This window comes from Roseibium sp. MMSF_3247 (assembly GCF_030733765.1).
Lineage (GTDB): Bacteria > Pseudomonadota > Alphaproteobacteria > Rhizobiales > Stappiaceae > Roseibium.
This window is the reverse complement of the sequence record NZ_JASHII010000002.1, coordinates 690,852-748,522: the sequence shown is the minus strand read 5'-3', so window position 1 is coordinate 748,522 and position 57,671 is coordinate 690,852. Positions and strand designations below refer to the sequence as shown.

Annotated in this window: 51 protein-coding genes and 4 tRNA genes (2 of these 55 cut by a window edge); 17 read left to right on the top strand and 38 right to left on the bottom strand. The window is 55.8% G+C overall.

The features are described from left to right. The 16 genes from RBB44_RS08840 to RBB44_RS08765 all read right to left on the bottom strand — a co-directional run. On the bottom strand, nt 1-1,038 hold the 5' portion of the coding sequence (locus RBB44_RS08840; protein ID WP_209177719.1) for an NADH-quinone oxidoreductase subunit M. The gene continues 480 nt to the left of window position 1, outside the view; only the first 1,038 of its 1,518 coding nucleotides appear in the window; the start codon lies at nt 1,036-1,038; its stop codon lies off the left edge, out of view. Then, the gene (gene nuoL, locus RBB44_RS08835) at nt 1,038-3,050 is read right to left on the bottom strand and encodes an NADH-quinone oxidoreductase subunit L (RefSeq protein WP_306147014.1); all 2,013 of its coding nucleotides are present in this window, start codon (nt 3,048-3,050) and stop codon (nt 1,038-1,040) included. The genes RBB44_RS08840 and nuoL overlap by 1 nt, the downstream gene beginning before the upstream one ends. A gap of 6 nt (nt 3,051-3,056) precedes the next feature. Continuing rightward, on the bottom strand, nt 3,057-3,365 hold the full coding sequence (gene nuoK / locus RBB44_RS08830) for an NADH-quinone oxidoreductase subunit NuoK (RefSeq protein ID WP_008192836.1): 309 nt from the start codon (nt 3,363-3,365) through the stop codon (nt 3,057-3,059). A gap of 97 nt (nt 3,366-3,462) precedes the next feature. Continuing rightward, nucleotides 3,463-4,077 carry an NADH-quinone oxidoreductase subunit J gene (locus RBB44_RS08825; protein WP_133950075.1) on the bottom strand — a complete coding sequence of 205 codons (615 nt, stop codon included), beginning with the start codon at nt 4,075-4,077 and terminating at the stop codon, nt 3,463-3,465. 91 nt (nt 4,078-4,168) lie between these two features. Beyond that, nucleotides 4,169-4,654, bottom strand: coding sequence for an NADH-quinone oxidoreductase subunit NuoI (nuoI, locus tag RBB44_RS08820; RefSeq protein ID WP_008193406.1), 486 nt, complete (start codon nt 4,652-4,654; stop codon nt 4,169-4,171). Nucleotides 4,655-4,674: 20 nt separating this feature from the next. Next, the gene (locus RBB44_RS08815) at nt 4,675-4,911 is read right to left on the bottom strand and encodes a hypothetical protein (protein WP_306147011.1); all 237 of its coding nucleotides are present in this window, start codon (nt 4,909-4,911) and stop codon (nt 4,675-4,677) included. Between the two features lie 11 nt (nt 4,912-4,922). Further along, nucleotides 4,923-5,981, bottom strand: coding sequence for an NADH-quinone oxidoreductase subunit NuoH (gene nuoH, locus RBB44_RS08810; protein ID WP_133950079.1), 1,059 nt, complete (start codon nt 5,979-5,981; stop codon nt 4,923-4,925). A 16-nt stretch (nt 5,982-5,997) separates the two neighbouring features. Beyond that, nucleotides 5,998-8,061, bottom strand: a complete 2,064-nt coding sequence (nuoG, locus tag RBB44_RS08805) for an NADH-quinone oxidoreductase subunit NuoG (RefSeq protein ID WP_306147010.1) — start codon at nt 8,059-8,061, stop codon at nt 5,998-6,000. 26 nt (nt 8,062-8,087) lie between these two features. Then, nucleotides 8,088-9,389, bottom strand: a complete 1,302-nt coding sequence (gene nuoF, locus RBB44_RS08800; RefSeq protein WP_133950083.1) for an NADH-quinone oxidoreductase subunit NuoF — start codon at nt 9,387-9,389, stop codon at nt 8,088-8,090. A 9-nt stretch (nt 9,390-9,398) separates the two neighbouring features. Then, nucleotides 9,399-10,655 (bottom strand): NADH-quinone oxidoreductase subunit E, encoded by a 1,257-nt coding sequence (locus RBB44_RS08795; protein WP_306147009.1) that lies wholly within the window; start codon nt 10,653-10,655, stop codon nt 9,399-9,401. An 81-nt stretch (nt 10,656-10,736) separates the two neighbouring features. Continuing rightward, on the bottom strand, nt 10,737-11,921 hold the full coding sequence (locus RBB44_RS08790; protein WP_306147008.1) for an NADH-quinone oxidoreductase subunit D: 1,185 nt from the start codon (nt 11,919-11,921) through the stop codon (nt 10,737-10,739). Between the two features lie 11 nt (nt 11,922-11,932). Then, nucleotides 11,933-12,538 carry an NADH-quinone oxidoreductase subunit C gene (locus tag RBB44_RS08785; RefSeq protein WP_306147007.1) on the bottom strand — a complete coding sequence of 202 codons (606 nt, stop codon included), beginning with the start codon at nt 12,536-12,538 and terminating at the stop codon, nt 11,933-11,935. A gap of 87 nt (nt 12,539-12,625) precedes the next feature. Next, complete coding sequence (locus RBB44_RS08780; RefSeq protein WP_040451925.1) at nt 12,626-13,204, bottom strand: NADH-quinone oxidoreductase subunit B family protein; 579 nt, start codon at nt 13,202-13,204, stop codon at nt 12,626-12,628. Next, nucleotides 13,195-13,560, bottom strand: a complete 366-nt coding sequence (locus tag RBB44_RS08775; protein WP_133950091.1) for an NADH-quinone oxidoreductase subunit A — start codon at nt 13,558-13,560, stop codon at nt 13,195-13,197. The genes RBB44_RS08780 and RBB44_RS08775 overlap by 10 nt, the downstream gene beginning before the upstream one ends. Before the next feature lie 463 nt (nt 13,561-14,023). Beyond that, nucleotides 14,024-14,100, bottom strand: a tRNA-Asp gene (locus RBB44_RS08770). A 42-nt stretch (nt 14,101-14,142) separates the two neighbouring features. Then, nucleotides 14,143-14,219, bottom strand: a tRNA-Asp gene (locus tag RBB44_RS08765). Nucleotides 14,220-14,564: 345 nt separating this feature from the next. Here RBB44_RS08765 and RBB44_RS08760 point away from each other — a divergent pair. Beyond that, nucleotides 14,565-14,939: a potassium channel family protein gene (locus tag RBB44_RS08760; RefSeq protein ID WP_306147006.1), complete on the top strand. Its 375-nt coding sequence runs from the start codon at nt 14,565-14,567 to the stop codon at nt 14,937-14,939. A 64-nt stretch (nt 14,940-15,003) separates the two neighbouring features. Here the strand turns inward: RBB44_RS08760 and RBB44_RS08755 are convergent, their stop codons facing one another. Both RBB44_RS08755 and RBB44_RS08750 read right to left on the bottom strand, forming a co-directional pair. Further along, on the bottom strand, nt 15,004-16,668 hold the full coding sequence (locus RBB44_RS08755; protein ID WP_306147005.1) for a Na/Pi cotransporter family protein: 1,665 nt from the start codon (nt 16,666-16,668) through the stop codon (nt 15,004-15,006). A 483-nt stretch (nt 16,669-17,151) separates the two neighbouring features. Beyond that, nucleotides 17,152-18,282 (bottom strand): DUF2806 domain-containing protein, encoded by a 1,131-nt coding sequence (locus tag RBB44_RS08750; protein WP_306147004.1) that lies wholly within the window; start codon nt 18,280-18,282, stop codon nt 17,152-17,154. 249 nt (nt 18,283-18,531) lie between these two features. On the opposite strand from RBB44_RS08750, the gene RBB44_RS08745 reads away from it, so the two are divergent. Further along, nucleotides 18,532-19,650: a site-specific integrase gene (locus tag RBB44_RS08745; protein ID WP_306147003.1), complete on the top strand. Its 1,119-nt coding sequence runs from the start codon at nt 18,532-18,534 to the stop codon at nt 19,648-19,650. Nucleotides 19,651-19,718: 68 nt separating this feature from the next. On the opposite strand, the gene RBB44_RS08740 is transcribed toward RBB44_RS08745, so the two are convergent. From RBB44_RS08740 to RBB44_RS08710, 7 genes are all read right to left on the bottom strand, one after another. Beyond that, a tRNA-Val gene (locus tag RBB44_RS08740) sits at nt 19,719-19,794 on the bottom strand. Between the two features lie 256 nt (nt 19,795-20,050). Continuing rightward, nucleotides 20,051-20,326: an HU family DNA-binding protein gene (locus tag RBB44_RS08735; RefSeq protein ID WP_008192569.1), complete on the bottom strand. Its 276-nt coding sequence runs from the start codon at nt 20,324-20,326 to the stop codon at nt 20,051-20,053. A gap of 187 nt (nt 20,327-20,513) precedes the next feature. Further along, complete coding sequence (gene lon, locus RBB44_RS08730) at nt 20,514-22,943, bottom strand: endopeptidase La (protein WP_306147002.1); 2,430 nt, start codon at nt 22,941-22,943, stop codon at nt 20,514-20,516. 338 nt (nt 22,944-23,281) lie between these two features. After that, complete coding sequence (gene clpX, locus RBB44_RS08725; RefSeq protein WP_133950095.1) at nt 23,282-24,547, bottom strand: ATP-dependent Clp protease ATP-binding subunit ClpX; 1,266 nt, start codon at nt 24,545-24,547, stop codon at nt 23,282-23,284. A 238-nt stretch (nt 24,548-24,785) separates the two neighbouring features. Beyond that, nucleotides 24,786-25,427 carry an ATP-dependent Clp protease proteolytic subunit gene (locus RBB44_RS08720; protein ID WP_209177711.1) on the bottom strand — a complete coding sequence of 214 codons (642 nt, stop codon included), beginning with the start codon at nt 25,425-25,427 and terminating at the stop codon, nt 24,786-24,788. 204 nt (nt 25,428-25,631) lie between these two features. After that, on the bottom strand, nt 25,632-26,981 hold the full coding sequence (gene tig / locus RBB44_RS08715) for a trigger factor (RefSeq protein WP_306147001.1): 1,350 nt from the start codon (nt 26,979-26,981) through the stop codon (nt 25,632-25,634). 249 nt (nt 26,982-27,230) lie between these two features. Next, nucleotides 27,231-28,016: an alpha/beta hydrolase gene (locus tag RBB44_RS08710; protein ID WP_306147000.1), complete on the bottom strand. Its 786-nt coding sequence runs from the start codon at nt 28,014-28,016 to the stop codon at nt 27,231-27,233. Nucleotides 28,017-28,297: 281 nt separating this feature from the next. Between RBB44_RS08710 and RBB44_RS08705 the strand changes: the two genes are divergently transcribed. The 3 genes from RBB44_RS08705 to RBB44_RS08695 all read left to right on the top strand — a co-directional run bounded on the left by RBB44_RS08705 (nt 28,298) and on the right by RBB44_RS08695 (nt 32,168). Further along, nucleotides 28,298-30,727, top strand: coding sequence for a bifunctional diguanylate cyclase/phosphodiesterase (locus tag RBB44_RS08705; protein ID WP_306146999.1), 2,430 nt, complete (start codon nt 28,298-28,300; stop codon nt 30,725-30,727). Nucleotides 30,728-31,223: 496 nt separating this feature from the next. Then, the gene (locus RBB44_RS08700) at nt 31,224-31,760 is read left to right on the top strand and encodes a hypothetical protein (protein WP_306156124.1); all 537 of its coding nucleotides are present in this window, start codon (nt 31,224-31,226) and stop codon (nt 31,758-31,760) included. Nucleotides 31,761-31,970: 210 nt separating this feature from the next. After that, on the top strand, nt 31,971-32,168 hold the full coding sequence (locus RBB44_RS08695) for a hypothetical protein (RefSeq protein WP_306146997.1): 198 nt from the start codon (nt 31,971-31,973) through the stop codon (nt 32,166-32,168). Nucleotides 32,169-32,350: 182 nt separating this feature from the next. Here the strand turns inward: RBB44_RS08695 and RBB44_RS08690 are convergent, their stop codons facing one another. After that, nucleotides 32,351-33,232: a LysR family transcriptional regulator gene (locus RBB44_RS08690; RefSeq protein ID WP_306146996.1), complete on the bottom strand. Its 882-nt coding sequence runs from the start codon at nt 33,230-33,232 to the stop codon at nt 32,351-32,353. Nucleotides 33,233-33,347: 115 nt separating this feature from the next. Here RBB44_RS08690 and RBB44_RS08685 point away from each other — a divergent pair, with 115 nt between their 5' ends. The 6 genes from RBB44_RS08685 (at nt 33,348) to RBB44_RS08660 (ending at nt 39,292) form a co-directional block, all read left to right on the top strand. After that, nucleotides 33,348-34,502, top strand: coding sequence for an ABC transporter ATP-binding protein (locus tag RBB44_RS08685; RefSeq protein WP_306146995.1), 1,155 nt, complete (start codon nt 33,348-33,350; stop codon nt 34,500-34,502). Next, nucleotides 34,502-35,422, top strand: a complete 921-nt coding sequence (locus tag RBB44_RS08680) for a carbohydrate ABC transporter permease (protein WP_306146994.1) — start codon at nt 34,502-34,504, stop codon at nt 35,420-35,422. The genes RBB44_RS08685 and RBB44_RS08680 overlap by 1 nt, the downstream gene beginning before the upstream one ends. Further along, a complete protein-coding gene (locus tag RBB44_RS08675) occupies nt 35,419-36,354 on the top strand; it encodes a carbohydrate ABC transporter permease (RefSeq protein WP_306146993.1) in 936 nt (311 codons plus the stop codon). Before RBB44_RS08680 ends, RBB44_RS08675 begins: the two co-directional genes overlap by 4 nt. Before the next feature lie 128 nt (nt 36,355-36,482). Beyond that, the gene (locus RBB44_RS08670; protein WP_306146992.1) at nt 36,483-37,742 is read left to right on the top strand and encodes an extracellular solute-binding protein; all 1,260 of its coding nucleotides are present in this window, start codon (nt 36,483-36,485) and stop codon (nt 37,740-37,742) included. Nucleotides 37,743-37,816: 74 nt separating this feature from the next. Then, nucleotides 37,817-38,641: a phosphodiesterase gene (locus RBB44_RS08665; RefSeq protein WP_306146991.1), complete on the top strand. Its 825-nt coding sequence runs from the start codon at nt 37,817-37,819 to the stop codon at nt 38,639-38,641. 216 nt (nt 38,642-38,857) lie between these two features. Next, nucleotides 38,858-39,292, top strand: coding sequence for a hypothetical protein (locus RBB44_RS08660; protein WP_306146990.1), 435 nt, complete (start codon nt 38,858-38,860; stop codon nt 39,290-39,292). A gap of 100 nt (nt 39,293-39,392) precedes the next feature. On the opposite strand, the gene RBB44_RS08655 is transcribed toward RBB44_RS08660, so the two are convergent. Together RBB44_RS08655 and RBB44_RS08650 are read right to left on the bottom strand one after the other, a co-directional pair. Beyond that, nucleotides 39,393-40,928 carry a permease gene (locus RBB44_RS08655; protein WP_306146989.1) on the bottom strand — a complete coding sequence of 512 codons (1,536 nt, stop codon included), beginning with the start codon at nt 40,926-40,928 and terminating at the stop codon, nt 39,393-39,395. Between the two features lie 8 nt (nt 40,929-40,936). Next, nucleotides 40,937-41,734, bottom strand: coding sequence for an ABC transporter ATP-binding protein (locus tag RBB44_RS08650; protein WP_306146988.1), 798 nt, complete (start codon nt 41,732-41,734; stop codon nt 40,937-40,939). A 302-nt stretch (nt 41,735-42,036) separates the two neighbouring features. On the opposite strand from RBB44_RS08650, the gene RBB44_RS08645 reads away from it, so the two are divergent. The 3 genes from RBB44_RS08645 to RBB44_RS08635 all read left to right on the top strand — a co-directional run bounded on the left by RBB44_RS08645 (nt 42,037) and on the right by RBB44_RS08635 (nt 44,262). Beyond that, nucleotides 42,037-42,900 (top strand): hypothetical protein, encoded by an 864-nt coding sequence (locus RBB44_RS08645; RefSeq protein WP_306146987.1) that lies wholly within the window; start codon nt 42,037-42,039, stop codon nt 42,898-42,900. Between the two features lie 263 nt (nt 42,901-43,163). Beyond that, the gene (locus tag RBB44_RS08640; protein WP_306146986.1) at nt 43,164-43,481 is read left to right on the top strand and encodes a hypothetical protein; all 318 of its coding nucleotides are present in this window, start codon (nt 43,164-43,166) and stop codon (nt 43,479-43,481) included. 79 nt (nt 43,482-43,560) lie between these two features. Further along, nucleotides 43,561-44,262, top strand: a complete 702-nt coding sequence (locus RBB44_RS08635) for a hypothetical protein (RefSeq protein WP_306146985.1) — start codon at nt 43,561-43,563, stop codon at nt 44,260-44,262. 305 nt (nt 44,263-44,567) lie between these two features. Here the strand turns inward: RBB44_RS08635 and RBB44_RS08630 are convergent. Further along, nucleotides 44,568-44,652, bottom strand: a tRNA-Leu gene (locus RBB44_RS08630). A 93-nt stretch (nt 44,653-44,745) separates the two neighbouring features. Beyond that, on the bottom strand, nt 44,746-46,257 hold the full coding sequence (locus RBB44_RS08625; protein ID WP_306146983.1) for an NAD(P)H-hydrate dehydratase: 1,512 nt from the start codon (nt 46,255-46,257) through the stop codon (nt 44,746-44,748). Nucleotides 46,258-46,678: 421 nt separating this feature from the next. Between RBB44_RS08625 and RBB44_RS08620 the strand changes: the two genes are divergently transcribed. Next, complete coding sequence (locus tag RBB44_RS08620) at nt 46,679-47,017, top strand: P-II family nitrogen regulator (RefSeq protein WP_008195509.1); 339 nt, start codon at nt 46,679-46,681, stop codon at nt 47,015-47,017. Nucleotides 47,018-47,149: 132 nt separating this feature from the next. Beyond that, on the top strand, nt 47,150-48,559 hold the full coding sequence (gene glnA, locus RBB44_RS08615; RefSeq protein ID WP_133950135.1) for a type I glutamate--ammonia ligase: 1,410 nt from the start codon (nt 47,150-47,152) through the stop codon (nt 48,557-48,559). 229 nt (nt 48,560-48,788) lie between these two features. Here glnA and RBB44_RS08610 read toward each other — a convergent pair whose 3' ends face one another. The 7 genes from RBB44_RS08610 to RBB44_RS08580 all read right to left on the bottom strand — a co-directional run bounded on the left by RBB44_RS08610 (nt 48,789) and on the right by RBB44_RS08580 (nt 54,648). Beyond that, on the bottom strand, nt 48,789-49,544 hold the full coding sequence (locus tag RBB44_RS08610) for an ABC transporter substrate-binding protein (RefSeq protein WP_306146982.1): 756 nt from the start codon (nt 49,542-49,544) through the stop codon (nt 48,789-48,791). Between the two features lie 118 nt (nt 49,545-49,662). Beyond that, nucleotides 49,663-50,703 (bottom strand): P1 family peptidase, encoded by a 1,041-nt coding sequence (locus RBB44_RS08605; protein ID WP_306146981.1) that lies wholly within the window; start codon nt 50,701-50,703, stop codon nt 49,663-49,665. A gap of 54 nt (nt 50,704-50,757) precedes the next feature. Further along, a complete protein-coding gene (locus tag RBB44_RS08600; RefSeq protein ID WP_306146980.1) occupies nt 50,758-51,237 on the bottom strand; it encodes an ATP-binding protein in 480 nt (159 codons plus the stop codon). A 106-nt stretch (nt 51,238-51,343) separates the two neighbouring features. After that, entirely contained in the window at nt 51,344-52,249 is a 906-nt protein-coding gene (gene phnE, locus RBB44_RS08595; RefSeq protein ID WP_306146979.1) for a phosphonate ABC transporter, permease protein PhnE, read from the bottom strand. An 81-nt stretch (nt 52,250-52,330) separates the two neighbouring features. After that, nucleotides 52,331-53,338, bottom strand: a complete 1,008-nt coding sequence (gene phnD / locus RBB44_RS08590) for a phosphonate ABC transporter substrate-binding protein (RefSeq protein ID WP_306146978.1) — start codon at nt 53,336-53,338, stop codon at nt 52,331-52,333. 23 nt (nt 53,339-53,361) lie between these two features. After that, on the bottom strand, nt 53,362-54,186 hold the full coding sequence (gene phnC / locus RBB44_RS08585) for a phosphonate ABC transporter ATP-binding protein (RefSeq protein WP_306146977.1): 825 nt from the start codon (nt 54,184-54,186) through the stop codon (nt 53,362-53,364). Between the two features lie 192 nt (nt 54,187-54,378). Next, nucleotides 54,379-54,648: a tyrosyl-tRNA synthetase gene (locus RBB44_RS08580; protein WP_306146976.1), complete on the bottom strand. Its 270-nt coding sequence runs from the start codon at nt 54,646-54,648 to the stop codon at nt 54,379-54,381. Between the two features lie 305 nt (nt 54,649-54,953). Between RBB44_RS08580 and tyrS the strand changes: the two genes are divergently transcribed. Next, a complete protein-coding gene (gene tyrS / locus RBB44_RS08575; RefSeq protein ID WP_306146975.1) occupies nt 54,954-56,207 on the top strand; it encodes a tyrosine--tRNA ligase in 1,254 nt (417 codons plus the stop codon). Nucleotides 56,208-56,270: 63 nt separating this feature from the next. On the opposite strand, the gene RBB44_RS08570 is transcribed toward tyrS, so the two are convergent. Beyond that, on the bottom strand, nt 56,271-57,671 hold the 3' end of the coding sequence (locus tag RBB44_RS08570; RefSeq protein ID WP_306146974.1) for an AsmA-like C-terminal domain-containing protein. 1,890 nt of this gene lie beyond the right edge of the window; the window shows 1,401 of its 3,291 coding nt (coding positions 1,891-3,291); the start codon falls outside the window, past its right edge; the stop codon is at nt 56,271-56,273.

Below are 57,671 nucleotides of genomic sequence, written 5' to 3'. Positions count from 1 at the left end.
TAGGAAGAGCGCACCGGAAACGATGCCGTGGGAGAGCATCTGGAAAATACCACCCTGCACTCCCTGCGGCGTCATGGTGAAGATCCCCATGGTCACGTAACCCATATGGGCAACCGAGGAATAGGCAATGAGCTTCTTGATGTCTTCCTGAGCCAGCGCAACCAAGGAGGTGTAAATGATCGCAACGACCGACAATGTGAACACCAGTGGTGCAAACATATCGGAGGCAAGCGGGAACATCGGCAGGGAGAATCTCAGGAACCCGTACCCGCCGAGTTTCAGAAGAACACCCGCCAGGATCACCGATCCGGCTGTCGGCGCCTCAACGTGGGCATCCGGCAACCAAGTATGCACCGGCCACATTGGCATTTTCACTGCAAAGCTTGCAAAGAACGCGATCCAAAGCCAGGTCTGCATTTCAGCCGGGAACGGATAGGCCAGAAGTTCCTGGATGTCCGTCGTGCCGGCCGTCCAGTACATCGCCATGATCGCGACCAGCATCAAAACCGATCCGAGCAGCGTGTAGAGGAAGAACTTGTAAGACGCGTAGACGCGCCGGGCCCCACCCCAGACGCCGATGATCAGGAACATCGGGATAAGGCCAGCTTCGAAGAAGACGTAGAAAACGACGATGTCGAGTGCGCAGAACACGCCGATCATGAGCGTTTCCAGGATCAGGAACGCGACCATGTATTCGCGCACGCGCTTTTGAACGCTCTCCCAGGACGCCAGGATACAGAACGGCATCAGGAACGTCGTCAGGATGACGAAGAGAACCGAAATGCCGTCGACACCCATCTTGTAAGTGATGTTCGAGCCAAGCCAGTCCCGCTCTTCGACAAACTGGAACCCGGGGTTCGAGTAGTCGAAATAGGCCCAGATCATCAGGGAGAGGACAAACGTCATCGATGTGGTGACAAGCGCCACCATACGCATCTGACGCTTTGCGTGGTCGTCATTGCCTGGCACCAGCAGGACGAACACAACACCCAGCAGAGGCAGGAATGTCGTGAGTGACAGAATTGGCCAGTCAATCATTAGTGTGCACCCCCGCCGGTGCCCGCACCGGTGAACATCGACCAGGTGATCAAGGCCGCCACACCGATCAGCATCGCAAATGCATAGTGGTAGAGATATCCGGTTTGCAGTTTAACGACCCAGGTCGTGACACCCTGCACCCGCGCGGCGATCCCGTTCGGCCCATAGCCGTCGATCACGGTGCCATCGCCCTTCTTCCAAAGAACACGGCCAAGCCACATTGCGGGACGGACAAAGATGAAATTGTAGAGCTCGTCGAAATACCACTTGTTCAACAGGAACTGGTACAGCGCCGAATGGCGTTCGGCCAACTGCTTCGGCATTTCCGGCGAGCGGATGTAGAACTGGTAGGCCACCAATAGACCAGCTGCCATCATGACGAATGGCGACAGACGCACCCAAGTCGGAACGTAGTGCATGTCATGCAGGACATGGCTGTCGGCAAACGCCGGCAAGGAACCCGCCCAGAAAGCTTCATAAGCCGCCTCGTCATAGAAGAACGGGCCGTAGAAGACCACGCCGGCCAGAACCGCGCCGACGGACAGGACGAACAGCGGCACCGTCATCACCAGTGGCGATTCATGAACGTGTTTCATCACATCAACAGAAGCGCGTGGTTTTCCGTGGAAGGTCATGAAGGTTAGACGCCACGAGTAGAAGGACGTCAGGCCAGCCGCGATCACCGTCAGCCAGAAGCCGTAAAGCGCCATTGGGTTCGGATGATCTCCGCCGCCGGCTGCAAACGCGGCCTCAATGATGCCGTCCTTTGAGACGAAACCGGCAAACCCGATGTGGGTCAGCGGAATGCCGACACCGGTCAGCGCAAGCGTGCCCAGCATCATCGTCCAATAGGTGATCGGAATGTGTTTGCGAAGACCGCCCATTTTACGCATGTCCTGTTCGTCGGACACGGCGTGGATCACCGAACCTGCACACAGGAACAACAGCGCCTTGAAGAACGCGTGCGTGAAAAGGTGGAACACCGCGATGGAGTAAGCTCCAATGCCGAGTGCCACGAACATGTATCCCAACTGCGAACAGGTGGAGTACGCGATCACACGCTTGATGTCGTTTTGAACGAGACCAACCGTTGCGGCAAAGAACGCAGTGGTCGCACCGAAGAACACGATCACGGCGAGGGCGAAGTCGGACAGCTCGAACAGCGGCGACAAGCGCGCCACCATGAAGACACCCGCGGTGACCATGGTCGCAGCGTGGATGAGCGCAGACACCGGAGTCGGGCCTTCCATCGCATCCGGCAGCCAGGTGTGCAGGAGGAACTGCGCCGACTTGCCCATTGCCCCCATGAACAGGAGAAGACAGATGACTGTCATCGCTGCCTGTGCATCAAGGTGATAGCCCATGAAGTTCATGACTTCGCCCTGCTCTTCAATGAAGGACGGGGCGTCGTTGAAGATAGTTGTGAAGTCGATGCTGCCGAACAGGTAGAAGACACCAAAGATGCCGAGCGCAAACCCGAAGTCACCGACACGGTTGACGACAAACGCCTTCATCGCCGCCGCATTGGCGGACGGTTTCTTGTACCAGAAGCCAATCAACAGGTAGGACGCAAGACCCACGCCTTCCCAGCCGAAGAACATTTGCAGCAGGTTGTCAGCGGTCACCAGCGTCAGCATGGCGAAAGTAAAGAGCGACAGATACGCAAAGAAGCGCGGGCGGTGCGGATCGTGATGCATGTAGCCAATGGAATAGACATGCACCAGTGCGGACACCGTGTTGACGACGACCAGCATGACCGCTGTCAGCGTATCGACGCGGATTGACCAGGCGACATTGAGATCGCCGGCACTCATCCAGCGGAACAGGTGAACAACCTGGGCTTCGGAACCACCGAGCCAGAACCCGATAAATGCCCCCCAAGACAGAAGCGCTGCCAGGATCAACAGGCCACTTGCAATGTACTCGGATGCCTTGGCACCGATTGACCGGCCGAAAAGACCGGCAATCAAAAATCCGATCAATGGCAGGAACAGGATCGTAGCGTAGTACATCAGCCCCTACCCTTTCATCACGTTGACGTCTTCCACGGCGATGGAGCCGCGGTTCCGGTGGAAGACCACCAGGATTGCAAGTCCGATCGCAGCTTCTGCGGCCGCGACGGTCAAAATGAGCATGGTGAAGACCTGCCCGATCAGATCGCCGAGGAACGACGAAAAGGCGACGAAGTTGATGTTCACGGCGAGCAGCAACAGCTCAACCGACATCAAGATGACAATCACATTTTTCCTGTTCAGAAAGATCCCGAAGATCCCGATCACGAACAGGATCGCCGCGACCGACAGATAGTGCGACAGACCGATTTCCATGGGCGCCTCGCCGTGCTCCCCTCATTTACCCCAACCCTGAACCGCACGGAGGAGCGTGCCGGTTGCAGGACTTATCGAACGACGCGAACGTTTCGCGTCAGATACCCTTGCCCGTTTCGACCTTCCGGACCTCGACAGCGGCTTCGCGCGTGCGGCCAACCTGGGTCGGAATGTCCTGCCGTTTGACATTCGGCTTGTGGCGCAGTGTCAGAACGATCGCGCCAATCATGGCCACCAGCAGGATCAAACCAGCGACCTGGAAGAAATAGATGTACTTGGTGTAGAGCACCGAACCGAGCGCCTCGATGTTGGTCATCTCGGTCAGCGGCGGTGTCGGCTCCACAGTGTTCGCGGTCAACTCCGGCAGAATGACCCAAGCGCCGAGACCCATCAGCAACTCGACAAGAAGAATCAGCCCAACCAGGCCACCTACCGGCAGATACTGCAAGAAGCCCTGGCGCAGTTCCACAAAGTCCACGTCCAGCATCATGACGACGAACAGGAACAGAACGGCGACCGCGCCGACATAGACAACCACCAGCAAAAGCGCCAGATACTCAGCACCAAGCAGAATGAACAGTCCCGCGGAATTCACGAAGGCCAGGATCAGAAACAAGACCGAGGTCACCGGGTTCCGGGCCGCGATCACCATGAATGCGGACGCGACTGTGACGCCTGCAAACAGGTAGAAAAAGAGGGCTTTCAGGATCATTTCAAAGACCTGCCTGTCGTGTGGCCGTTCGGCCAGAAAATGCGGGGCCCGGCCGGATTGCCAGGCTGAACTTGGAGTGTGCGGTTAGCTCCTAACGGTAAGGAGCATCCATTTCAATGTTTCGAGCGATTTCACGCTCCCAACGATCCCCATTCGCGAGCAGCTTTTCCTTGTCGTAGTAAAGCTCTTCACGGGTTTCGGTGGCGAATTCGAAGTTTGGCCCCTCAACGATTGCATCCACAGGGCACGCTTCCTGGCAAAAGCCGCAATAGATGCATTTCACCATATCGATGTCGTAACGGGTCGTGCGGCGGGTGCCATCGTTGCGGCGCGGGCCGGCTTCAATGGTGATCGCCTGAGCCGGACAGATCGCTTCGCACAGCTTGCAGGCAATGCAGCGTTCTTCCCCGTTCGGATAGCGGCGCAACGCGTGCTCACCACGGAACCGCGGGCTTACGGGGCCCTTCTCGAACGGATAATTGACCGTTGGCTTCGGTTTGAAGAAGTAGCGCATCGCCAAGAAAAATGCCGATACGAACTCTTGCAGAAACAGCGATTTGACGGTTTGTCCAACCATCGCGTTAGCCTCTCTTTACCTCAGCCAGCCAGCAGGCTGGCGGCCCAATAGCCGACAATCGGAAAACCGATCACCGGAATACCAAAAATCAGTGCACCGATTGGTGCCCGGTATCTGGCAACGACACCACCGTCGCCGCCAGCTTGTCTGTTTTTCGTCTCCGCCGCCTGAAGGATGCCCTTCAGGATCTTCCAATCGAGCCAGCCGACATAAAGCCCAACGGCAACTCCGATCACTCCGGGGAGCGACACTTCCATAAACCGTCCCCTTACGCCGCGCCCGGCGCCCAGCCTGTGATCATCAGGACTGTTGCGACCACAAACACCATGGCGAGCGACAGCGGCAGGAACACCTTCCAGCCAAGACGCATCAGTTGGTCATACCGGTAGCGCGGGACCATCGCCTTGACCATGGCGAACATGAAGAAGCAGAGCAGACACTTCAGGATGAACCAAATGACGCCCGGCACCCAGGTGAACGGTGCGAAGTCAAACGGCGGCAGCCAACCACCCATGAAGAAGATGGTCATCAGCGCGCACATCAGGCAGATCGCGACATACTCGCCGAGCATGAACATCATGTACGGTGTGGAGCCATATTCCACCATGAAGCCGGCGACCAGTTCTGATTCCGCTTCGGCCAAATCGAACGGCGGACGGTTGGTCTCAGCCAATGCCGATACGAAGAACACGACGAACATCGGGAACAGCGGCAGCCAGTACCAGTTCAGAATATTCAGCCACGGCACGCCCAGCATGTCTGCAAGGCCGGTTTCTTGCGCCAGAACGATACCGGTCAGGTTCAAGGTGCCTGCGCACAACAGAACCGTGACGATGACGAAACCGATGGAGACTTCGTAAGACACCATCTGAGCTGCGGACCGAAGGGCTGACAGGAACGGATACTTGGAGTTGGACGCCCAACCGCCGATGATCACACCATAGACTTCCAAGGAAGATACGGCGAAGACAAACAGCACACCGACGTTGATGTTCGCAATCACCCAGCCATAGTCCACCGGAATGACTGACCACGCCACCAGGGCAAGCAGCACGGAAACGAGGGGCGCCAGCAGGAACAGAACCTTGTTAGACCCCGACGGGATCACCGGCTCTTTCAAAACAAACTTCAAAAGATCGGCAAAACTCTGGAGAAGCCCCCAGGGCCCGACAACGTTCGGGCCACGGCGGATCTGAACAGCCGCCCAGATCTTGCGGTCCGCATAAAGCACGTAGGCGACGATCACCAAAAGCACGACAAGCAACAGTACGCTCTGGAATACCATCCAGAGGAACGGCCAGCCGTAGGTGGTCATGAACTCAGCCATTTCGGTCCCCTACCCCTTATTCCGCAGCTTCTGCGGCACGCGTTTTCGCGAGCGCCGAACACTCGGCCATCACCTTGGAGGCGCGTGCGATCGGGTTGGTCAAATAAAAGTCCCGGATCACGTTTGCAAACCCGGCGCCGTCCATTTTGGCTTTGCCATTGGCCAGCTTCTGAATATCGGCAGCATCGCCGGCCTCGATGGAATCGATCGCCGCCATATGCGGCACCGCTTCAAAGAGCTTGGAGCGCAGTTGCGACAGGGAATCAAATTCCAAGGCCTGACCGAGAACCGCGGACAATGCCCGAAGGATTGCCCAGTCCTCGCGCGCATCACCTGGAGGGAAGCCCGCGCGGTCCGCCATTTGAACCCGGCCTTCCGTATTCACGTAGATGGCGGATTTCTCGGTGTAAGCTGCGCCCGGCAAGATCACGTCGGCGCGGTGCGCCCCGCGGTCGCCATGTGTACCCTGATAGACCACAAACGCGCCTTCCGGAACCTTAATCTCATCAACACCGAGCAGGAAGAGAACATCCAGCGCGCCGCTTTCCAGCATGCCGCCCGTGTCCTTGCCGCCATCGCCCGGGACAAACCCGATGTCGAGCGCCCCGACCTGGGAAGCTTCGGTGTGGAGGATATTGAAGCCGTTCCAACCGTCCTTGATCACACCCAGGGATTTTGCGGCTGCCGCAAGGTTCGCCAGGACAGCTGCGCCATCGGCCCGGTTCAAAGCGCCCTGCCCGATGATGAACATCGGCTTTTTGGCCTTGGCCGGTGCGTGTTTGACGAATTCCTTGATGCTGTCCGGACCAGCCCCGAGGTAAGTCACCGGGTAAGTCAGATCAGCATTTTCGCCGATCACACCAACGGTTAGATCGCCCTGTGCCCAACGCTTGCGGATCCGGGCGTTCAGAACAGGTGCTTCAACGCGCGGGTTGGTGCCGATCAGCAAGATGGCATCTGCTTCTTCAATTCCCTGAATTGTGGAGTTGAAGAGATAGCTCGCGCGGCCATTCGACGGATGCAACGGTGAACCCGGGAACCGACTATCGATGTTGGCGGAGCCGATCTTTTCCATCAGGCTCTTAAGTGCAAACATGTCTTCAACACTGGCGAGCTGTCCGGCGAGCGCACCGACCTTTTCAGCGGATGTCGCTTTGACTTTGTCGGCAATGATCTGGAACGCCTGAGACCAGGAAACCGGCTGTAGTTTCCCATCGATCTTCGCATACGGGCGATCAAGACGCTGTGTCTTCAACCCATCCCAGATGTAACGGGACTTGTCGGAGATCCACTCTTCGTTGATCTCTTCATTGAGCCGCGGCATCACACGCATGACTTCCTTGCCGCGTGTGTCAACGCGAATAGCTGAACCCAGCGCATCCATGACGTCGATGCTTTCGGTCTTGGTCAACTCCCAAGGACGGGCGTGGAACTCGTAAGGCTTGTGCGTCAGCGCACCAACCGGGCAGAGATCGGCCACGTTGCCCTGCATTTCTGAGGACAGCGCCGCTTCCAGATAGGTGGTGATTTCCGCATCTTCCCCGCGGCCAATCAGGCCCATATCCGACACACCTGCAACTTCCGTTGTGAAACGGACACAGCGCGTGCAGTGAATGCAGCGGGTCATGATCGTCTTGATGAGCGGGCCGATTTCCTTGTTCTCAACCGCGCGCTTGTTTTCGTCGAAACGCGTGGTGTCGACACCGTAGGCCATTGCCTGGTCTTGAAGGTCGCACTCCCCGCCCTGATCGCAGATTGGGCAGTCCAGCGGGTGGTTGATGAGCAGGAACTCCATCACCCCTTCGCGGGCCTTCTTGACCATTTCGGATTTGGTCTCAACGACCGGCGGCTCGCCGTTCGGTCCCGGACGCAGGTCCTTCACGCCCATCGCGCAAGACGCGGTCGGCTTGGGCGGTCCGCCCTTTACTTCCACCAGGCACATGCGGCAGTTGCCGGCAATCGACAGGCGGTCGTGGTAACAAAACCGCGGAACCTCGGCGCCTGCCTCTTCACAGGCCTGAAGCAGGGTGTAGTCCGCCGGGACGTCTACCTCATTGCCGTCGATGATGAGCTTCGTCATCCGCTGCTCTCCAAATTCCGTTCCGCTTACTCAGCCGCCACCATGGTCGAAGACGTTCTCGACTTGGCGACATAGTCATCGATGCGTTGCTCGATGACCGGCCGGAAATTCTTGATCAAGCCCTGGATCGGCCATGCAGCCGCATCTCCAAGAGCACAAATTGTATGGCCTTCGACCTGCTTGGTGACCTTGAAGAGCATGTCGATCTCTTCATAGGAGCTCTCGCCCTTCACCATGCGTTCCATCACACGCCACATCCAGCCTGTGCCTTCCCGGCAGGGCGTGCACTGGCCGCAGCTCTCGTGCTTATAGAAGTAGCTGAGGCGGGCAATCGCCTTGATGATATCGGTCGACTTGTCCATGACGATCACCGCCGCTGTGCCAAGGCCGGAGCCCATGCCGCGCAGTGTGTCGAAATCCATCGGCGCGTCTTTGATCTCCTCAGCCGTACAGCACGGGACCGAAGATCCGCCGGGAATAACCGCCAGGAGATTGTCCCAACCACCGCGAATGCCACCGCAATGCTTGTCGATCATCTCGGAGAATGGAACGCCGAGCTCTTCTTCGAAAGTCGCCGGCTGATTGACGTGACCAGAGACGCAGAAGAGTTTCGTACCGGTGTTGTTCGGACGGCCAAGGCTCGCGAACCAACCGCCGCCGCGGCGCAGGATGGTCGGCGCAACTGCGATCGATTCCACGTTGTTCACAGTCGTCGGGCAACCGTACAGACCAACGTTTGCCGGGAACGGCGGCTTCAGGCGCGGCTGGCCCTTCTTGCCTTCCAGACTCTCCAGCAAGGCTGTTTCTTCACCGCAGATGTAAGCACCTGCGCCATGGTGAACGTAGATGTCGAAATCGTAGCCGTTCTTGTTGTTCTTTCCGATCAGACCGGCGTCATAAGCTTGGTCAATCGCTGCCTGCAGGCGCTCGCGCTCACGGATGAACTCACCGCGCACGTAAATGTAGGCCGCGATCGCCCCCATGGCGAAACCGGCAACCAGGCAGCCCTCGACCAGCGTGTGCGGATCGTGGCGAAGGATTTCACGGTCTTTACAGGTGCCCGGTTCGGATTCGTCGGCATTGACGACGAGATACGCCGGACGGCCATCTGATTCTTTGGGCATGAAGGACCATTTCAGGCCGGTCGGGAACCCCGCCCCGCCACGGCCTCTGAGACCGCTGTCCTTCATTTCCTGGATGATCCAGTCGCGGCCCTTGTCGAGCAACCCCTTGGTGTTGTCCCACTGACCACGTTTCTTCGCGCCTTCCAGACCCCAGTCGTGAAGGCCGTAGATGTTGGTGAAGATACGATCCTTATCCTGAAGCATCTCTTCCCCTTAGTCTTCGCTCTTGGAGGAAGCGACTTCGCCTGCTTCCACACGCTTGGAAAATTCGGTCTCTCCGCCGGACGCGAGCAGTTTGGCCTGCTCAATCCAGCCGTCACGCTCGATGCGCCCCTTAAACTTCAGCCGGCTATCGACCCAGGCCACCTCTTCCGGTCCCCAGCTCGCAACTTGATCAAAGTGGAAGAAGCCGAGTTCGTGCAACGTCGCTTCCAGCTTCGGCCCAACACCCTTAAGCTTTTTCAGGTCATCGGGTTTGCCGTCGCGGGCTTGCTTCAAGGTTTCCGGTGCCTTTTCAGAAACCGTTTCAGCAGCTTCGACCTTCGCTTCCGGCTTGGCCTTGGATACAGGTGCCGGCTCGCTGGCCTTTCCAGCCGCTTTTTCAACCTTGTCAGCTGTTTTGGCAGCCGTCTTTTTCGGTGCAGCCTTTTTCGGCGCCTCAGCTTTTTTCTCAGCCGGAGCGTCGGCTGGCGTTTCGGCTTTTGCCGCGAAAGCTGCCTTTACCTTGGCAACAGCATCTTCGGCCGGTGTCGGCACGCCGTCGTAGTCATTTCCGCCGGTGTTGATGGCAGCGCCTGCAAAATGATGAGACGCCTTTTCAGACCCATCGACCACTTGCGGGACAGGCAGGGTGCCCGTGGTGTTGTCTTCAATCTCGGTCAGGCTGGTTTGCCCGCCCTCAGCCATGGAGAAACGGCGGCCATTCTGAGGGCCTGGCGTCACTTCGTTCCCGGCTTCGATATCGTCCAGAAGCTTGTTGAAGCTCTCTTCGGTCAGATCTTCATAGGTGTCCTTGAAAATCTGCACCATTGGCGCGTTCACGCAAGCACCCAGGCACTCAACCTCTTCCCAGGAGAACATGCCGTCCTCGGAGATCTCGTGCATATGCTTCGCGATGCGGGATTTACAGATCTTGATAAGATCTTCCGAGCCGCGCAGCTGGCACGGTGTCGTGCCGCACACCTGAATGTGGGCTTTCTTTCCAACCGGCTGAAGCTGGAACATGGTGTAGAAGGTCGCAACTTCCAAAACGCGGATGTTCGGCATTTCCAAGAGATCAGCAATATAGCGTATCGCCGGTTCGCTGACCCAGCCATCGTTCTGTTCCTGCGCACGCCACAGAAGCGGGATGACCGCTGACGCCTGACGGCCGGCGGGATAGCGGTCGATCAACTTCTTCGCCCAGCCGAGGTTTTCCTCGGTGAACTCAAAGCTATCAGGTTGTTCCGCCGCAAGCCTGCGAACTGCCATGAGGTAATTCCCGTTGTTATCAGCTGCCCGCCGCCGCTACAGCGGCTGCCTGGGTCGAAATTGTGTGGAGGATGCCCCGCATTAGCGGTCAACCTCGCCGAAAACGATGTCCATGGATCCAAGCACCGCTGAAACGTCGGCGAGCTGGTGGCCACGGCAGACGAAATCCATCGCCGAAAGGTGGGCGTAGCCCGGTGCCTTGATCTTGCAGCGGTACGGCTTGTTGGTGCCGTCAGCCACGAGATACACACCGAATTCGCCTTTCGGCGCTTCAACGGCCGCATAAACTTCACCCGGCGGTACGTGATAGCCTTCCGTGTAGAGCTTGAAGTGGTGGATCAACGACTCCATCGAGCGTTTCATTTCACCACGCTTGGGTGGAACGATCTTACCGTCAGCAGACGATACCGGACCGGTTTCCACCGTCAGCTTCTCCAGGCACTGCTTCATGATCCGGATCGACTGACGCATTTCATCCATACGGATCAAATACCGGTCATAACAGTCGCCGTTCTTACCGATCGGAATGTCGAAGTCGAGTTCGGAATAGCACTCATACGGCTGCGACTTGCGCAGATCCCAAGGCGCCCCGGATCCCCGGACCATGACGCCGGAGAAACCCCAAGCCCAGGCGTCGTCCAGATCGACAACACCAATGTCAACATTCCGCTGCTTGAAGATGCGGTTGTCTGTCAAAAGACCTTCGATATCGTCCAGCGTCTGCAGGAACGGGTCACAGAAATCCCAGATATCATCCATAAGGTCCCGTGGCAGGTCCTGGTGAACACCACCCGGACGCACATAGGCAGCGTGCATCCGCGCGCCGCAGGCGCGCTCATAGAAGACCATCAGCTCTTCACGCGGCTCAAAGCCCCACAGCGGCGGCGTCAACGCGCCAACGTCCATCGCCTGAGTGGTGACATTCAAAAGGTGCGACAGGATCCGGCCAATTTCCGAATAAAGCACACGCACCAGCTGTCCGCGCTTCGGCACTTCGATACCGAGCATACGCTCAACGGCCAGAGCAAACGCGTGCTCCTGGTTCATCGGCGCAACATAATCCAGTCGATCGAAGTACGGAACAGCCTGAAGATAGGTCTTCTGCTCGATCAGCTTTTCCGTGCCGCGGTGCAAAAGGCCGATATGCGGATCGACGCGAGTGACCACCTCGCCGTCCAGCTCCAGCACCAGACGCAACACGCCGTGCGCCGCCGGGTGCTGCGGACCAAAGTTGATGTTGAAGTTACGAACCTGAGCCTCAGCCATCGGGACCCGCCTTAATTCGTCGTTGTTTTTTCATCGCCCGGCAGCACGTAATCCGTGCCTTCCCATGGCGAGAGGAAATCAAAGGTGCGCATTTCCTGGTTCAGGCGAACCGGCTCATAAACAACGCGTTTCTTTTCGTCGTCATAGCGGACTTCGACAAACCCGGTCACAGGGAAATCCTTGCGCAGCGGATGACCGTCGAAGCCGTAATCCGTCAGGATCCGGCGCAAGTCCGGATGGCCGGAAAACAAGATGCCGTACATGTCGTAGGCTTCCCGTTCAAACCATTCTGCTCCCGGAAACAGAGACGTCAAAGACGCGACCGGCGTCACATCATCTGTTTCGAGCTTCACGCGAATACGCTGGTTCTGGAAGGGGGACAGGAAGTGGTACACAACGTCGAAACGTTTCTCGCGCGCCGGATAGTCAACGCCGCAAATGTCCGTCAGGTTGACGAACTTGCAGGAGGCGTTGTCGCGAAGATACCGCACCACATCAAGAATGTCGGACGCATTCACGACCAGTGTGAGCTCGCCGTATTCGACCTTCCAGGACACGAGGGACTCTGACAAACCGAGCTCGATATGCTCGGCGAGTTCCTTCAACGTTTCGTCCATGTTCGACCTCACTCCTTCGGAGCTCTCATTTGGGCCGCTTTGGCCCTCTTCCCTCAAATCCGCCGCCATTCAAAGCGGCGAATGCAATCAACGTTCAATCGTGCCTGTGCGGCGGATCTTTTTCTGCAGCATCAAGACCCCATAAAGCAGCGCCTCGGCTGTCGGAGGACATCCCGGGACGTATATATCGACCGGGACGACGCGATCACATCCGCGTACTACTGAATAAGAATAGTGGTAGTAGCCACCACCATTGGCGCAGGATCCCATGGAGATGACATACCGCGGTTCCGGCATCTGGTCGTAAACCTTGCGCAGCGCAGGCGCCATCTTGTTGGTCAGCGTCCCAGCAACAATCATCACATCCGACTGACGCGGGGATGCGCGCGGGGCAAAGCCAAAGCGCTCAGCGTCATAGCGCGGCATGGACATTTGCATCATCTCAACGGCGCAACAGGCCAGACCAAACGTCATCCACATCAAGGAGCCTGTGCGGGCCCACTGAATCAGGTTGTCGGTGGAAGTGACAAGAAAGCCCTTGTCGGCAAGCTCGTCATTGACTTCCAGGAAAAACGGGTCGTCCGCGCCAACCGGCTTTCCGGTATTCGGGTCGATAATGCCCTTCGGCTGCTCCGCGATGAGCGGCTTGGCAGTGGTCAATCCCATTCCAGCGCTCCTTTTTTCCATTCGTAGATAAATCCGACCGTCAGGACGCCCAGGAACACCATCATCGAGCCGTAGCCGTACCAGCCGAGCTCACCGAAGGAGACCGCCCACGGAAACAGAAAGGCCACTTCCAGGTCAAAGATGATGAATAGGATCGCAACCAGATAAAAGCGAATATCGAATTTCATCCGGGCGTCGTCAAAAGCGTTGAAGCCGCACTCGTAGGCAGACAGCTTTTCTGGATCCGGGTTCTTGTAAGCAAGCAGGAAGGGCGAGATCAGCAGCGCAAGGCCAATGACCAGCGCAATGCCGATAAACACGACGATCGGGACATATTCCCGCAGAAGTTCTTCCATGTTTTCGCGTCCTTGCATTTGGAGGCGGACCGGGAGGCGATCCGTACCGCAGCCCTGCCCTGTCCTGCACCGGATAGTACCATCAGGTCATGCGTGGCCCGTCGGTTTTTTCACTAATCCAACATGCGAGCGCACACCTAGCCCACGTATTGCTGCAACGCAAGACCCTAACCCGGTCAAGCTATTGCCACATTTAAACCAAATCCATAACAGAACGCTACAAAGCGCATAATTCGGCGGGTTTGAAAGGCAGGATTTTCTCTGCACAACCGGCGCGGCAAATTGGCCGCACGCCATGACCAATCAAGCCAATCACTAGAATCGCCTGCATTTGGCATCGATCTAGCGGAAACCCGGCTCATCAGGCACGAGATTTAAACGCACCTGGACGCCGCAACGCGCACCGACGTCGGCCGGTTGAACTTGAATTGCTAAATTCTCGGAAAAAATCGGGAACCGTGAGTGGCGCGAGTGACGGGGCTCGAACCCGCGACCTCCGGCGTGACAGGCCGGCACTCTAACCAACTGAGCTACACCCGCACATTCACGGTATATATGCGCCACAAACCCAATTTGGGAAAGTGGCGCGAGTGACGGGGCTCGAACCCGCGACCTCCGGCGTGACAGGCCGGCACTCTAACCAACTGAGCTACACCCGCTTCGCGCGGCGACGTGATGTCGTCGCGAAGTGGCGCTGATGTACGGCGGCTGAGACATGAAGTCAAGCGCTCTGGCCGGACAATTATGTCGTTTTTTTAAAAGCCTTCTGTTTGAGCCATTTTGCCAACGCACCAAAAGCGTTCAGGTTGTGGACAACTCAATTTACCAGATCGGAACTCGCCACCTGAAATCCCGAAGACGATGTGATTTTTTTATCAGTGATTCAATACTTTAAGGTGCGGTGGGTAAGTAAAAGCCCTTCAGCACTCAAAGCGAAAAACAATCCATCGAAACATTGATGCATATTGATTGCACTCCGCCCCGGCTCAGGAAAGGACATTGAAATGCTGTCGACCATTCTCACACTGGTTCGCTTGCTGAAAGCCATATTGCGATCGTGGAACCGGCCGCATTTCCGCTCCGGGTTTCTCCTCGCGGGGCTTATCCTTTTCTCCGGCACCGTTTTTTACAAGACAGTGGAAGGCTGGAGCTGGGTGGATGCGCTCTATTTCAGCGCCATGACGCTGGCGACCGTTGGCGTTAGCGATCTTGCGCCGCAGAGCGTTGCCGGAAGGCTGTTCACGGTGCTTTATCCATTTGTCGGCGTCGGGGTGTTTGTGGCGTTGTTTGCGCAATTCGCCCGCGCGCTTTTGCAGATCGAACAGGAAGTCGATTTGGTTGAGAATTCGAAATCCAACGACCCGGCGAATAAGGCTTGAGGGTCTTCCAATTTGGTCAGGTGCACAATCAATTGGCGCGCCCGCCCCCCGGACTGATCGAGATCTATTCTGCCGGAACAAGGCGCGTATTCCGCAGCTGCCCTTTTTCCGCAAGGATCGGCACAGCCACCGCCGCAAAAAGCGCGTTGATGTCCTTCAGGCTCCGAATGACCTCTAGATGCGCATTGCTGGACCCGAGACTGTCAGGCGTCCCGGATGTCAAACGCTCCAAGTGCCGGGCGTGGCTGATTTTTTCCAGGCCCCGCATCCGGTCTTTTTCTGCAATCAGCTCCCGCGCGGATTCCGCATCGCCGGACACAAGCACGTTCATGGAAAGTTGCATGTTTGCCATGACGCGGCCATGCATATCCGACAGCTCCCGGAGCCCTTCTGCAGAAAACCGCAAATCCCGTTCGCGCATTTCCAAGGCAAGCGCATAGAGGTTCTTTGACACCAAATCCCCTGCCCGTTCCAGGTTCACTGAAAAACTGACGAGCTCCATACTCCGCTCGGCATCTTCCTGTTTCAGCTCGTTCCGGCTCATCTCTGCGATATAGAGTTTGATGTCGCCATGGATCTTGTTCACCACAGCGTCGCGTTTTTGAAGGCGTTCAATGGCCTCCGGATCACCGCGCTCCAGCATCAGCATGACCGGAGCCGCCATGGCTTCCACCACCTCCCCCATGCGCAACAGCTCGCGTGTCGCACTGGCCAGCGCCAGGCGCGGCGACGACAAGACGTTTTTATCCAGGGCGCTGCTCTGCTCGGCAAAGCCTTCCGTCTCGCGCTCCGCTGCACTGGCTGCAAACGTATCGAGCACCCATGCGACCGGCTTGAGAAGCGGCAAACAGACGATCACAAGCGCTATGTTGAAGAGCACATGCAGAGCAACCAATTGCGCGCCCGGGCTGCTGCCAAACAAAAGAACCAGCGGCAGCTCGTCGAGCGCGATGAAGACGACCAGCGCTGCCAGCGCACCGGTTGTCCGGAACAAGAAGTTGCCAATTGGAAGCAGGCGCGCCTTTTGGTCCAGACCACGGGTCAGCCAAATGGCCACCACGCCAGCCCCGATATTGGCGCCGAGGACCAGCGGAACAGCGGCCATCATGGGCAATCCGGCCTGATCCGCAACCGTCGCAATCATCAAGATGGCAGCCACACTGGAGTGAACCAAAAAGGCCAGCAGCGCCCCGACCAGCAACGCCGTCACAGGATCCGCAGCAAGATGCGCTGCGACCGCCGGCATAAAGGATGCTTGTTTGAGTGGCTCGGTCGCCTCTGCAATCATTTGCAGCGAAATCAAAACCAGGGCGATCCCAATCAGGATCCGGCCAATTTGCTTCGCGGTTCGCGACGGAAGCTTCAGGAAGGTCCAAGCACCGACTGCGAGCAACAAGGGGATCAACCAACCTAAATCAAACGACAGAAACTGGACCACCAGCGCGGAGCCGAGATCCGCACCCAGAAGGATTGCCAGACCCGCCGATGTCGACATGAAGCCTGAACTGGCAAAGCCGGCCGTAAGCATTGCAACGGCTGTCGCGCTTTGAAGTAGGATTGCAACCACCCCACCGGAGGCAATACCAATCAACGGATTGGCAGACGCGCGACCAATCGTGCGCCGGATACTTGGGCCCGACACTCTCTCAAACCCGGTCCGCACCATGCGGACGGCGTAAAGGAGCAGCATAACTGCTCCAAGGAGCTTGAGGATTCCGATTGCAAGCATGGCGTAATCTTCTGACTTATCGTGACTTTATATTTTGCCGTCTAAGTTTCTGATACACACATTCCTCCGCCAAACGCCAGCAATTTATGCACACAGTGCACTTTTCTTAAAAAGTTGAATGAAAAACACAAAAAGGCCGCCCCCAATAAGGCAGCGGCAACAACGATTTAGAAACGCTCACGATAGATCGCCGAATGTATAGCATTCGGTTCAAAAACAGCTGCGCCAGTCATCGATTTTAATTAGGAGGAATGGTGGGCGATGAGAGACTCGAACTCCCGACATCTTCGGTGTAAACGGCTCTCACAACCTCAAAAACGGCCGTTTTCAGCCATTTTAGATCCAACTAGATCCATCTATTTCATTTTATTTTCATTCGTTACTGAGCGGTTTCTGAGCGGCTATATCTGTGAAAATCAGTATTTCGTAACGAGCAGAACCGCTCATGATCCTTGGATTCCAATTTAAAACGTCAACAATTAGCTACTTAACCTCTTTCGGCGCCTCGCGTGCGGGCTCGATCTTTAGGTTTTTCGGCTCATCCTGGACTACCTGCGCTTTCATAGGCTGATCAGCGCTTGTAGCGGGATCACTTTTATTTCGACCAATAGGCTCAAGAATGTCACCTGTGGTACGCTCAAACGCTACTGCCTCAACTCCCAATTCTTGGAACATTTTAGCAAATGTAACCACGTTTTTTTGGCTTGGATTTTCAAACAAGTTCAGAAGTGCGCATCCAGTATCTGACAAAACAACAACCCCGGTTTGGTATTTTTCCGATCCAAATGGCTGCCTCAACAAGTTCGAATTTTTTAAGTTCTTTACGTTTTCAATGAAGGCACCCTTTTCGACAGCCACAGAATGATCGTCCAGCCCAAGCAGCATTAACAACTTTCCAGAATCATCGGTGCACTCTTGCCAGTTTCTTACTGGCCCGGCAGCCATCGTGGCAATCAGTCCATTGTCCTCAAAAGCCATCGCATCATTGTACTTTGGCTGATGCAATGCCAAGGGAACAACACCACCTATTCGGTGGCGGCAGAAATCGGAGAATTTCTGCGCGGTCTCATTGTCAATTTCATCTAATATACGCATTACCTTTCGGCCAAACGTACCAGGTACGCGAACTTCTGAAGCGAGAACATTCGCCCATTTCTGCCTCAACTCTTCGGTCGAAGCATCCTCAGCATACCGTTCAAAACGATCGATAAACTCATCCGCCAAGCGGTCCGGACCACTGTTTGCCTCTTCGTCGGTAGGAGGATTTTGCGTTAGTTGTTGAAGAGCCTCTTCTACAACGCTTAGCTTATTTTCCGCTCGCCGCTCTTCTCGGGACAGTACTTGCTTTATTACCACATTGGCGCCAGCGGGGTTCTGAGAAGCAGCCTCGATCAAGGCCTCTGTGGCAGCGTTGATGAGCTGAACTTCCGCATCAACCTTCGCTCGTTTTATTCTATTTCGTGATTCAATTGGTAGATTTAGCAAATCGACCAGGTTTCCCAAAAGCCGATCCCCGGCGGAAACCGCCCGGCTATGTGCGCTGGCTTGCAAGCCTGTTTTGGTCAATTTTCCCGATACTGAAACTGGTTTGTCCAGTGGGTCTTTGTCAGCCACCTGTAGCTCCAACAACAATTTATAAATAACTTTTTTGAACGACATCTAAGATAGCTTGAACCATATCTAGATTGCAAATCGCCCAACCACAACTATTGACAAACCTTCTGCCCGGTCTCGAGACCTGGTGCATAGTCTCTCATCTTTTCCTCTGGGCAAGACCGAACAGCATAGATAGCGTGAACGTTCGAATGACCGAGATCCTGCTATCGGGATTTCCAAGGCACTTTTTGATAACGGGAAAACTGAATGCCGCGCCCCACACTTCCACCTCGACTAAGGCTGAGAGAATACAGAGGCGCCCGTGTCTGGGTAATCAAGGACGGAAAAAAGAACCTCAGAACGGGCTGCTACGAGGACAACCTCAAAGGGGCCGAGGAGAAACTAAAGGAATACCTCACTGATAAACTCGAACCTCTAACCGGGAAGAAACCGGGCACAATCTCGTGCGCGGAAATATTGAGGTATTACACACGGCACCGTTTACCCAGGATCGCAAATGCCAAAAACGAAGTCTACCTCCTTAAGGCTTTGGAGCGCTTCTGGAGCGAGAAACATCTAATTGACGTAGATCGGCCGAATTGCCGCGCTTACACCTCTCAGCGACTGACTGAAGGCGTTTCTGGCGCCACTGCTCGCCGGGAGCTGGAGACGCTTCGAGCAGCGGTCAACTTGTATCTTGAGGAAAGAAAGGTGGTTTATCATCCTTCGTACGAGTTGCCCGAAAAAAGCGATGCCCGACTGCGCTGGCTAACACGAACAGAAGCAGCCCAGTTGCTTCATGCCGCCCGGCGCCGGGGTAATCATCATATTGCCCGGATAATCTTGATTGGCATCTACACCGGCACAAGAGTCGGGGCAATTTGCAGCTTGCGTTGGACGGCAAGTTCGAGTTCTGGATACATCGATCTCGACCAAGGGGTAATTTTCCGAAAGGGCTACAAGGAACGCGCAACAAAGAAGAGACGACCATCGATAGGCATCCCCGCACGTCTGATGCCTCACTTAGCCCGTTGGAGAAAAATTGATGGCAAATGCACCCATGTCATCAACCGGTTCGGAGAACCAATCGAAAACATCCGCAAAGCTTGGGTTAACAGCAGAAATGATGTGACTGAGATAGACCCCGCAACAGGTGAAGCGAAACACCCACTCGGGTCTGACGTTAGTCCTCATACGCTTCGCCACACCGCGGCATCATGGGGGATTCAAAACGTGCAAAATGTCCAGGACCTAAATGCTCTGGCAGACTACCTCGGCATGACTCTTGATATTCTGCTGAGCACATATGGGCACTTGAACCCGATCCATCACAACGCCGCGACAAATGCGATTTCCAGACGACCTGGCTCTTTATTTGCTGAGTAAACGGGCAATAAACGAGCACTGAATGTGCGCGAAAGATGCAATACTAGAGCTAAGTCATTGAAAAGTAATGGTGGGCGATGAGAGACTCGAACTCCCGACATCTTCGGTGTAAACGAAGCGCTCTACCAACTGAGCTAATCGCCCTCAACGAGGTGAGATGCCTTTTATGGGCTCCCTCTCTCCTTGGCAAGACCTATTTTCTAAAAAAATGCCATCGGCGTTTCTGCCTGTGGATGACCGTTTCATACGGCACCCGTTCTCTCGCCTTTTCCAGCCAAAGTCAGTTGCTACGAGTAACTTAGCCTTCTCTATGGCCGCCAAGTGCGCATAGAAAAAAACCCCATCCTCGATTATTCGAGAACGGGGTTTTTTCAGTCCATGGACCGATGCAAACTCGCAATTAGGAGTTCACAGCGTCCTTCAGGCCTTTACCAGCCTTGAATTTCGGCGTCTTAGAAGCCGGGATCTGGATCGTTTCGCCAGTCCGCGGGTTCCGGCCTTCGGTCGCAGCCCGTTCGGAAACGGTGAAGTTACCAAAACCGATGATACGGACTTCGCCGCCGCCTTTCAGCGTCTCAGTGACAGCTTCAAAGCTTGCGTCAACTGCTTCGCCTGCCTGTGCCTTTGTCAGGCCGGTCTTTTCTGCGACAGCTGCGATCAGATCGTTCTTATTCATAGCAGATACCTTTCTAAGAAACGGACGTATGCCGACGATTCCTGTCAGCGCCGTTGCGCGAAACTCGCGAGATTTGAGCTGAAACGCAAGTGGTTTTTTCGCAGAAAACAGCCGTTTTGACCAATTATTCAAAAGAAAAGCCCCGGTTTTCCCGGGGCTTGACTGTTTCGCAAATGTCAAGGGCGGATTAGTGGGCGACGACACCTGTTGTGTCATCATCCGAAGCACTCGCCTTGGTTGCATTTTCCGCAGCGCTTTCATCCCACTCGATGGCCTCCGGCTGGCGTGTCAGAGCATGCTTGAGCACCTCATCCATGCCGGAAACCGGAATGATCTCGAGCGAGTTTTTCACGCTGTCCGGAATGTCCGCCAGGTCCTTGGCGTTGTCTTCCGGGATCATCACAAGCTTGATGCCGCCGCGCAGAGCCGCAAGAAGTTTCTCCTTCAGGCCACCGATCGGCAAGACGCGGCCACGCAGGGTGATTTCGCCCGTCATGGCGACATCCCTGCGCACCGGAATACCGGTCATGGTCGAGATCACGGCCGTGGCCATGGCAATACCCGCAGATGGCCCGTCCTTCGGGGTTGCGCCTTCTGGAACGTGGACGTGAATGTCCTTCTTCTCAAAGAGCGGCGGTTCGATGCCGAAGTCGATTGAACGGGAGCGAACATAAGACGCCGCAGCCGAAATAGACTCCTTCATCACATCCTTCAGGTTGCCGGTGACAGTCATTTTGCCCTTACCAGGCATCATGAGGCCTTCAATGGTCAGGAGCTCGCCGCCAACTTCCGTCCAAGCGAGACCGGTAACCACACCAACCTGGTCCTCCAGCTCGGCTTCCCCATAGCGGTACCGCGGAACACCAAGGTATTCCTCAACGATCTTCTGGGTCACCGTGATGCTTTCCTTGTCGCTCATCAGGATGTCCTTGACCGCTTTCCGGGCCAGGGTCGCCATTTCACGCTCAAGGTTCCGTACACCGGCTTCACGGGTGTAGCGGCGCACTACAAACTGAAGTGCATCGTCTTCGATAGAGAACTCACCGTCTTTCAGACCGTGATCCTTCTCGGCTTTCGGAATGAGGTGACGGCGGCAGATTTCCACTTTTTCTTCTTCCGTGTAACCGGCGATCCGGATGATCTCCATACGGTCCATCAACGGACCTGGAATATTCAGCGTGTTCGCCGTGGTCACGAACATCACGTCTGACAGGTCGTATTCAACCTCCAGATAGTGGTCCATGAAGGACGAGTTCTGTTCCGGATCCAGCACCTCAAGCAGCGCAGATGACGGGTCACCCCGGAAATCCATGCCCATTTTGTCGATCTCGTCGAGCAGGAAGAGCGGGTTGGATTTCTTCGCCTTTTTCATTGACTGAATGACCTTGCCCGGCATGGAGCCGATATAGGTCCGCCGGTGGCCGCGGATTTCCGCTTCATCGCGCACGCCGCCCAGCGACATGCGGACGAATTCACGTCCCGTTGCCTTCGCAATCGACTTTCCGAGCGAGGTCTTACCAACACCTGGAGGTCCAACAAGGCAGAGGATGGGACCACGCAACTTGTTCGCCCGGCTCTGAACAGCAAGATACTCCACGATCCGCTCCTTGACCTTTTCAAGGCCATAGTGATCGGTATCGAGAACCTTCTCGGCAAAGCTCAAATCGTGCTTGACCTTGGACTTCTTCGACCACGGAATGCCGATCAGCCAGTCCAGATAATTGCGCACGACGGTCGCTTCCGCGGACATCGGGCTCATCTGTTTCAGCTTCTTGATCTCGGCAGCAGCGCGTTCGCGCGCCTCCTTGGTCAGCTTGGTCTTTTTGATCTTCTCTTCGAGTTCGGCAACTTCGTCCTTGCCGTCCTCGCTGTCCCCGAGTTCTTTTTGAATGGCCTTCATTTGCTCATTCAAGTAGTACTCGCGCTGGGTCTTCTCCATCTGACGCTTGACGCGGGAGCGGATGCGTTTTTCCACCTGCAGGACGGAAATCTCACTTTCCATCATGCCGAGGACACGCTCAAGACGCTCAGCGACAGAGACGACGCCAAGAATTTCCTGCTTTTCAGGGATTTTAATCGCCAGGTGAGAAGCGATCGTGTCAGCCAGTTTGGAGTAATCGTCGATCTGATTGACCGCACCGAGCACTTCCGGCGACACTTTCTTGTTCAGCTTCACATAGTTTTCAAACTCGGCAACCACGGAGCGGGCCAGCGCCTCGACCTCAATGTTCTCGCCGTCTTTTTCCGGCAAAACGGTTGCGGTTGCTTCGAAATAGTCGGTCCGGTCGGAATAGTTGCCGATTTGCGCGCGTGCACCGCCCTCGACAAGCACCTTCACAGTGTTATCCGGCAGTTTAAGCAGCTGCAACACGGTTGCCAGCGTACCAACGTTGTAGATCTGGTCCGGGTTCGGATCGTCGTCGGCAGCGTTCATCTGGGTTGCCAGAAGAATATGCTTGTCGGTGGTCATCACCTCTTCAAGCGCCTTGATCGACTTTTCACGACCCACGAACAGCGGAACGATCATGTGCGGGAAGACGACAATATCGCGCAGGGGCAATACAGGATACACAGACGTACTGTCCGGATCAGTGGCGCGGATTTCTGCGTCGCTCATTCTTTTTCCTTTCTCGGCGTGTTCCGGCCCCACTCACAAATAAAGGCAGCCAGAGACACTGGAAAACGGCTTTCGGCGATCGTCTGCCGAGGGCCGGATCGCAACACCCCGGATGGGCGCGTTGACGATCCGCACAAGCCGTCCTTACGTCCTATTAGGTGGCTACCTGTCAGGCCGGTGTCAAGGCGATCAAACATTAACAAAGGGACTTGTCTGTTGACGACTCACCAGCACGGTGGATAACGCACCTCGAATAAAATCAGGTGTGCAAAAAGCAAAATGCCGCTCACTCCAGAGCGGCATTTGTCTGACGATAACGTTATGCGCCTGCCGCTAGCTTACGCACTTGTCGCTGACGTCTCTTCGCGGTCCTCGTAGATGTAGAGGGGACGCGCTTCGCCCTTGACCACTTCCGGAGAAATGACGACTTCCTTGACGCCCTTCAGGCCAGGCAGTTCGTACATCGTGTCGAGAAGGATCGACTCAAGGATGGACCGAAGGCCACGTGCACCGGTTTTCCGCTCGATAGCCTTGTTGGCAATCGCCCGCAGTGCATCTTCATGGAACGATAGTTCAACCTGCTCCATCTCAAAGAGACGCTGATACTGCTTGACGAGCGCGTTTTTCGGCTCGGTCAGGATGGTGATCAGGGCATCTTCGTCGAGATCTTCCAGAGTTGCGATGACGGGCAGACGGCCAACGAATTCCGGAATGAGGCCGAACTTCAACAGGTCTTCCGGCTCCAGTTCGGAGAACAGCTCGCCAATCCGGCGGTCTTCCGGCGCATGAACCTGTGCCTGGAAACCGATGGAAGTCTGGGTACCACGATCAGAGATGATCTTATCCAACCCGGCAAACGCACCACCACAGATGAAGAGCATGTTGGTGGTGTCCACCTGCAGGAACTCCTGCTGCGGATGCTTGCGGCCGCCCTGCGGCGGCACGGAAGCCACAGTGCCTTCCATAATCTTCAACAGCGCCTGCTGCACGCCCTCCCCGGAGACATCGCGGGTAATCGACGGGTTATCCGCCTTCCGGCTGATCTTGTCGATCTCATCGATATAAACGATGCCGCGCTGAGCGCGTTCCACGTTGTAGTCCGCGGACTGCAGCAGCTTGAGGATGATGTTCTCGACGTCTTCACCGACGTAACCGGCTTCAGTCAGGGTCGTTGCGTCTGCCATTGTGAACGGCACATCCAGAATCCGGGCAAGCGTCTGCGCGAGCAGTGTCTTTCCGCAACCGGTCGGTCCGACCAGCAGGATGTTGGACTTTGCAAGCTCAACATCGTTGTTCTTGGAGGCGTGGTTCAGACGCTTGTAGTGGTTGTGAACGGCGACCGACAGGACCTTTTTCGCACTGCCCTGCCCGATGACATAATCATCGAGAACATCGCGAATTTCCTGAGGAGTCGGGATCCCGTCCCGGGACTTAACCAGCGAGGATTTATTCTCCTCGCGGATGATATCCATGCACAGCTCGACACATTCATCGCAAATGAAAACAGTCGGGCCGGCGATCAGCTTGCGGACTTCGTGCTGGCTTTTGCCGCAGAAGGAGCAGTAGAGCGTATTCTTTGAATCGCTGCCGCTGGCCTTGGTCATGTAGTCAACCTCGCGTTTTTGGGGTGCTTAACCCCTTATCTCTCCGGGTGAGGCCAAATTGAGGCTCCCGGTTTGAAAGTTTTAGGCGCCTAAGGTGCCGCACTTTCCTATAGGATGTCACCATGCTTCGCCGGTAAAAATCAATATAGGTTTAAGGCGAAGGTGGAAACCTTGGAATACCTTGGGATTTTCACGGTAAAGCCACGGATTTTCAACCCGTGGCTCTCCGCAGAAATCCTTAGCCTTTCGACTCGGCTTCACCACCAAGGCTGGACCGATCCGTGATGACATTGTCGACGATCCCGAATTCCTTGGCCTTTTCAGCGGTCATGAAGTTATCGCGCTCCAGCGCTTCTTCCACCTGATCAAGGCTCCGTCCGGTGTGCTTCACGTAAATTTCATTGAGCCGGCGTTTCATCGCAAGGATTTCCTGGGCGTGCAGCATGATGTCGGCTGCTTGACCACGGAAACCACCGGATGGCTGGTGAACCATCACCCGCGCATTCGGCAAAATGAAGCGCATGTCTTTCTCGCCAGCAGCCAGAAGCAGTGAGCCCATGGAAGCTGCCTGACCAATGCAGAGGGTCGACACGGCCGGACGAATGAACTGCATCGTGTCGTAAATCGCCAGGCCGGATGTGACCAATCCGCCGGGCGAATTGATGTAAATTGCGATTTCCTTGGAGGGATTGTCAGCTTCCAGATAAAGCAGCTGCGCACTGACCAAGGTTGCCATGTGATCTTCGACCGGACCGGTCAGGAAGATGATGCGCTCCTTCAGCAAGCGCGAGTAGATATCGAAGGCCCGCTCGCCCCGGTTTGTCTGCTCGACAACCATCGGCACGAGAGTGTTCATGTAGATATCGACAGGATCCTTCATACCTCATCCATATGCTTGAGATGTTACCCAGGATTTGGGCTGGAAACAGGCCTTGCAAGCGCATCGTTCCAAGGCCTGACTCGAAAAAAGCGACACCCCCATATATAGGGATGCCGCCCTCAACGCAAAGTCATCGCAGATGCGGCATGAAAGCAAAGTTAAAGTTGCCGCCGCATCTGTTGATTATCCGGGAAAAACTCACCGTCAAGCGGCGTCTTCGTCCTCGGCCACAAGCTTCTCCAGCTCTTCTTTGGTCACCGTCTTGTCGGTCACCTTGGCAAGCTCCAGCATGAAGTCGACGACTTTTTCCTCGTAGATCGGAGCGCGCAGAGACGCCAGGGCCTGCTGGTTGTTCTTGTAGAACTCAAACACCTGCTGCTCTTGGCCCGGGAACTGGCGGACACGGTCGTACAGCGCCCGCTGCATTTCCTCGTCGGTGACCTGAATGTTGTTCTTTTCACCGATTTCGGACAGCACCAGACCCAAACGAACACGGCGCTCGGCGATCTTGCGGTATTCCGCTTTCGCCTCTTCTTCCGTTGTTTCTTCGTCTTCGAAGGTCTTTTCGTTGCGCTTCATGTCTTCTTCGACTTGCTGCCAAACGATCTGGAACTCAGATTCCAGCAGTTTTTCCGGCAGTTCGAAGGAGTAATGCTCGTCCAGTTTGTCGAGAAGCTGACGCTTGACGCGCTGACGGGTCATCTGACCGAACTGGCCTTCGATCTGGCCACGAACGATTTCTTTCAGCTTGTCGAGCGACTCAAGGCCAAGGCCTTTTGCAAACTCATCATCGATCGCGGCTTCACCCGGTGCGCCGACCTCTTTGACAACGACGTCAAACGCCGCGGCTTTGCCGGCCAGATGTGCTGCCGGGTACTCTTCCGGGAAGGTCACTTCAACGACTTTCTCGTCGCCGGCCTTCGTGCCGATCAGCTGCTCTTCAAAACCCGGGATGAACTGACCGGAGCCCAGAACCAGCTGGCCGTTTTCGTCCGCACCGCCTTCAAACGGCTCGCCGTCGATTTTGCCGAGGTAAGACATGGTGACGCGGTCGCCGTCTTCAGCAGCGCCATCCTTGGCTTCGAACGGGGTATTATTCTTGGCGATGTCAGAGACCTGAGTGTCGACTTCTTCTTCCGCGATCTCGACAACCGGACGCTCGATTTCAAAACCGCCGAAATCGACGATTTCAAAGTCCGGCAGTACGTCGTAGGTCATCTTGAAGGACAGATCGGCATCGCCGGCCAGGATCTTCTCAGCGTCTTCTTCCGGAAGATCGATTTCCGGTGTCAGCGCCGGGCGCTCGGAACGCTCTTCAACAGCCTTTTGCGTGGTTTCCTGGATGGTGTTCGACAGGATTTCGGCCATGGCTTGACGGCCATACATCTTCTTCAGGTGCGCGACCGGCACCTTGCCCGGACGGAAGCCCTTGATGTTGGCCTTGGACTTCATGTCGTTCAGATAGTCATCGAGCTTCACAGCCAGATCGCCGGCCGGAATGTCAATCTTCAGCTCGCGCTTGAGGCCCTCAGCGAGGGTTTCGGTTACCTGCATGGGTTTTGCTTCGTCCTCGGTCCTGAGCGGCAATCCGCCCCGGAGGTGTTGATTATCAAAATTTCCGTGTGCCGCGCCGCCCACTCCCCTTTTTGCAGGAGCATTGCAAATAGCAGCGCTCGCCTTGGGCGGAACCCAAGACGCACGATGGGAGCGCGATAAAGGTTGGGGGTGAAAGTGTCAAGGGTGGAGCCGGGAAATTGGGTCTAAAGCGCAAGGTTCGCACCAAAAAGCGAACCGGGTCCGGATCTAGATATTCTTGCGGGAAACTGTTTCCCGGATCCACACCAGACTGTTTGACGCGAGCTCCTGCCATCCGTCTTCGAGCTGCATGTAGTGGCATTTACCAGGATACTCTTGAACAGTGGCCAAATCGCCATACCGCGCCGCCATCTGACGGGCCGTTGATGGCGGGACGACCTTGTCTTCTCCCCCTGTCAGGAAGAGCATTGGTGCATTTCGCCCATCAAACACCACCTGCGTTGCCTGTTTCTGATCATACATCCAGAAAAACAGCTCAAACAAAACCTCTCCCGATTCAGTGCTCAAACAGTCACATATTTCGTGCTGCTGAATTTCCGGCATGGTGTTCAAACCATAGGCCGCAAGCAATTCAAAGTCCTGACCTGGAGCCTCCTGCCAAAAGGCACCGGCCGACATAAACATCTTGCCGAGGGCACGTTCCATGTCCGTGGTCGGTGTTGTGCCTGCCATGATGCTGCTGTTGATCAGAACACCTGCCTCGATCAGACCGCGTCCGGACAGAATTTGCGCGATCAGCCCGCCAAGGGAGTGCCCGATGACGATGGGCGGCCTGTCGAGAGTTCGGATGAATTCAACGGTATCCGAGACGTAGTCTTGAATACTCGTTCCAATCAGTGCTTTCCGGCGCTCTTCGCCGTCCGCAAGGTCATGGAACCGGTATGTCGGCGCATGACATGCAAAGCCAGCTTCTTCAAAGAACTTTTTGAGGGGCGCCATCGTCCAGGGCCCAGCATTCGTGCCATGCAAAAGTACCACTGGGATGTCAGACATGGTGCCCCACTAAGAGTTCTTGTTATCTGCCGGTGATTGCATTGCTTGCCTAAGGCTCTGTTCCTGCAACCGATCGGCTTGCGCCAGATCATACTCAGTGCTGGACCAGTCGTCAGTGATTTTGACCAAAAAATACTTGCGGTTTCGGTGAGAAGTATTTTGACATTTTCCCGCACATCACTGGAAGGAAACGCTTTTTTATATCTTTACGCGATATCTCTGACTTTGCGGAAGGGCGAGAAAACGTCCAACAAGGCAATCGGGGGCGCGCCAGACTACGAATGCGAGACAGTTTAAGTACCGATGACCAGACCGGAGATTTCCTGAGGGGACCAGCCTCTGAGGGTGCTCCAAGCGAGACCAAACGGGCTGCGCCAGCGATCGCTATAGGACTGTTGATGATGTCCATGGTCGTCTCATTTCTGGGCTACAATTATCTCTATCTGGCTGGCGAATATCGCGCACGCAACTTCCAGCATTTTCTGCACATCAAACAAGCCCACGACCTTGTTGTCCAATCGCCGATTCTTCGGGATTCGGACATCGGCCAACTTATTGATTCACTCTCAAGTGCGCGAGCAGAAGCGCTTTGGTGTACACAGAATCTGACTGTTCCTGAATATGAAGTGGTCAAACGGCTTGGTGCAGGCGCCGCGTTCGCCATGTGCAGGGCTGAGGTGGCCAGGACCGACGATCTCATCGCGCAGCTGGAACTCATGCGCGCGGCTCCTCTTGCACGCCACTCAGAACAAAGCAGCCGCTTTGCCCAAGGTCTTGAAATCAAGGCGGCGCTTGAAAAAATGATGGCAGACAGCGCCAGTTTTCATGCTCAGGTTCAGACGATTGAGGATCGGATCGTCAACCTGGTCATCGGGGGCACGTTACTCGTCAGCTTCGCTTTGCTCATGATCATGATGTTCTTGACCCGGACGATGCGCGAGGTGTGGTCCACGCTCACAGCCTCCGCACGGCACGTGAATGAGGTCAATGAACGCTTTGCCACAGCCGTGGAAGCAATCCCGGACGGCTTTGCGGTCTTTGATTCAAAGCGCCGCCTCATCACCTGCAACGAAATGTATCGCCAGCTCGCTCATCCAGTCCCTGAACGGGTTAAACTCGGTATGACCGGCGCGGAAATTCTGCAAGATGCCATGGAACATGGACACTATCCCGACATCTCAGAGGAAGACCGGAACAAGTTCATTCTCGATTTCCGGAACAAGTTGGAACAGGACGGCTCGCAGGTCAGCCTTGTTGTACAAGGCGAGCGGTACATCCAGGTGAAACTGACGGAAAGCGCGCATGGCGACAAGGTCGTCATCCGGTCCGATGTCAGTGACTTCGTACAGTCCAACCGCAAACTGCAAAACCTGACCGAAAACCTTGAGACGGCGAAGGCCCATTACCGGCGCCGGTCCCTTGAAGACGCGCTGACGGGTCTTTCCAACCGGCGCAAGCTCGACCATGCATTGAAAGCTGCCGGCGGACGCGGCGAACGGGCCGTGATCCGGATCGATCTCGACCGCTTCAAGCAAGTCAATGACGTCTTGGGGCATGATGCCGGCGACCACGTTCTGAAGACAGTTGCCCGCAAGCTTTTGACCGCAACCCGGGAAGACGATCTGGTGGCCCGCGTCGGCGGCGACGAATTTGTTGTCCTGTGTGCTCCAGGCACGGAATTGGAACGCGCAGAAGACATTGGCCAACGTCTGTTGGAACGCACCCTGGAGCCCATCCTCTATCGCAACAAACAATGCGTGTTCAGCGCAAGCCTCGGGCTCGCGGTTGCTGAAATTTCACGCGATGATCCGTCTGAAATCCTTCGGAATGCCGATGCCGCACTATATGAAGCTAAGGCGGCTGGCCGGGCAAGCTTGAGAGTGTTTACCGGACCGCTTGAACAACGCATTTCACGCGACCGGCGGCTGGCTGATGACCTGGTCGAGGCCTTTGCAGGCCGGGAACTTGTGCCGTTTTATCAAACCCAGCACGATGCCCGCACCCACGCAGTCACCGGAATTGAAGTGCTGGCCCGTTGGCAGCACCCGGAGTTTGGCCTTCTCCCACCAGCCTTGTTTTTCCCGATTGCCCATCAACTGGGCCTCGACGGCGACCTTGACCTTGCAATCATGACACGCGCGGCCGAAGACCTCGGCCCCCTATTTGCCAAGACAGGTGCCCTGCCCCGTCTTGCCTTCAATGTAACATCCTCAACCTTGATCGATCCGGACTTTCCGGAGTTCGCACAACACCTGTTCAAGCGGTGGCAGGCACCGGTTGCCTTCGAGATCCTGGAGTCCGTCTCTTTGGAAGATGGTGACGACACCATTCCATTCGCCCTGGACACGCTCCGTGAACTTGGGTTCGAACTGGACATTGACGACTTCGGGTCTGGGCATGCGTCCATCAAGAGCGTCATGCAGGTTCGCCCGCACGCATTGAAAATCGACCGGAGCATCATTCTCCCGCTCGGCGAAGATCCGGCTGCAGAAGGCTTGGTCGCGGCAACGATCACAATGGGCCAAAGCCTTGGTCTGCAGGTGATTGCGGAAGGCGTGGAAACAGCGCAACACGCCCATCGCCTCGCGGCTCTCGGTTGCGACACGGTTCAGGGTTATCATTTTTCGAAACCGATGCCCTTGAAGGACCTGAAAACCTATCTCAATGGCGACGCGATCACCCCCGGAAACAGATCCGCCGCGGCGTCTTAAGCTGGGTCTGACCGCTGAACTTGCTGACGAAACACAAAACTTAAACTTTAAAACGTGTGGGTCAGTGACTGGAAATCAGCCTAAGAAGCAAAAACAAATCGAGCGCTAAGCACCAGGACTGCGCTCAGGCACGCAAGACCAATCACAAATAATATAACAGCCTGCCTGACGCGCTCTGATTTCTGCATGAGGATCCTTTGGAGTAGCCGACACTCCCCCGTTTTACGTAACGGTATATTCTTGGATCAGGCTTGCTGGAACCATTCGACTTTCGCACATATGCGGTTCCAAAGGCCGTCAAAGGAACACACAGTTTGGATCTTTATGCTCTGAATTGGTATCCGATTTAATTGCCGAGAGTTCGTCTATCAGAACGCTTACTACCTGGAAATCTCTCTGAACAATCAGTTACCGCAATCGTTGAATTTTCCACCCTAACTGTGCGTATTTCTTGGCACTTTCCAGTGTAAACTTGCCGCGTAGATCAGGGAGATCGATGGTGTCACGTGACGTTTTTGTAGATCAACCGCCGGCGTTCGACGGACCGATTGTAGAAGCAGCCAGTTTCTTAGGCCGCGTTCAACGATATCTGGACATGGCCCAGTTCCGCGACGTCGCCGTTGATTTGTCCGGCAGCCGCCTTTTTATTCTGTCAGAAAGCCGGTTTGAAGACTTGATCGTTCATGGGCAGCATCCGCTTGCCTGGCTCATCGATATCAGCAGCTATCCGGCCCATTCCACGCGATTTGGCACGTCAATCGAAGATCTTGAGAACCTCATCAGCCATTGGTGCGGCTCGATCATTGATCAGGCCGGACGGCCGCATATTGTTCTTGATGCGTGGATGTACGATCAGTTCCGGCAAAAACAAACTATTATGCTTTCCTCTGCCCAAACGCCTGCGCCGAAGGCTTTGTCTGGTGTGGACCGGTCACCACAGGTTCCAACACCCGATGGGACCTCTGCACTCATTTGCCTTGAAACCTTTCGGCAGACAGGTATTCGCAAACCGCCCCACCGAGCCAAAGGATGACCCCGGTTTGAATTGCCATAGGCGTCTGTAGACAGTCAGAACTTTCGGTCGTTTTTAGCCCGACCTCGCCTATGATTGCGCCACACTGCACAATTCATAGTCAGATTGGCCTTGCCGAGCCTCGAATACACACCTGAGACGTCTCTATTTCTGGCATCCATCTTGCGTAATCATCTGTAACGCAACCCAATGAGCACAGGAGATGATCTCATGGCCGCAGAAGACAGTACAGCCGAAGCATTAAACCCAACACTTTGCTTGGCAATGACTGCGAATGAACTGGAAACGGAGCAAAAGCCGTCACCACGTCAATTTCCGAAAACCGTCTGCAATCCGACAATGGCACTTGCGATCTATGCGAGCCTTTACAGCGAAGCGGACGCATCCGGCGAGCGTGCTGGACGCTGAACAGCCCAAGCAGAGGGTTATTCAGCAAGGTAGAAGCAGATACATGGTTTTCGCGAAATAGCGGTAGCCATAAAGCGTTCGGCTAAAAACGGGTTACGTGGTCATCAGTTCTCGCTTTGAACTTCGTTCAGCGCATGAGTTCTGTCGTTTCGTCCATATTGATCTAAGGCTGATTTCTGAGGCTAGGCAACCGTCCCGTCTATACAGACACCTAAAAAGCTTTGAATAAGCCGCAGGTCTTTTTTGTCTCGGGGGATAACGACACAATCCCGGTATTCTTCCGGCATTTCATGCACTGGTATGGCGACCAGATTGTCTGATGGATAGAGGCTGTTTTCCAGAAGGAGTCCGACGCCAAGACAATGCAGCAAAGCTTCCTTGACCATGGGAAAAGTCGTGGTTTTCAGGATGCGCTGGAACGTCAGACCGTGCTTTTTGATCTTTCGATTGGCAATTCGCTGTGTCAGCGATCCGTCCTCGGGCAAGACAAGTGTTTCCGTTTGAAGGTCAACAAGCGAAAGAACCTGCTTTTTCGCCAGCCGGTGATCAGCCCGCATGTGTACCATGTATTTGGATCGCCTAAGCTCATGGGTCACAAGCGCCGGATTTTCCTGAGGTTCCGTCACGATCGCCATATCCACCTGACGCTCGTTCAAAAGCGTCATGGCCGTGGTCCAGTCATAGAGCGTGAAATCGATCTGAACCTTGGGATAGAGCTCTCCATACCGGGCGATAATGGGCATCGCCGGGCGGGGTGCGTTGGCGATCAATCGAATACTGCCGTCCGTTAGAGCGCTGTAGTCGTTCACTTTTTCCGTCACCAGTTGGTCCAGCGTCGCCAATCGGTCGGTGATTGAAAACAGCTCTATTCCCGCACGTGTCAGCTCCAGACCGTCGCGGCGCCGAATAAATAGCTGGGTCCCCATCAGGTTTTCCAGTTTGGCCACATGCTGGGTTACAGACGACTGCGTCACATTGAGCGCGCGCGCAGCGCGGGAGAAACTGCGTTCCCGCGCAACATAAGTAAAAGCCTTGATTTGGTAGGGACTGGGCGAAGCGTTCATGACAGTTCCATGTTGTCTGCATGAAACACGATAGTGCCCATTAGCAACGCTAATATTACGTCACAGATGGTTCAATCACGCTCGCTACGGTGATCGCAACTAGAGGGGCGATCATATGGCGGCCATTTCCTTAAAAGCGATCGAAAAGAGTTTCGGCGACACGTCGGTTCTTGAAGGGATCAATCTCGACATCGCACCGGGAGAGTTCCTGACGCTTGTCGGACCTTCTGGATGCGGGAAGTCGACTTTGCTCCGGATTTTGGCCGGACTGGAAGCACCAAGTTCTGGTGACGTTCTGATCGACGGCCGGAAAGTCAACCAGATACGCCCCGCTGACAGGAACCTCGCGATGGTCTTTCAGTCCTATGCGCTCTATCCGCATTTGACGGTCGGCCAGAACATGATGACGCCGTTGCGGCTCCGGGACTTGTCGTTTGCCGAACGGTTTCCTTTTGCCGGCCCACTGCTCGCAAAATCCAAGTACAAGGCGCTTTGGGCGCAAGTGGCCGAGACGGCGAAAATCTTGCAGATCGATCATCTTCTCGATCGCAAACCCGGCCAACTCTCAGGCGGTCAAAGACAACGTGCAGCTCTGGGCCGGGCGATGGTTCGCAAACCGGCCGGCTTCCTAATGGACGAACCTCTATCCAATCTGGACGCGGCGCTGCGCATTCACATGCGCTCAGAACTGGCCGAACTTCATCGATCCCTTGCAACGACCTTCGTTTACGTCACGCATGACCAGGCCGAAGCTCTGACGATGTCAGATCGGATGGCAGTTATGATGGATGGCAACATCCTGCAGCTCGGCACGCCAGACGAGATTTACAACAATCCGAAGGACATCCGGGTTGCAGAGTTTGTTGGAGCGCCGAAGATCAACCTCTTGCCCGGGCACCTGGACAGCAATGGCCACGCCCGCTGCGGCGATGTTGTCTTGACGAGAGTCTCAGCCACCTCTTCAGACACAATTACAATCGGTCTGCGCCCAGAACATTTGACGCTTTGTGATGGCAAGGATCCAGAGGCTTTGAAAGGCCGGGTGGTTCACAAGGAAAACCTCGGTGCTGATATCTACCTGCATATAAGCATGAAAGATGGCGCGCATCGTCTCGTGGTCCGCGCTGCGCCCGTAGACGGTGTTGCCGTGTCCATTGGTCAGGACGTTGCCTTCAAACGGCATCACGGTGCCGCCATGGTCTTTGAAGCAGGCGGCAAACGGGTCGGCCTTGAAAATAACGCCGGCACCGCCGTTGCGGAGGTGGCGTAATGCCCCGCTCCAAGGCGCACTATTGGTTTGTCGGCCCGGCCCTGTTCCTGATGTTTGTCATTTTGCTTCTGCCGATTGGCATCGCATCCATCATGAGCTTTACGAATTACAGCCTTGGCAATTCCGGCGCTGAATTTGTTGGGCTTGAAAATTACGAGAAGATCTTCACCCGTTCCACCTATGAAAAGATGTTTGGCGCGACCTTCCGCTATGTCTTTGTGGTTGTTCCGCTTTCCGTTGGACTGGGGCTCGGCGCCGCGCTCCTCATAAATTCGACCAAGCGGTTCGGTGATCTTTACAAGACCATCTACTTCTTGCCCGTGATGGCTGCGCTGATTGCGATGGCCATCGTTTGGGAGTTCGCATTTCACCCAACCATCGGGATCGTCAATTCCACATTGGAGCGCGGTTGCGGAACTGTTCTGGAAGTCTGGGGTTGGTACGCACACGGGTGTGAGCGTGGCTTCCCGCTCTGGCTGACAGACCGCGACTATGCCATCTGGACAGTCGCCTTCATTGGGGTCTGGCAAGGCTTTGGCTTCAATATGGTGCTCTACCTCGCGGGTCTGACCTCTGTGCCGCGTGAGCTTTACCAAGCGGCCGAAATGGATGGCGCAAAGTCGGCCTGGGACCGGTTCCGGCTTGTCACCTGGCCGATGCTGGGCCCGACCACGGTCTTCGTCGTCACCATTTCGTTTATCCGCTCATTCCAGGTCTTCGACACAGTCGAGGCGTTCTACCCGCAAGGCGGCGGACCGTCGAAATCGGTCTACGTCATGATGTTTGCCATCTACGAAAAAGCGATCCAGCAAAACCTCATGGGAATTGGCGCCGCCATTACCGTCGTCTTCCTGGCTTTCGTCATGTTTCTCACGCTCGTCCAGCGCTGGCTGGTGGAGAGAAGGGTTCATTACACATGAGCGACACAACTCTTTCCTCTTCCAACGCGGTTGGCCTGCCGGCCTTCCGGTTTTCAGCTGCAGAAACCCTGAAGCATGTGGTCCTGATCTTCGGCAGCCTGATCGTGCTGCTGCCGTTCTACGTGATGGTCAGTTACAGTCTCAAAAGCCCGGCTGAAATCATGCAGAACATCGGTGGGTTCTTCGGCGCGCAGGAAGCATTCCGCGACGACTATTGCATCAAGCTCGGCAAGGACGTGGCCGACTGTATGGTGACACCGGTCATCTATAACTACACCACGGCTTTTGAGAAAGCGCCGCTCATCCGGTACCTCCTCAACGGCGTGATCGTTACGGCGTCCATCTTCTTCATTCAGGTTCTTGTCGCACTACCCTGCGCCTATGCGCTGGCAAAACTCAGGTTCTGGGGGCGTGAAGCTGTCTTCGGACTGGTTCTATTCTGCCTGCTTATTCCAGTCCATGCCATCGCGCTGCCGCTGTACATCATGCTGGCCAAGGTGGGGCTTACCAACACCTATGCCGCGCTGATCATTCCATGGACCATCTCCGTGTTCGGCATTTTCCTGATGCGTCAGTTCTTCATGACCGTTCCCGATGATCTCATCGACGCCGCCAGGATGGACGGAATGAACGAGTTCTCGATCATCTGGAACGTCATGTTGCCAACCGCGATCCCTGCGCTCTTGGCATTTGCGATCTTCTCGGTCGTTGCGCATTGGAACGATTACTTCTGGCCACGGATCGTGATCACCGGCGACAGATCTCTGTTCACCCCACCGCTTGGCTTGCGCGAATTCAAGGGCGACGCGGATGGTGACAACTTCGGCCCGATGATGGCGACCGCCACGATCATCGTGGCGCCGCTGATCGTGGCCTTCCTGATTGCTCAGCGCCGTTTCATCGAAGGCATCACGCTCAGCGGGATGAAATAGACCCAAGAGCTCAGAAACATGCGGGGCCGCCCAAGGGCGGCCCCATCACCGAAATCCCGCGAGGGGATCAACCGGGAGCGGACGAGTTTGGCGACCAGCCACTCCCACGGCAACAGACGGAGAGTTCCATGAAAAAGACCCTCACCGCAATAGCACTACTGCTGGCAGCCTCCGCTGCGCATGCAGACGACAAAGTAACGATCGAATTCGCTTACCCGTATTCCCATCTTTTTGATGTGACCTACGAGAAAATCCTGCCGAAGTTCAACGAACAGTTTCCGAACATCGAAGTGAAGATCCGGGCAACTTACGAATCTTACGAAGACGGCACCAACACCATCTTGCGTGAAGCTGTTGCCGGCACGCTCCCGGACGTCACCATGCAGGGTCTGAACCGTCAGGCGATCCTTGTTGAAAAAGGAATTGCCAAGTCGCTCGAGCCTTTCATCCTGAAGGAAGAGACGTTCGAAAAAGACGGCTACCACGATGCCATGCTCAAGCTCGGCTCGTTCAACGACGACATCTACGGCCTTCCGTTTTCTGTCTCCCTGCCCGTCGGTTACTACAACATGGACGTTATGGCGAAAGCTGGCATCACATCTGTTACCGACCTGCCGAAGTCCTGGGATGAAGTTGTTGAGGTTTGCGGCAAGCTCCATGAGGCCGGCGTCAAAAACCCGATGTTCTGGGGCTGGAACATCACCGGCAACTGGTTCCTGCAGGCTCTGATGTGGTCGCAGGACAAAGCCACAATGGAGGGCAACGCGTTCCAGATTTCTTCCGACGAAGGTCTGAAGTCCCTGGAAACCATGAAAGGCATCTTCCGCGGCTGCGACATGCAGAACATTGAGTGGAAAGCGGCCCTTGCCTCCTTCTCAGCTGGTGAAATCGGCATGATGTTCTGGTCGACATCTGCGCTCGGTGCCGTTGAGCGTGCCAAAGGCGATTTTGAACTGAAGACCAACGAATATCCGGGCATCGAAGCATCTGGCCCGAAAGGTCTGCCAGCCGGCGGCAACGCGGCCATGCTGGTGTCTTCTTCTGAAGATCCGAAGGTCTTGAACGCTGCCTGGGAATGGCTCAAGTTCATCACTTCCGGTGAAGGTGCTGCCGACGTTGCCCGTACAACAGGCTACATGCCGCCGAACAAGGCTGCCAACGAAGTCATCCTGGCGGATTTCTACCAACAGAACCCGAACAAAGAGACCGCTGTTCGCCAGCTGCCACTGCTGCGCGACTGGCAGGCCTACCCGGGTGACAATGGCTTGGCGATCACTCAGGTCATCTACGACGGGATCGAAGGCATTGTGACCGGCGAGTTCGACGACATGGCCGAACTGCAAGAACAGCTGGACGAAGAAGTTACAGATCTTCTGCCGTCCAACTGATCAACTTTCGTTCTTGCGCCGCCCGGTCTACCGGGCGGCGTTTTTCATCACAAAAATAATCTTAGGAGGAAGACATGAAACTTCTCCAACTGACGGACATTCATTTGACCAAACCGGGGGACACGATTGCCGGACGGGATCCGAATGAGAATTTCCGAAAAGCCCTTCGTCACGGCATAACCCATCATCCCGACGCGGAAGCCATTTTCATCACCGGCGACCTCTCTGACTGGGGCGACAAAGACGATTATCTGCGCCTGAAAGCAGAAATCGCCGAATGCCCGCTTCCTATTCATCTATGCATTGGCAATCACGACGAGCGGGACGTTTTTTTGTCTGTTTTTCCGGAAGGCGCGGACGAAAACGGCTTTGTTCAAGCGGTTGTTCCGTTGAGTGAAGGCACGGCAATTCTGTTGGACACCTGGGGACCGGATACTCATGCCGGTTTTTATTGCTCCAAACGGCAAGACTGGCTCGATCGGGAGCTTTCCAACGCCACGGCCCCGGTTTTCTTGTTCATGCACCACAACCCTGTCCCGATCGGTATTGCGCCCATGGACCAGATCATGCTCCAGGACGCAGACGGGTTTGGCAAAGTTGTTTCCCGGCATGCGGCCAAGATCCGGCATATTTTCCATGGACATTGCCATCTGCCTCTGGCCGGTTCTCTGCACGGAGTTCCCTTTAGTGCACCGCGCGGTACCAACCATGCCGGATGGCCGGATTTTGCCAATAAGGGCAACCTCGCAGGATCGGACTTGCCGGAAAGTTATGCGGTCGTCCTCGCAGAGGAAACTTCGACCATGATCCACATGATCGAATATGGATATGAGGGCACCGTTCGCCGAGAAGGGTCGCCCGATTACGCAGACTGGGATCGCCTAACCATGGTCCGTTAGCGCCTTACCAAGAGAAATAGTACCAGCGGCCGTTTGTCTTGATGAAGTTAAACGGCCACTCTTTTCGGTCCCGGACCGTCAGCCGCAAATCAAAGCTGTCACCGACTTGCCCGAAACGCGCGACAGGAAAGCATTTGCGGTCCCGGCAGTCTCCATAGCAAGATGCCCTTCAGATCTTCGACAGCCAGAGCTGTTTAAAACATCAAGGGGAAATGCATGTTGCGGGCTCTGTTGGTTCTACCTCTCGTGCTGTTCACCTCCCCGGCATTAGCTTGGGAGTTCCGCGCCAGCCGTGTTTGCGAATTGCTTCACAAGGATGAGACTGCGTCCGTTCGGGTTGTCTTCGACCCAGCAGTACCTGAGTACTTCATCGCCATCACACCAAACCGCCCCTGGATACCCGGCCCGGTTTTTTCCATGCGCTTTGATGGACCACTTTCAAACACAATCGCCACCGACCGGCACGTCATCACGCCCGGCGGAGGAACGCTCACAGTCACCGATCGGGGCTTTGGCAATGTGTTGGATGGATTGGAATTCAACTTCACCGCCATGGCATTACTGGGCGATCAGGCCGTTCAGATACCGCTAGATGGCGCAGCCCCCGAAGTCCGTGAGTTTCGCGCCTGCGCATCGGGATTGGGCGTCTGACGGCTGCTTTGAAGTAGGTCACGGTATACTTGCGTATTCAACAGCGACGACATCCCTTAGAATACTTCTCTGGTTTTCGCCGGGTCGTGCGACAAGGGCGCTAAACCTCTGCGATTTGTTTTGGACGGATACTCCAGGAGATCCCGAGCACGCTAGCGAGTAGAATAATCGGGAGAAGGGCCAGCGAGCTCCCTGCCGCGATGAGGGCTGTGCCGGCTGCGCAGGAAATAGACGCTCCCGCCTCCGCGAACGTTGAGGCCTTTGAAGCAACCTGCCGGCGCCGGAAGGTCGTGCGTTTGGCTTGAGCGCGAAACCAAAGTTGAACCAGGATTGCGCTGGCTGCTGCAATAAATGCTCCAGCAGCGGTAACGGCTGCCCCCCAGAGCGACACGAACGCCACGGCCAAGCTGACCGGCAGTATTATTGCCGTGACAAGCATGAGAACGGAGGCAACTTTCGCCCAAAGCCGCGTAAATGCCGAAATGGGTGCCGTTGCAATCAGATCGGGGGCATCCTCACCGGAGATCGTCAGCCAAGCAAGACCACCGGCAAGCTGACCCACGGCCATGACGACAACCGGCGCGACAATGACGGACGCCTCGGCCGCTTGGCCAAAACTGACCCAGAGCATCACGGCCGGCGGAATGAGATAGAGAACCTGCATCAACGTTTGGGACATAAGCCAGGGATCGCGGACAATGAGCTTAAGTTCTTTTTGAATGAGTGCGCCGAGGGGCGAATGGCCCCGAAATGCCCGCTTTGATGTGCCTCCACGCCCCGTCTTTTCTGTGACACCAAGTGCCAACACGACAATGCGGCGGAACTGCCTGGCACCAAATAAAGCCGCCGCCGAATAGAACACAACTGAGGCAACGAGGAAAAACACCACAGCATTGGTTTGCCCGGCGACTGCATGGGCAGGAAACCAAAACATGGACCCCGCGACTGGCGCATGATGTGCGAGAAACGCTGGATCAAATAGGGCGAACCGGGACATTGACCCGAAGGAGAGAATCGCAACCACCTGCATTCCAATTAAGAAGGCAGCTCCCACGACCGCCGCAAGAATTTGAGCATAGAGCCGCGTCCGCTGCGGTCCAACCATGCGAAAGAGTGCAAGCGTGATGAGGATCCCGCCTCCGGTTGCCGTCAGAGATACCGCCAGAAGAACCACATATCCTGAAAGCCAGCGAATCCCATCGAGCGCCATTGCAACGTTGATAAATGGCGAAACGACCAGCGCCGACATCGCCCAGCTTGTCAGAGCCATGATCGTGATGCGCACAAGAAACAAATCATGGGAGGGCGCGGGTGAAGACAAGATCAAATCGAGATCGTCACGGGCATAGAATGCTCGTGTCACCGACTCCATCGCCTGAGACAGCATCATTGTGAAGCTTAGCAAGACCGTGACCGAAAGCACCGCAAGCGTGGTTTGATCGAGCACAGATGCAGCGGTCAAATGGGCGCCCAGAACAGCATACGCGATCAGATGCATAACCGCGTAAAAGATGCTGACGCCGATTAGGGCGCGCCACAAGCTTTTGCTGCGCCTGCCAGAAAACATCCATGCCCAGTCACGCCAGGCCAACCTTAATTCATGATGCGAAAATCGCATCAATTCGGAATTTGCCATGAATTGTCTCATGCAACCTTCTCGTGGAAGCCTGTTGCCTCCTGCGCAGGTGGTTCGCTGCCGGCTTCACTACCAACAATTTCGAGGAAAATGTCCTCCAGATTGTTGCCATCAGCACTCGCCCGTTCCCGCAACTCTTCCAGCGTTCCTTCGGCAACGAGACGACCGCGTGCGATTATTCCGATCCGGTCCGCCATGCGTTCCGCGACTTCTAAAATGTGTGTCGTCATGACAATCGACACACCTTGCGCAACAAGTCCGGACAGCACCCTTTTGACTTGCCGTGCAGAACCTGCATCCAGTCCCGTGAGAGGTTCATCAAGGATGATCAAACGCGGCTCATGGATCAAAGCTCCGGCAAGCGCCACCTTTTGACGCATTCCTTTGGAGAACCCGCCACAGCGTTCATTTGCATGGGCCCCGAGCCCAAAAGAGTCGAGCAGGTTGTCCGCCTTGAACCGCGCAAAATCCGGCGGCATGTTCCAGAGTCCTGCAACAAACTCCAGGTATTCAAGCGGTGTCAGCTTGTCATAAACCATCGGATCGTCTGGAACCCAGGCCAGCACTTTTTTGGCGGCAATCGGATCCGCAAATGCGTCGATCCCGCAGATCTTGACCGCACCGGCATCAGCCTGGAGCAACCCCGCAACCATCCGCAGCGTTGTTGTCTTGCCAGCGCCATTCGGGCCCAGCAGGGCATAGAATTCACCACGCCGCACCGTTAGCGAGAGATCATCAACGGCAGGTTCGTTGAAGCACTTGTGGAGACTGAGAATCTCGAGGGCGGCAGCACTGGTAAACGACATTTGTCTCTCGTCGATCGGCGGGTTTTTCCAAGACTACTGGCTGGACCTTTCTCGAGAGTAAAATCCGTCTCTTTGCCATACTCGACAGCCCCAATTGACGTGGACGTTTCACAGCAGTAACCGAAAACATGTGCGTAAAGCCGTGGAGCGCGCGCTCAACAAGTGTCTCCAACAACACCGTGATTTATGGGCCTCTTTTTCAATACCGCCATTCTTAAGCTGTAGGGGAGTTCCGAGCCGGACCGGCATGACCTATATTGGCAACACGGAGCAAAGGTCGGCAACAAGGACTGGAGAAGAACGTGTCACCAAGCAAGGGCCGGATTGAGCGCCTGATTGATGCAATTGCGACGGAGTTCCAGTCCCATCTGATCGACCTTCGAAACACGTCTACATCCCTTGAAATCAAGGATGGCGCGGTTGAGAAAATGATCTCGCGCCAGGCTCCATTTGGTGTCATCGGTCTGAAGATACTGGTGTCTGACCCCGGTGATGCTGGCCGGTACATCGAGCATGCCTGGAATTTCAGCATCGGGATTACGGGATGCGTGTTTGCGCTTCTGGATGTCGATTACCAGAACGACGTCTGGATCGGAGATGAAACATCAGCCGATTTTGCGGGGCATGAGCACGTTACCTACAAAACCGCCGAGCAAATGATGGCCTTTCACGGCGATGAATTCGGTATTGGTCAACTTTTCGTTGAAAGGGTTGGCGCATTGTGTCCGAGCTTGCTTGAAAAACCACCGCTGTTTTTCCGTCTACCGCGACGGGCGCCGCCCGCCTACCGATACACACTTGCGCCAGCTCACGTCCGCGCGGCCCTGGGTCTTTCACCCGCCGACCCCACCATTTTGCTTGAAGTCATGATCAAGGAACACGGGATTGATCCCTACACAATCCTGCTGTCGTTCCATTCGGATACAAATTTTTGGCTGGTTGACCTGCCCGAAACGCTTGCCGATCGATACCAACACGGGTTGATGGGACAAGACCTCGGTGAGCATCATACCAACCTGGAGGTCGGAGCAACCATTACTGCAGACACATCGAGGAAGACCTACAGGTTTGCAAACGGCGGTCCCGTTGACGAGAAGCGGGATGGGAGCTCCTATTCGATGTCGGGAACTGTGTCGGCGCGCGGATATATGGCACGGCCCATCTGACGACAGGTGTTCGTTGTACACCCCAAGTAAGCGCCACAACAACGTCTCAGGCCGGTCATTGAATGATGTTTTCTTCGATACCAGAAGAGCCGCGTCAGGCGAACGCATCTGGCAGTCCCAACGGGACATGGCAGGTGGCTGGATCCTTCAAATAGAGCGCCCTAGCTACACTCATGGTTGGGAACGCTCTGGCAGCGTCAGGCTCATGAGAGACCTCTGCCAGAACCAAAAGAGCACCGAGCCAAACAAAAAGGATACAAATCTTGAAGACAGGACCGTGGATCATCGCCTTGGGGTTTATCGCGGCGGGTTTTATCATCTTTGAAGGCCCACGCGCCGACGCGCAAACACAACGGCCCGATGTCCGGTCGATGACCTGCAGCCAGGCAAAAGCACTGGTGCAGAAACAAGGCACCGTCAATTTTACTACAGGGCCGAACAGCTGGACCCAGGTCAAGGCCGGGGTCAATTATTGCGCCGACAGAGCGGTTTCCCTGACACCTGTTGTTGCTCCGACCAAAGATAATCCTCAGTGTCAGGTCGGGTTCACCTGCACCCAAATGCGGTACTCGACACGATAAATACAAGGAGATTTTCCAAGCCTGCCGCTAGCGAGCCGCATACGCTTCTTCGGCCGCCCTTGAAAGGAGCCAGACACATATGTTGAGCCTTTTCGACCGCGGGCCGTTTATTGCGTTTGAGCCGTCTCGCGGCGTCATCTGCCGGTGTTTGAATGTTGAGGCTGCAGCGGAAGCACTCAAAGTCTTTGACGGGATTGGCGAGATCCATGTCGACCAAAATTTCGCCGGCGGCACTTATGTCATCGATCCGGATCTCGACGCGCTAAAGGTCGCTTTTGTGCCGCGACTGGGGCGCCGAATCGAACCGGCGTCGGACAAGGACCACCGCGCACTCATTGATGGTGCCGAGATGGCGGCATCCGTCACCCTCCACCATCTCGGGCTATCTCCGGAGGACTGTGAACGGCTTTTCAAGGCAGACGTCGAAAACGCCCTGATCTCGACGGCATTTCCCTTGCGGTTCCGGTATGAGCTCTCGAGCGCGAGGGACATCGCCGAGACACTCGGCCCGGGTCGGCTGTTCGGCCATTTGAGAGTGGTCCCGCAACGATCTTCAGACCCCGCGGCATATTTCTACGATTTTGATGCGGCCGACTCCCACGCACGCGCGACCCGTGGAACACTTGAAGTGATTGACTTTCGGACGCGATCGGCCCGGCCGCGGCTCGCAGCACAATCAAATGCCGGGCCTGAAGTCATGGCAGAGCTGCGAATTGTCTGCACAGAAGTCTTGGAGGCCATCACAGACTATTGCGGGCTTTCGTCGGCTGAGGGATGCTGACAAGCTAGAGGTGTTCAAGCAAACAGGAGCCATACCAAACGGTCAAACTCGGCACTAAGAGGCAAAAGCCAGGACGGTAGATGCTCCTGGACCAAATATCTGCAGCTATCTTGAGACCTGGCAACAACCAGTTCCATCACTTGGAGGCGTTTTATGAACAGGTCAATGCTACCACACTCATTCGCCTCACACGCATGAGGGGTAAAAACTCGGGCAAATTGCGGGGTAAAATCCGCGATTTCACTAATAAAAAACCGGCCAAAGGCCAGTTTCATAAAAAACTCAATTACTTGCTGTTTGAGTATTGGTGCGGATGGAGGGACTTGAACCCCCACGCCTTGCGGCACCAGAACCTAAATCTGGCGTGTCTGCCAATTTCACCACATCCGCATCGCAGGAGCTAATACGCTCCGCGTTTGAAGCGGGGCCTCTATACCACCCCGACTTTTTCCGTCAAAGGAAAAATAACGCGTCTGCCAGTTTTCACGCAAGACTTGTCCACAAGTGCCGGATCGGCTCCCTCAACGCCGCCGCCAAATCTTCAGCAATAAGGCCAGGGCCAACGGTCCGGCCAGCCTCTCCATGCAACCAGACCGCCTGGCAGGCAGCCTCAAATGCCGGAACACCTTGCGCCAGCACACCGGCCGCGATCCCTGCCAGCACATCACCGGACCCGGCGGTTGCCAGAAACGGCGGCGCATTGCAGTTGATCGCGGCCCGGCCGTCCGGTGCTGCAATGACTGTGTCGGGGCCTTTTAAAATGAGTATTGCACCGGAACGGCGTGCGGCCTCCCGCGCCCGTGCAAGCTTGTCGAGGCCGGTCAGATCCGGAAAAAGACGCTGAAACTCGCCGTCATGCGGCGTCAGGATAGCTGACGATGCGTTTTCTTTGATCAAATCAAACAGCTTCTGCGGGTTTTCTGAGAAACTGGTCAAGGCATCGGCGTCCAGCACCAAGGACCGCCCTGTCGCGATAATGGCCTCGACAGCTGCTTGTGTGTCCTCTCCGATCCCGTATCCTGGTCCGATCAAAACGGTGTTCAAACGTGGGTCGGACAGAAATTCCGGGATCGCTTCAGGACCGGAGACCTTTTTCAGCATGACTGCCGTTAAGTGCGATGCGTTGACCATCAAGGCGTCCGGCGGCGATACCAGAGTGACGAGCCCCGCCCCGGCCCGAAGCGCAGCCATGGCTGAAAGCCGCGCTGCACCGGTACTAGCCATGGGTCCACTGAAAACGACCGCGTGGCCTTTTGAGTATTTGTGACCATCCACTGCCGGGTGCGGCCAACTCGCAAGCCAGAGGTCCGGTATATTTTCAAATGTCGCTGGCCCGATTGTGTCGAGCACGCCAGTTTCAATTCCAATCTGCGCGACGGTGACCGAACCGCATAATCCGCGGCCGGGGAACAGCAGATGCCCGGGCTTTTTCAGAAAGAATGTCACGGTCGCATACGCCTTGATCGCATTCCCCATGATCTTTCCGGTCGCACCGTTGATGCCGGATGGCAGGTCCACCGCTATGATTGCAGCGCTTGATCCATTTACAGCTTCAACCAACTCGGCCGCTGGACCGGACAGCGGACGATCCAATCCCGCTCCGAATAAGGCATCGACAATGACATCGGCCCCAGTGAACCGGTCTGCCATATGCCCGATCAACTGATCTCCGGATGTGAGGATCTCAAATGGCAGGGTCATAGCCGCAAAGGCTGCAGCAGCGTCCCCCTTCAAGCCGGACGGGGATTTGAGGAGATCGACCCGGACATCATACCCCTTTTCTGCCAAGAGCCGTGCGGCAACAAATCCGTCGCCGCCATTGTTGCCTGGCCCGCAAAGGATATGAATGCGCCCTCCCGCCGGTGCGTGGTTTGCGGCCATACCGGCTACGGCTGATCCAGCGCGCTCCATCAGATCCAAGCCCGGAAGGCCACTCTCGATCGTCAAACGGTCTGCCTGACCCATTTCGTCTGGAGTGAGTAGCGCTGCCGTCATGACCATCCTTTGTGTGCCCTACAAAATGGAGATTGTTCGGCGTTATCATACGCATCTCTAATGGCAATTCACCCCGCAACTAGATCAGTCAGACGCCCGGCATTGAGGCGACATCCGGCAAGACCAGGCACCGGGACCCACTCAACTGCACACTCTGTAATCATAATGTCTAATTTTTATGCAGACTTGTCGAGCGACCTCACTCTGACACCACGTCTTTCGCGATAACTTGCTAAAAATAGCGGCGGATTCCTGCCGGGATGGAAAATCTGACAATCAGACCGACAATTGGCACGCTTCGTGCTTTTGCATGGCAACAGCTCTCAGCTGACCCGAACCAGTGCGTTTTAGTCTGGCAATGGTTCGAAAGAAGAGCGTTCGGGCAGACCCTGCCATTACATGTGGAGAGAGACATACGGTGATGAAAAAGATCGAAGCGATCATCAAACCTTTCAAACTCGATGAGGTCAAAGAAGCTCTTCAAGAAGTCGGCCTGCAGGGCATCACAGTGACCGAGGCCAAGGGATTCGGCCGTCAGAAAGGTCACACCGAACTTTACCGCGGCGCTGAATACGTTGTCGACTTCCTGCCGAAGGTTAAAGTCGAAATCGTGCTTGGATCGGACATGGTGGACAAGGCTGTCGAGGCGATTCGCAATGCTGCTCAAACCGGTCGTATCGGCGATGGCAAGATTTTTGTCTCAAACATCGAAGAGGCAGTCCGCATCCGGACCGGCGAGTCCGGTACTGACGCTATTTAACCCTCACCTGTTCCGGCATTTCGCCGCACACCCAATTCCGGACTATCCGCGCCGAGACAAACACCTTAAACACTCTGCCGGACCGGGACCAAAACCCAAACGTTCACACGAAAAATCAAAGGGATGGACATAATGACCACCGCTGCTGATATCCTGAAGCAAATTCAGGAAAAAGACATCAAGTTCGTCGATCTGCGCTTCACTGACCCGCGCGGCAAGATGCAGCACGTCACCATGGACGTTGCACTGGTTGATGAAGACATGTTCGCTGAAGGCGTCGCCTTTGACGGCTCTTCCATCGCCGGCTGGAAGGCCATCAACGAATCCGACATGATGCTCATCCTGGATCCGGAATCGGCTCACATCGATCCGTTCTTCGCCCAGTCCACCATGGCGATCTTCTGCGACATCATCGACCCGATCACCGGCGAAGCTTACAACCGTGATCCGCGCATGACCGCGAAGAAGGCAGAAGCCTACGTCAAGTCCGGCGGCTTCGGCGACACCATCTACGTTGGCCCGGAAGCCGAATTCTTCATGTTCGACGACGTCCGCTTCAACGCCGACCCGTACAACACCGGCTTCATCCTGGACAGCTCCGAACTGCCGTCCAACATGGGCTCCGAGTATGAGACCGGCAACATGGGCCACCGCCCGCGCACAAAAGGCGGTTACTTCCCGGTCCCGCCGGTCGATAGCGCACAGGACATCCGCTCCGAAATGCTGTCCGTGATGGGCGAAATGGGCGTTCCGACTGAAAAGCACCACCACGAAGTGGCGGCTGCCCAGCACGAACTCGGCATGAAGTTCGACAACCTGACTTCCTGCGCCGACAACATGCAGGTCTACAAGTATGTTGTTCACCAGGTTGCACACGCATATGGCAAATCCGCAACCTTTATGCCGAAGCCGGTTTTCGGCGACAACGGCACCGGCATGCACTGCCACCTGTCCATCTGGAACAACGGTGAGCCGACTTTCGCTGGCAACCAGTACGCAGACCTCTCCGAGACCTGCCTGTACTTCATCGGCGGAATCCTGAAGCACGCGAAAGCCCTGAACGCTTTCACCAACCCGTCAACCAACTCCTACAAGCGTCTGGTGCCGGGTTACGAAGCACCGGTTCTTCTCGCCTACTCCTCGCGTAACCGGTCTGCGTCTTGCCGCATCCCGTTCACGTCTTCTCCGAAGGCGAAACGCGTTGAGGTCCGCTTCCCGGATCCGACTGCAAACCCGTACCTCTGCTTCTCTGCCCTGCTGATGGCCGGCCTTGACGGTATCAAGAACAAGCTGCACCCGGGCGATGCAATGGACAAAAACCTCTACGATCTGCCGGCTGAAGAACTGGCCGAGATCCCGACAGTTTGTGGTTCCCTTCGTGAAGCTCTGGAAGCTGTTGATGCAGACCGCGAGTTCCTTAAAGCCGGCGGCGTCTTCGACGACGACCAGATCGACGCTTACATCGAACTGAAGATGGAAGAAGTCGAGCGCTACGAGATGACCCCGCATCCGGTCGAGTTCGACCTGTACTACTCTGTCTAAGACAGGTTCGGCGTCAAACACGGAAAACCCCGGTCACTCGACCGGGGTTTTTCTTTGTTCAGCAGTCGAAGTCATGAAAGACGCCGATCCGGCCCCTCGCTGACAGTCGGAAGCGCTGGCCGCGTGTTATAGCAAATCGCGTTTGCACGGATTCAGTTTTCGCTGCTTCTCGGTGGTGCCTCGAACGCGCAACCTGAAACATTCAGAACTCAATTAAACGCGATTTGCTCTAGTTCTCGTCCTTAAAAGCGCTGAGCGAAGCAGCTCCGGTATACTTCTTTAAAATGTCGGCTTGAAAACCGTCTGTGATGATGCTGTCCAGGCCGTTCTGCATGCGCTGGAGCAATGCTTCATCGGTTTCAGGGTTACACGCGAGCGCATTTCCGATGATGTCGCCAAATCCATGAACCAGCTCGATCTCAACACCTTGCTGCACAAGCGTGTGAAACGTCATGCTGGAGATCGCGGCAAGGTGCAGCCTCTCTTGAACAAGCTGTCGGATCACCGTTTCAACATCATCAAAATAGTCGATGGAGCCGAAACCCTGGGTCTTCAGGACATATTCGGCGTAGTCGCTCCGCTGAGTGCCGACGGAAAATTCGCCAACAATATCGGCCAAGTCTGACGGGATCTGCGATCCGGCCTTCTTGATCAGGAATAGTTCAGCGCCACCGAGCGGTGATATCCAGGCAAAGGTCTCGGCTCTTGCCGGTGTATAGGCGGTGGTGAAGACACAATGGTTTTTCCTGTTTTCAGCCAACCAAAAGGCTCGGGACCATGGGAGCATCTCCATTGTGAATTCAATGTTCTCCCGGATCATGATTTCCCGCACCTGATCCGCGCCGAGCCCCACGATCTCTCCGTCCCGCATGAAATTGAAGGGCGGATAGTTTTCCGTCACAAGATGAATTTCCGTCGCTTGCGTCTGCTCTACCACGGCTAAAAGACCGCAGATCAAGCCGAACGAGCTGATCGCATTCCGCAAGGGTTTTAATCCACTGGTCCACATCAGAATGATCAAGTCCTGTTCTTTCCGATGCTATTAATCCAGCGAAGTCTTACAATTTGCTTGAGTGAGATATCAAACGATCTGGATAATCATCTCAATTTTGATCCAGCCAGTCCTTCAAGGACGGCCGGAAGCTCGTCCCCTTCCCGTACATGGCGGGAGATGCAATCATTGCATTGAGCACCGCCTCCTGGGTGGTTTCCGCCGCGGCCTGAAACAGAAGATCGATCTTACCCTCATGCATATGATCGCGGGCGATCAGATCGCCTTCTGGATTGTGCGGTATCTTGTGAGCTGTTGAGAACGCAAAACCGATGTCGCCACTGCCATTGCCATAGAATGAGCCGAGCCTTGCCAGACCGGCGCCTGCGCGCCGTGCAATCCGTTTCAGCTGCCGGCTTTCCAGTGGCACATCCGTTGCCAGAACAACGATGACAGATCCGCGTTCCTCCGGTGCTGCCATTCCTTCAGGCGATGGCCTGCGCCCATCCGGAAGGACCAAATCCCCGGCCCTGCCAAAATTTGCCTGCACCAAGGCGCCCAGTGTGAAGGTCTTGCCATCCAATTTAAATTGGCGGGATGCCGACCCAATCCCGCCTTTGAATCCGAAACAGCTGATACCGGTCCCTGCCCCGACACTGCCTTGCTCAAAATCTGTAGCCGCAACCGAAAGTGCCGCGTTGGCATCCTCTTCGGTCAACGCAATCGCGTTGATATCGCTTAAGTAACCGTCGTTACATTCCATGACGACCGGATTGACGGTCCCTTTCGCCCGATCAATCTGAGGGTTTTGTTTCAGCTCCCTCCGGATCAAGGCGTGAATGCCTTCTGCCACCCCGAAAGTGTTGGTAAGCAGGATTGGGGTCTCCAGTGTTCCGAGTTCCTCCACCTGGATCAGGCCAGCGCTTTTGCCAAAGCCGTTGATGACGTCGCTAGATGCGACCAACTTGTCCAAAAACAGATTGCCCGGATGCGGGACGATGGCTGTGAACCCCGTCCGAAGGTCCCCATCGATGATAGTCTTGTGCCCAACCGTGATGCCCGCGACATCCGTGATCAGGTTTCGGGGCCCCGGTTGCATGGTCCCGCAGATCAGACCGTGGGCACGTGCTGACGATGCATTTGTCGGCCTCATAAGGTCTTTGCTCCCTTCAGCGGGTAGAAAACATGTTGGCCAATATCCGGAAACTTAGCGTTCCAATACGCTAAAGCCTTCATCAGGAGTTGGCGGGACGAAGTGTTTGGTAACTGCTTCAAATTGCTCATCACTCACAGAAAACGGATGGCCACCGCTGGCATTGCGCGCCCGCAGCCGTTCCTTGCAGATCTCGTTGGAAACATTGAGGTAATGGAGCGTGTGGTCGCAGCCGCTATTTTCCGCAACACGCCGCATCCAGACGCGCGTCTCCGGCGTGTTGGCCGGAAAGTCGAGAACCACGGACACGCCGGTTTTCAGAAGCCCAATGACATGGGGCTCCATGACGGCTCGTAGCCTTGCCGAGACACGCACATAGTCTTTGATTGTCGACATTTCAGGCCCGAACAATTCGGCCAGCCAAATGTCTTCGCTTATCAAAACCGTTGCCGGTTGGCTGGAGAGTTCACCGGCAAGCGTTGACTTTCCAGAGGCGATCTTGCCGCACAGGATATGGAGATGTCCGGGTGTCATGGAGAAGCCTGTTGGAACCCGCCGGTCGGATATTTGTCATTTGAGGCCACGAAAGTGGCACCAGACCGGCAGATTCGCAACGACGGCTTATGCTTGGAGCACTTTATCAGCGCGCCAGCAACGTCTCCAGGCCAATCACGAGAAGGGTCAAGAACAGGAAGTAGGCAGCAAACCGGCCGTGGTCGGTGCCATCGATCACGACCTTACGCAACAGCGACCCGAAGATATCAAGCAAGGAAACCGTTACGAGGATGATCAATAGGATCGCAGCGCCAGACGAGTAGTCAAAGCCGCGCAGGGCTTCTGAGAGCGACATGCCAATACCGCCCGCGCCGACAATGCCCAGCACGGTCGCAGAGCGAACATTGGCCTCAAACCGGTAAAGGGAATAGGAAATCCAGAGCGGCAAAACCTGCGGCACGACACCGTAGACGATCTCTTGAATAGCCGGAGCGCCTGTCGCCTTGATGCCCTCAACCGGACGCGGATCGATCGCCTCCACGGCTTCTGAAAAGAGTTTTGCGAGCGTGCCCGTCGTGTGGATCGTCAGCGCCAGAACCCCTGCGAGCGGCCCTAGGCCGACGGCCGCCACAAAGATCAGGGCAAATACCAGCTCATTGATTGCCCGGAAGGCATCCATGAGCCTGCGCACTGGGAACACGATCCAGTAAGGCGCAATATTGGACGAGGACAGCAATCCGAATGGAATCGCAAGGATCACCGACAGAAAGGACCCCCAGACCGCCATTTGGACGGTTTCGAGCATCAAGTCGAAATAGCTGTGCCAATACCGAAAGTTCGGCTTTAGAAAGTCCTCCAGCAGCATGGCCATGTTGCCGCCGCCGGTGAATACCTGGCCCATGCGGTGCATGTCCGCCGGGTGAAAACTCCAGACCAGCATGACGATCAAACCGCCCCAGATCAGAACGTCAAAGACCTTCTCCTGAGTGGTTCTGCCCGGAACTTCAAGAACGGGCTCGCCCGTATTGAGCACGTTTACATTACTGGTCATGGAAAGTGTCCTGTGCGGAGATCAAACAAGAGCATGAGGGAATGCCCTGATGCCTCCCCTCACGCCTATGTGCTGCGCTGATTACTTGCGCGGGCGGGCGGCAGCTGCTGCGCGGATTTCTTCGATCTTGGTGTTGATTTCCAAGATTTTCGCAGTCCGCTCGTCGTCGGAATAGGTGTCGTCACCCTCGATGGACATGCGCTGACGGATCTGATCCATCTCGTAGAACGGCCACAACTGGGCGTTGGAGGACGGAATGAACGGCCCCATGTCGATCATGGCCAGGTTCTCACGCGCCTTGGCCACTTCCTCGTCGGTACCCTGACGGCCATAGGTCATGAAGAAATACATGATCTTCGACTTGATGCTTTCATCGAGCTCCGGACGCCAGGCCATCGGATCAGACGCGATCAGCGGAGAGCGCCAAATTTCCTTCAGTTCGGCAAACAGTTCCGGCTTGGCGTTTTTCAGGCGGGAATACATTCCGGTGGAGGACGCAACAGCTGCATCAACCTGTTTCGTTGCAACTGAAATCAGGTTGGTCTCGTGATTGGCGTTGCGAAGGGTTTCAAAGCAGTCCTTCGGGTTCACACCTTCCTTGGCAAAAACGAAGGTGGACGGGACGAGGAAACCGGACGTGGAATTCGGATCGCCGATGCCGAAATTCAGATCCTTGTTGCACGCCATCACATCTTCATAAGTGAGGCCGGAATCCTTGTGGGTCACCATCACCGACCAATAACCACGGTCTCCGGTCGCTTCGGTCGTTTGAGCGAAAATCTCGGCTCCAGCGCGGTCGACAGCAACCATTGCAGACTTGTTGCCGTACCAGACAACGTCGACCTTGTCGAAGCGCATGCCTTCGATCACACCGGCATAGTCAGCAGCAAAGAACGGCTTCACCGGCATGCCAAGAGAGGCTTCCATGGCTTCCAGGAACGGGCCCCACTTTTCACGCTGCGCAGAGCTGGATTCAGTGGACAGAATGCCGAAGTAGAGTTCTTCCGGGTTTTCACGCTCGGCAAGCGCCGGGCCGCTCAAACCAACCATAATCGCTGCAGACGCAGCAATGCGAGTAATCAATTTCATCACGATGTCTCCCCTGGAGAGATTCAGGCCGTCGCCGGGATTGGCGCGGTCCCGAAGTCTTCGGCATCCGGCAGCACAAGTTCTTCGCTGGCCTCACCGTAGATTTCGCGCAAAAACTGGGTCGTCAGTGCATGGCTCGGACCGTCGTAAACGATCTGTCCAGCCCGCATGGCAATCGTCCGCTTGCAGTACCTGCGGGCATATTCGACCTGGTGCAGGGAAACGACCACGGTCGTACCGTCTTCCTCGTTGATCCTGGACAGGATCCCCATCACGCGCTTCGCTGAGGCCGGGTCCAAGGACGCAATCGGTTCGTCGGCCAGGATGATTTTCGCCCCCTGAACAATCGTCCGGGCAATGGCCGCGCGCTGCTGTTGGCCGCCCGACAGTGTTGACGCCCGCTGGCGCGCCTTTGTCTCAATGCCGACGCGCTGCAGGGCGCGCATTGCAAGCTGCTTTTCTTCTGATGAGAAAAAACCAAAGAGGCCGCGCCAAACCGGCACTTTTCCAAGCAGACCTGCGAGAACGTTGGTCAAGACACTCAGCCGCGGCACCAGATTGAACTGCTGAAACACGACACCGATGCCGGTTCGCGTCGCCGAGATGTTTTTGGAGATGGCGCCGCTGTCTTGAACTGGGTGCCCATTGATCGAGATCTGACAACTGCCACTATTCTTGTCTCCAGCCACCAGACCCGAAATATGGCGTATCAAGGTGGATTTTCCCGAGCCGGACGCGCCGATCAGCGCAACGAACTCACCATCGGCGACCGTCAGATCGACGCCATCCAAGGCGCGGATGCCACCCCGGAACGTTTTGGACAATCGTTTTACCGTAATCGCAGACATCGACGCCTCCTTGACCGGGAGGGTCGTAACAAAAGCGCAGACTGCGTGAGTGAAGGATTGGTGTCATTCTGATGAAATCTGCCGCGCTCAAGACCTGCGCACTTGGAAGCAGTGTTTGGAAACAAAAGCTTATCCAAAAAACGAAAGGCCCTCGATTGGAGGCCTTCGTTTTAAGTTCTTGTATCTGATTGATCAGTAACAGACCCGGCGATACCCAACGACAACATAGCGGTGTTCATAAGGGCTCCACCGGCGGACGGCCTGGTTGTGGCAGCGGATGGGCGCGACATATCGGGGCTGAACTTGACTGGCGATTATAGCGCCCGCAGCAAGCCCTATGATGGCCCCGGCAGCAACAGCGCCCGCCCGGTTTCCGGCTTGGGCTTCCGTCGGCGAAAATGAGACTGCGGCCGTGGCGAGGGCAGCAGTTGCAACTGCTGCGATTGCGAATTTCCTAAACATTTCAACTCCTCCTCAAGATGAACATGCGCTCCTCAGCGCCAACACCCCCACCCTAGGATGTGACAGCCCTCTCTGCTGTGATTGGGGTCACGCTTGATATTTTTTGCGGGGGATTGCTCGCCGCGCCGTCTTCATGACCCGATCTGAGATCCTTTGTCATGGAAATTGCGCAGGAAACGAAGCGCGCCAAACCTTTGAAGACCGAACTTTTGGACCCTGTGCAATTTACATCACTGCTTTGCCGGTATAGAGCCATGCCCAACAGGCGAATGGCCACACGACAGTTGTATCTAACGGGCAGACACATGAGCGAGTTCAAGTCAGAGTTTTTGAAAGTTCTTTCCGAGCGCGGGTTTGTTCACCAGATCTCTGATCCTCAAGGTCTCGACGAGCTCTGTGCCAAGGAAACCGTGACCGCCTATATTGGCTTCGACTGCACGGCTCCGAGCCTGCATGCCGGGTCGCTTGTGACCATTATGATGCTCTACTGGTTCCAGCAGACCGGCCACCGGCCGATCGCGCTCATGGGCTCCGGGACAACACGGGTCGGCGATCCGACCGGCAAAGATGAAAGCCGCAAGGTTCTGTCCGATGAAACCATCGAAGAGAACAAGGCCGGCATCCGCAAGGTCTTTGAAAAGCTCCTTACCTTCGGTGATGGTCCGAATGATGCCTTGATGATGGACAACGCCGACTGGCTGCTCAAGCTGAACTACATGGAGTTCCTACGTGACATCGGCCGGCATTTCTCGGTCAACCAGATGATCCAGCGCGATTCCGTCAAGCTGCGCCTGGAGCGGGAACAGCACCTATCCTTCCTGGAATTCAACTATATGCTCCTGCAGGGCTATGACTTCCTGGAAATCTACCAGCAGACCGGCTGCCGCCTGCAGATGGGCGGCTCGGACCAGTGGTCCAACATCCTGTCCGGTGTGGATCTCATCCGCCGTAAAGAATCCAAGGAAGCTTTTGCACTCACCGCTCCGCTTCTGACCACCTCCTCCGGCGCAAAGATGGGCAAGACGGCGGCCGGCGCAGTCTGGCTCAACGAGGAACAGCTGTCGGCCTATGACTACTGGCAGTACTGGCGCAATACGGAAGATGCGGATGTCGAGAAATTCTTGAAGCTCTTCACAATCCTGCCGCTTGACGAGATCAGCCGGCTGGCAGCGCTCGATGGGGCTGGCATCAACGAGGCCAAGAAGGTGCTGGCCACCGAAGCCACCGCGATGATCCACGGCCGGGAAAAGGCGGAAGCAGCCGCAGAAACTGCGCGCAAGGCATTTGAGGAAGGTCAGTCCGCGGAAGGCTTACCGACTGTCGAAGTGGCAAGTGCCGATCTTGAGGCCGGGCTGGGTGTTTTGAACGCTTTTGTCACAGCCGGGCTGTGCGCATCCAACGGCGATGTCCGCCGCAACATCAAGGGCGGCGCGGTCAAGATCAACGACAAGGGTGAGCAGGATGCCAACCGTCAGCTCACTCCGGCGGATGTGACCGAGGACGGCATCATCAAGCTGTCCCTCGGCAAGAAGAAACACGTTCTCTTGAAGCCGGTCTGATCGGCCAACTGACCGACATGAAAAGCCGGGCGCTCCTTGCCCGGCTTTTGTGTTTTCAGGTTGCTATTCCGGCTGGAATTCAAACATCCGGCGGAAGATGCCGGGGGCGATAGCTGAAATCGGATTGACCGACAGAACCGGGTCGGACAAGGACCCGGACAAGCGATAGGTCACACCGATCAACCCCTCCCCCGTACTTCCGCCAAGTGCAAACCCCAAGAGCGGGATCTTGGAAAAGAAGTTGTTCAGCGCATAGATCGGCACGAATGTTCCGGTGAGATTGAGCGTCTGCTGTTTGAGATCCACCGTGCCGGCCACCGTGCCGCCAAGCGCGTTGCCCTGCAACGCGCCGCGGCTTATCGTCATCTGATCCCCTTCCCGGGTGAAATTGATGTCGAGCGTTTCAAATGAAGCGGTGCCGCGCGCGCCTTCCGCAGTGTTGACCTGGGGCTGGCGCACGATCACGCGGCTTGCCTCATCGCGCGTGTTCAAGTTGGTCGTGCTGATGCGCTGAATGGCCGGATCTTCCGTAATGACCAGCGAACGCACCTTAAAATCGCCCACCCAACTGTCGGCGTCGGCCATGGCAACACTCAAGGTTCCCCGCCCGCCGCGCATACGTTTGTAAAGATCCAGAAACGCCAGCATGGCGCCCGTGTCGTCAAAGCGCCCGTCTGCCTGTTGCGCACCGCCATTGCTCGTCAACGTAAAACGGAAGTCTGAGCTGCCACCAACGAGCCCGCTGATGTCGGCGGCCATCAAGCCGCGGGCTCCGGTGTCCACCCGGCCCCTGACGGTCCCCATCCAGCGTTTGTTGAATCCGGTCATCCGGTCAAGATCCACGGCAATTCGGGCCCCGTCGGCGAAATCGCCGGCACCTTGGCTCCCTCCGGGGCTTCTAAGGCTCTGGATCAAGCCACGGCCGTCGAAATTCTTGCCGGAAAAGACAATGTCATACCGGCCGCTGTCCGCCCGGGTGATGTCGATCTGGGCATCATCGCCGGGCCGCAGCTGGAAGCGCGGAAAGGATGCCTCGGTAAGCTCGCCAGTCGCTGACAGGTGAATTTGCCCAAAGATATCTGCGCCTTCCGAAACCAGCTCGAAGTCCTGGACTACTTTCTTATCGTCGGTTTCGATCAGCTTGAAGGAGGCGGACGCCGGTACGCCCTTTGACTTTCGCCAACCAAGTGCCTGAAGCCGGACTTCCGTCTCTTGAAGGTCAATACTGATGTTCTGACCGCCCTCGGCTTTGCCCGCGCTGACCGTCATCGGGCCGTCCAGGAAAGCTGTCAGATCAATTCCACGGGCCTTCAGCTGTTCTGCTGTCACGGACGCCACGACATCCTGACGCCGTGGGTCGCCTGCTCCAGATAGCGGGACCACCAAGTTGATATCCGCGTTCAGACCGTCGAACTCACCGTTGCCGGAGATCACGATTTGGCTGCGATCTGCCTCGATCGACAG

What these genes read in the sequence shown, in the direction of transcription:
- tyrS (WP_306146975.1), top strand. Translation starts at nt 54,954, where the DNA reads ATGAGCGAGTTCAAGTCAGAGTTTTTGAAAGTTCTTTCCGAGCGCGGG.
- RBB44_RS08625 (WP_306146983.1), bottom strand. Translation starts at nt 46,257, where the DNA reads ATGACGGCAGCGCTACTCACTCCAGACGAAATGGGTCAGGCAGACCGT.
- phnD (WP_306146978.1), bottom strand. Translation starts at nt 53,338, where the DNA reads ATGAAATTGATTACTCGCATTGCTGCGTCTGCAGCGATTATGGTTGGT.
- glnA (WP_133950135.1), top strand. Translation starts at nt 47,150, where the DNA reads ATGACCACCGCTGCTGATATCCTGAAGCAAATTCAGGAAAAAGACATC.
- RBB44_RS08650 (WP_306146988.1), bottom strand. Translation starts at nt 41,734, where the DNA reads ATGTCGTTTACCAGTGCTGCCGCCCTCGAGATTCTCAGTCTCCACAAG.
- RBB44_RS08795 (WP_306147009.1), bottom strand. Translation starts at nt 10,655, where the DNA reads ATGGCAGTTCGCAGGCTTGCGGCGGAACAACCTGATAGCTTTGAGTTC.
- RBB44_RS08660 (WP_306146990.1), top strand. Translation starts at nt 38,858, where the DNA reads ATGTTGCGGGCTCTGTTGGTTCTACCTCTCGTGCTGTTCACCTCCCCG.
- RBB44_RS08755 (WP_306147005.1), bottom strand. Translation starts at nt 16,668, where the DNA reads ATGCTTGCAATCGGAATCCTCAAGCTCCTTGGAGCAGTTATGCTGCTC.
- nuoK (WP_008192836.1), bottom strand. Translation starts at nt 3,365, where the DNA reads ATGGAAATCGGTCTGTCGCACTATCTGTCGGTCGCGGCGATCCTGTTC.
- RBB44_RS08635 (WP_306146985.1), top strand. Translation starts at nt 43,561, where the DNA reads ATGTTGAGCCTTTTCGACCGCGGGCCGTTTATTGCGTTTGAGCCGTCT.
- RBB44_RS08790 (WP_306147008.1), bottom strand. Translation starts at nt 11,921, where the DNA reads ATGGCTGAGGCTCAGGTTCGTAACTTCAACATCAACTTTGGTCCGCAG.
- RBB44_RS08675 (WP_306146993.1), top strand. Translation starts at nt 35,419, where the DNA reads ATGAGCGACACAACTCTTTCCTCTTCCAACGCGGTTGGCCTGCCGGCC.
- RBB44_RS08745 (WP_306147003.1), top strand. Translation starts at nt 18,532, where the DNA reads ATGCCGCGCCCCACACTTCCACCTCGACTAAGGCTGAGAGAATACAGA.
- RBB44_RS08685 (WP_306146995.1), top strand. Translation starts at nt 33,348, where the DNA reads ATGGCGGCCATTTCCTTAAAAGCGATCGAAAAGAGTTTCGGCGACACG.
- phnE (WP_306146979.1), bottom strand. Translation starts at nt 52,249, where the DNA reads ATGACCAGTAATGTAAACGTGCTCAATACGGGCGAGCCCGTTCTTGAA.
- nuoL (WP_306147014.1), bottom strand. Translation starts at nt 3,050, where the DNA reads ATGTACTACGCTACGATCCTGTTCCTGCCATTGATCGGATTTTTGATT.
- RBB44_RS08710 (WP_306147000.1), bottom strand. Translation starts at nt 28,016, where the DNA reads ATGTCTGACATCCCAGTGGTACTTTTGCATGGCACGAATGCTGGGCCC.
- RBB44_RS08735 (WP_008192569.1), bottom strand. Translation starts at nt 20,326, where the DNA reads ATGAATAAGAACGATCTGATCGCAGCTGTCGCAGAAAAGACCGGCCTG.
- nuoF (WP_133950083.1), bottom strand. Translation starts at nt 9,389, where the DNA reads ATGCTTCAGGATAAGGATCGTATCTTCACCAACATCTACGGCCTTCAC.
- RBB44_RS08785 (WP_306147007.1), bottom strand. Translation starts at nt 12,538, where the DNA reads ATGGACGAAACGTTGAAGGAACTCGCCGAGCATATCGAGCTCGGTTTG.
- clpX (WP_133950095.1), bottom strand. Translation starts at nt 24,547, where the DNA reads ATGACCAAGGCCAGCGGCAGCGATTCAAAGAATACGCTCTACTGCTCC.
- tig (WP_306147001.1), bottom strand. Translation starts at nt 26,981, where the DNA reads ATGCAGGTAACCGAAACCCTCGCTGAGGGCCTCAAGCGCGAGCTGAAG.
- RBB44_RS08620 (WP_008195509.1), top strand. Translation starts at nt 46,679, where the DNA reads ATGAAAAAGATCGAAGCGATCATCAAACCTTTCAAACTCGATGAGGTC.
- RBB44_RS08690 (WP_306146996.1), bottom strand. Translation starts at nt 33,232, where the DNA reads ATGAACGCTTCGCCCAGTCCCTACCAAATCAAGGCTTTTACTTATGTT.
- RBB44_RS08655 (WP_306146989.1), bottom strand. Translation starts at nt 40,928, where the DNA reads ATGGCAAATTCCGAATTGATGCGATTTTCGCATCATGAATTAAGGTTG.
- RBB44_RS08665 (WP_306146991.1), top strand. Translation starts at nt 37,817, where the DNA reads ATGAAACTTCTCCAACTGACGGACATTCATTTGACCAAACCGGGGGAC.
- RBB44_RS08680 (WP_306146994.1), top strand. Translation starts at nt 34,502, where the DNA reads ATGCCCCGCTCCAAGGCGCACTATTGGTTTGTCGGCCCGGCCCTGTTC.
- phnC (WP_306146977.1), bottom strand. Translation starts at nt 54,186, where the DNA reads ATGTCTGCGATTACGGTAAAACGATTGTCCAAAACGTTCCGGGGTGGC.
- RBB44_RS08580 (WP_306146976.1), bottom strand. Translation starts at nt 54,648, where the DNA reads ATGTTTAGGAAATTCGCAATCGCAGCAGTTGCAACTGCTGCCCTCGCC.
- RBB44_RS08775 (WP_133950091.1), bottom strand. Translation starts at nt 13,560, where the DNA reads ATGGAAGAACTTCTGCGGGAATATGTCCCGATCGTCGTGTTTATCGGC.
- lon (WP_306147002.1), bottom strand. Translation starts at nt 22,943, where the DNA reads ATGAGCGACGCAGAAATCCGCGCCACTGATCCGGACAGTACGTCTGTG.
- RBB44_RS08760 (WP_306147006.1), top strand. Translation starts at nt 14,565, where the DNA reads ATGCTGTCGACCATTCTCACACTGGTTCGCTTGCTGAAAGCCATATTG.
- RBB44_RS08705 (WP_306146999.1), top strand. Translation starts at nt 28,298, where the DNA reads ATGCGAGACAGTTTAAGTACCGATGACCAGACCGGAGATTTCCTGAGG.
- nuoH (WP_133950079.1), bottom strand. Translation starts at nt 5,981, where the DNA reads ATGGCTGAGTTCATGACCACCTACGGCTGGCCGTTCCTCTGGATGGTA.
- RBB44_RS08600 (WP_306146980.1), bottom strand. Translation starts at nt 51,237, where the DNA reads ATGACACCCGGACATCTCCATATCCTGTGCGGCAAGATCGCCTCTGGA.
- RBB44_RS08815 (WP_306147011.1), bottom strand. Translation starts at nt 4,911, where the DNA reads ATGGAAGTGTCGCTCCCCGGAGTGATCGGAGTTGCCGTTGGGCTTTAT.
- RBB44_RS08720 (WP_209177711.1), bottom strand. Translation starts at nt 25,427, where the DNA reads ATGAAGGATCCTGTCGATATCTACATGAACACTCTCGTGCCGATGGTT.
- RBB44_RS08605 (WP_306146981.1), bottom strand. Translation starts at nt 50,703, where the DNA reads ATGAGGCCGACAAATGCATCGTCAGCACGTGCCCACGGTCTGATCTGC.
- nuoI (WP_008193406.1), bottom strand. Translation starts at nt 4,654, where the DNA reads ATGGTTGGACAAACCGTCAAATCGCTGTTTCTGCAAGAGTTCGTATCG.
- RBB44_RS08700 (WP_306156124.1), top strand. Translation starts at nt 31,224, where the DNA reads ATGGTGTCACGTGACGTTTTTGTAGATCAACCGCCGGCGTTCGACGGA.
- nuoG (WP_306147010.1), bottom strand. Translation starts at nt 8,061, where the DNA reads ATGACGAAGCTCATCATCGACGGCAATGAGGTAGACGTCCCGGCGGAC.
- RBB44_RS08825 (WP_133950075.1), bottom strand. Translation starts at nt 4,077, where the DNA reads ATGATCCTGAAAGCCCTCTTTTTCTACCTGTTTGCAGGCGTCACAGTC.
- RBB44_RS08670 (WP_306146992.1), top strand. Translation starts at nt 36,483, where the DNA reads ATGAAAAAGACCCTCACCGCAATAGCACTACTGCTGGCAGCCTCCGCT.
- RBB44_RS08695 (WP_306146997.1), top strand. Translation starts at nt 31,971, where the DNA reads ATGGCCGCAGAAGACAGTACAGCCGAAGCATTAAACCCAACACTTTGC.
- RBB44_RS08780 (WP_040451925.1), bottom strand. Translation starts at nt 13,204, where the DNA reads ATGGGATTGACCACTGCCAAGCCGCTCATCGCGGAGCAGCCGAAGGGC.